The organism is Variovorax sp. YR750 (assembly GCF_900109805.1).
GTDB lineage: Bacteria > Pseudomonadota > Gammaproteobacteria > Burkholderiales > Burkholderiaceae_C > Variovorax > Variovorax gossypii.
This window is the reverse complement of the sequence record NZ_FOBJ01000019.1, coordinates 170843-225163: the sequence shown is the minus strand read 5'-3', so window position 1 is coordinate 225163 and position 54321 is coordinate 170843. Positions and strand designations below refer to the sequence as shown.

48 protein-coding genes and 1 pseudogene (1 of these 49 running past the window's edge) are annotated in these 54321 nt (G+C 66.2%); 18 read left to right on the top strand and 31 right to left on the bottom strand.

Annotated elements, in window-relative coordinates; translation table 11 throughout:
• The 3 genes and pseudogenes from BMY35_RS32405 to BMY35_RS32395 form a co-directional block, all read left to right on the top strand.
• A pseudogene (locus BMY35_RS32405) lies at window positions 1-291 on the top strand (electron transfer flavoprotein subunit beta/FixA family protein); the annotation flags it as partial.
• A gap of 2 nt (window positions 292-293) precedes the next feature.
• The gene (locus tag BMY35_RS32400; protein ID WP_093207435.1) at window positions 294-1226 is read left to right on the top strand and encodes an electron transfer flavoprotein subunit alpha/FixB family protein; all 933 of its coding nucleotides are present in this window, start codon (window positions 294-296) and stop codon (window positions 1224-1226) included.
• Window positions 1227-1242: 16 nt separating this feature from the next.
• Window positions 1243-2214 carry an NAD(P)H-dependent flavin oxidoreductase gene (locus BMY35_RS32395; protein WP_093207432.1) on the top strand — a complete coding sequence of 324 codons (972 nt, stop codon included), beginning with the start codon at window positions 1243-1245 and terminating at the stop codon, window positions 2212-2214.
• An 840-nt stretch (window positions 2215-3054) separates the two neighbouring features.
• On the opposite strand, the gene BMY35_RS32385 is transcribed toward BMY35_RS32395, so the two are convergent.
• The gene (locus tag BMY35_RS32385) at window positions 3055-8373 is read right to left on the bottom strand and encodes an NACHT domain-containing protein (RefSeq protein ID WP_177213758.1); all 5319 of its coding nucleotides are present in this window, start codon (window positions 8371-8373) and stop codon (window positions 3055-3057) included.
• Window positions 8374-9053: 680 nt separating this feature from the next.
• Between BMY35_RS32385 and BMY35_RS32380 the strand changes: the two genes are divergently transcribed.
• From BMY35_RS32380 to BMY35_RS32370, 3 genes are read left to right on the top strand one after another with little or no spacing between them, the layout of a single operon-like run.
• A complete protein-coding gene (locus BMY35_RS32380) occupies window positions 9054-9641 on the top strand; it encodes a TRAP transporter small permease (protein ID WP_093207425.1) in 588 nt (195 codons plus the stop codon).
• Window positions 9638-10936 carry a TRAP transporter large permease gene (locus tag BMY35_RS32375; RefSeq protein ID WP_093207423.1) on the top strand — a complete coding sequence of 433 codons (1299 nt, stop codon included), beginning with the start codon at window positions 9638-9640 and terminating at the stop codon, window positions 10934-10936. Before BMY35_RS32380 ends, BMY35_RS32375 begins: the two co-directional genes overlap by 4 nt.
• Window positions 10937-10988: 52 nt before the next feature.
• Window positions 10989-12026 (top strand): DctP family TRAP transporter solute-binding subunit, encoded by a 1038-nt coding sequence (locus BMY35_RS32370; RefSeq protein WP_093207420.1) that lies wholly within the window; start codon window positions 10989-10991, stop codon window positions 12024-12026.
• 31 nt (window positions 12027-12057) lie between these two features.
• Here BMY35_RS32370 and BMY35_RS32365 read toward each other — a convergent pair whose 3' ends face one another.
• The gene (locus tag BMY35_RS32365) at window positions 12058-13023 is read right to left on the bottom strand and encodes a GlxA family transcriptional regulator (RefSeq protein ID WP_093207418.1); all 966 of its coding nucleotides are present in this window, start codon (window positions 13021-13023) and stop codon (window positions 12058-12060) included.
• 122 nt (window positions 13024-13145) lie between these two features.
• Between BMY35_RS32365 and BMY35_RS32360 the strand changes: the two genes are divergently transcribed.
• The 3 genes from BMY35_RS32360 to BMY35_RS32350 all read left to right on the top strand — a co-directional run bounded on the left by BMY35_RS32360 (window position 13146) and on the right by BMY35_RS32350 (window position 15878).
• Window positions 13146-13985 (top strand): dienelactone hydrolase family protein, encoded by an 840-nt coding sequence (locus tag BMY35_RS32360; RefSeq protein ID WP_093207415.1) that lies wholly within the window; start codon window positions 13146-13148, stop codon window positions 13983-13985.
• A 245-nt stretch (window positions 13986-14230) separates the two neighbouring features.
• Complete coding sequence (locus tag BMY35_RS32355; protein WP_256230244.1) at window positions 14231-15310, top strand: nucleoside hydrolase; 1080 nt, start codon at window positions 14231-14233, stop codon at window positions 15308-15310.
• Between the two features lie 61 nt (window positions 15311-15371).
• Window positions 15372-15878, top strand: a complete 507-nt coding sequence (locus BMY35_RS32350) for a hypothetical protein (RefSeq protein WP_143080786.1) — start codon at window positions 15372-15374, stop codon at window positions 15876-15878.
• Window positions 15879-15901: 23 nt separating this feature from the next.
• Here the strand turns inward: BMY35_RS32350 and BMY35_RS32345 are convergent, their stop codons facing one another.
• Both BMY35_RS32345 and BMY35_RS32340 read right to left on the bottom strand, forming a co-directional pair.
• Window positions 15902-17770, bottom strand: a complete 1869-nt coding sequence (locus tag BMY35_RS32345; RefSeq protein ID WP_093207410.1) for a DUF1963 domain-containing protein — start codon at window positions 17768-17770, stop codon at window positions 15902-15904.
• Between the two features lie 61 nt (window positions 17771-17831).
• On the bottom strand, window positions 17832-18275 hold the full coding sequence (locus BMY35_RS32340) for a surface-adhesin E family protein (protein WP_143080785.1): 444 nt from the start codon (window positions 18273-18275) through the stop codon (window positions 17832-17834).
• A gap of 209 nt (window positions 18276-18484) precedes the next feature.
• On the opposite strand from BMY35_RS32340, the gene BMY35_RS32335 reads away from it, so the two are divergent.
• Window positions 18485-18859, top strand: a complete 375-nt coding sequence (locus BMY35_RS32335; protein WP_093207405.1) for a hypothetical protein — start codon at window positions 18485-18487, stop codon at window positions 18857-18859.
• A gap of 58 nt (window positions 18860-18917) precedes the next feature.
• Here BMY35_RS32335 and BMY35_RS32330 read toward each other — a convergent pair whose 3' ends face one another.
• Both BMY35_RS32330 and BMY35_RS32325 read right to left on the bottom strand, forming a co-directional pair.
• Window positions 18918-19364, bottom strand: a complete 447-nt coding sequence (locus tag BMY35_RS32330; RefSeq protein ID WP_093207402.1) for a hypothetical protein — start codon at window positions 19362-19364, stop codon at window positions 18918-18920.
• 55 nt (window positions 19365-19419) lie between these two features.
• Window positions 19420-19737 (bottom strand): peptidyl-tRNA hydrolase, encoded by a 318-nt coding sequence (locus BMY35_RS32325; protein ID WP_093207399.1) that lies wholly within the window; start codon window positions 19735-19737, stop codon window positions 19420-19422.
• A gap of 232 nt (window positions 19738-19969) precedes the next feature.
• On the opposite strand from BMY35_RS32325, the gene BMY35_RS32320 reads away from it, so the two are divergent.
• On the top strand, window positions 19970-20998 hold the full coding sequence (locus BMY35_RS32320) for an alpha/beta hydrolase family protein (RefSeq protein WP_093207397.1): 1029 nt from the start codon (window positions 19970-19972) through the stop codon (window positions 20996-20998).
• Window positions 20999-21111: 113 nt separating this feature from the next.
• On the opposite strand, the gene BMY35_RS32315 is transcribed toward BMY35_RS32320, so the two are convergent.
• The 6 genes from BMY35_RS32315 to BMY35_RS32290 form a co-directional block, all read right to left on the bottom strand.
• Window positions 21112-21849 (bottom strand): amino acid ABC transporter ATP-binding protein, encoded by a 738-nt coding sequence (locus tag BMY35_RS32315; protein WP_093207394.1) that lies wholly within the window; start codon window positions 21847-21849, stop codon window positions 21112-21114.
• Between the two features lie 40 nt (window positions 21850-21889).
• A complete protein-coding gene (locus tag BMY35_RS32310; protein ID WP_093207392.1) occupies window positions 21890-22579 on the bottom strand; it encodes an amino acid ABC transporter permease in 690 nt (229 codons plus the stop codon).
• A gap of 1 nt (window position 22580) precedes the next feature.
• Window positions 22581-23306 carry an amino acid ABC transporter permease gene (locus BMY35_RS32305; RefSeq protein ID WP_093207389.1) on the bottom strand — a complete coding sequence of 242 codons (726 nt, stop codon included), beginning with the start codon at window positions 23304-23306 and terminating at the stop codon, window positions 22581-22583.
• Between the two features lie 98 nt (window positions 23307-23404).
• Window positions 23405-24304, bottom strand: a complete 900-nt coding sequence (locus tag BMY35_RS32300) for an amino acid ABC transporter substrate-binding protein (protein WP_093207387.1) — start codon at window positions 24302-24304, stop codon at window positions 23405-23407.
• Window positions 24305-24472: 168 nt separating this feature from the next.
• On the bottom strand, window positions 24473-25939 hold the full coding sequence (locus BMY35_RS32295) for an aspartate ammonia-lyase (RefSeq protein WP_093207385.1): 1467 nt from the start codon (window positions 25937-25939) through the stop codon (window positions 24473-24475).
• A 193-nt stretch (window positions 25940-26132) separates the two neighbouring features.
• Window positions 26133-27116 (bottom strand): LysR substrate-binding domain-containing protein, encoded by a 984-nt coding sequence (locus tag BMY35_RS32290; protein ID WP_093207382.1) that lies wholly within the window; start codon window positions 27114-27116, stop codon window positions 26133-26135.
• A gap of 61 nt (window positions 27117-27177) precedes the next feature.
• On the opposite strand from BMY35_RS32290, the gene BMY35_RS32285 reads away from it, so the two are divergent.
• Window positions 27178-28620 carry an amidase gene (locus BMY35_RS32285; RefSeq protein ID WP_093207379.1) on the top strand — a complete coding sequence of 481 codons (1443 nt, stop codon included), beginning with the start codon at window positions 27178-27180 and terminating at the stop codon, window positions 28618-28620.
• A gap of 109 nt (window positions 28621-28729) precedes the next feature.
• Here BMY35_RS32285 and BMY35_RS32280 read toward each other — a convergent pair whose 3' ends face one another.
• A complete protein-coding gene (locus tag BMY35_RS32280; RefSeq protein WP_093207377.1) occupies window positions 28730-29668 on the bottom strand; it encodes a 2-hydroxyacid dehydrogenase in 939 nt (312 codons plus the stop codon).
• Between the two features lie 48 nt (window positions 29669-29716).
• The gene (locus tag BMY35_RS32275) at window positions 29717-31552 is read right to left on the bottom strand and encodes an ABCB family ABC transporter ATP-binding protein/permease (protein ID WP_093207374.1); all 1836 of its coding nucleotides are present in this window, start codon (window positions 31550-31552) and stop codon (window positions 29717-29719) included.
• A 41-nt stretch (window positions 31553-31593) separates the two neighbouring features.
• Between BMY35_RS32275 and BMY35_RS32270 the strand changes: the two genes are divergently transcribed.
• A complete protein-coding gene (locus tag BMY35_RS32270) occupies window positions 31594-32034 on the top strand; it encodes an acyl-CoA thioesterase (protein WP_093207476.1) in 441 nt (146 codons plus the stop codon).
• Window positions 32035-32057: 23 nt separating this feature from the next.
• Here the strand turns inward: BMY35_RS32270 and BMY35_RS32265 are convergent, their stop codons facing one another.
• From BMY35_RS32265 to BMY35_RS32205, 13 genes are all read right to left on the bottom strand, one after another.
• Complete coding sequence (locus tag BMY35_RS32265; RefSeq protein WP_093207473.1) at window positions 32058-33164, bottom strand: ABC transporter substrate-binding protein; 1107 nt, start codon at window positions 33162-33164, stop codon at window positions 32058-32060.
• Window positions 33165-33359: 195 nt separating this feature from the next.
• Entirely contained in the window at window positions 33360-34124 is a 765-nt protein-coding gene (locus BMY35_RS32260) for an enoyl-CoA hydratase (RefSeq protein WP_093207372.1), read from the bottom strand.
• 34 nt (window positions 34125-34158) lie between these two features.
• The gene (locus BMY35_RS32255) at window positions 34159-34755 is read right to left on the bottom strand and encodes a 2-hydroxychromene-2-carboxylate isomerase (protein ID WP_093207369.1); all 597 of its coding nucleotides are present in this window, start codon (window positions 34753-34755) and stop codon (window positions 34159-34161) included.
• A gap of 26 nt (window positions 34756-34781) precedes the next feature.
• On the bottom strand, window positions 34782-35531 hold the full coding sequence (locus tag BMY35_RS32250) for an SDR family oxidoreductase (protein ID WP_093207366.1): 750 nt from the start codon (window positions 35529-35531) through the stop codon (window positions 34782-34784).
• A gap of 4 nt (window positions 35532-35535) precedes the next feature.
• A complete protein-coding gene (locus tag BMY35_RS32245) occupies window positions 35536-36372 on the bottom strand; it encodes an acyl-CoA thioesterase (protein ID WP_093207363.1) in 837 nt (278 codons plus the stop codon).
• A 29-nt stretch (window positions 36373-36401) separates the two neighbouring features.
• Window positions 36402-37304, bottom strand: a complete 903-nt coding sequence (locus tag BMY35_RS32240) for an alpha/beta hydrolase family protein (protein ID WP_093207360.1) — start codon at window positions 37302-37304, stop codon at window positions 36402-36404.
• A gap of 55 nt (window positions 37305-37359) precedes the next feature.
• Window positions 37360-38556, bottom strand: coding sequence for an acetyl-CoA C-acyltransferase (locus BMY35_RS32235; RefSeq protein ID WP_093207357.1), 1197 nt, complete (start codon window positions 38554-38556; stop codon window positions 37360-37362).
• Window positions 38553-38969 (bottom strand): endonuclease domain-containing protein, encoded by a 417-nt coding sequence (locus BMY35_RS32230; protein WP_143080784.1) that lies wholly within the window; start codon window positions 38967-38969, stop codon window positions 38553-38555. The genes BMY35_RS32235 and BMY35_RS32230 overlap by 4 nt, the downstream gene beginning before the upstream one ends.
• 65 nt (window positions 38970-39034) lie before the next feature.
• On the bottom strand, window positions 39035-41434 hold the full coding sequence (locus tag BMY35_RS32225) for a 3-hydroxyacyl-CoA dehydrogenase/enoyl-CoA hydratase family protein (protein ID WP_093207354.1): 2400 nt from the start codon (window positions 41432-41434) through the stop codon (window positions 39035-39037).
• A 36-nt stretch (window positions 41435-41470) separates the two neighbouring features.
• Entirely contained in the window at window positions 41471-41914 is a 444-nt protein-coding gene (locus BMY35_RS32220; RefSeq protein ID WP_093207352.1) for a DUF2147 domain-containing protein, read from the bottom strand.
• Window positions 41915-41958: 44 nt separating this feature from the next.
• On the bottom strand, window positions 41959-43755 hold the full coding sequence (locus BMY35_RS32215) for an acyl-CoA dehydrogenase C-terminal domain-containing protein (protein WP_093207349.1): 1797 nt from the start codon (window positions 43753-43755) through the stop codon (window positions 41959-41961).
• A gap of 74 nt (window positions 43756-43829) precedes the next feature.
• Window positions 43830-44519 carry a TetR/AcrR family transcriptional regulator gene (locus BMY35_RS32210; protein ID WP_093207346.1) on the bottom strand — a complete coding sequence of 230 codons (690 nt, stop codon included), beginning with the start codon at window positions 44517-44519 and terminating at the stop codon, window positions 43830-43832.
• A gap of 170 nt (window positions 44520-44689) precedes the next feature.
• A complete protein-coding gene (locus tag BMY35_RS32205) occupies window positions 44690-45448 on the bottom strand; it encodes an SDR family oxidoreductase (protein ID WP_093207343.1) in 759 nt (252 codons plus the stop codon).
• Between the two features lie 126 nt (window positions 45449-45574).
• Here BMY35_RS32205 and BMY35_RS32200 point away from each other — a divergent pair, with 126 nt between their 5' ends.
• On the top strand, window positions 45575-46462 hold the full coding sequence (locus BMY35_RS32200; protein ID WP_093207339.1) for a LysR family transcriptional regulator: 888 nt from the start codon (window positions 45575-45577) through the stop codon (window positions 46460-46462).
• A 7-nt stretch (window positions 46463-46469) separates the two neighbouring features.
• On the opposite strand, the gene BMY35_RS32195 is transcribed toward BMY35_RS32200, so the two are convergent.
• From BMY35_RS32195 to BMY35_RS32180, 4 genes are all read right to left on the bottom strand, one after another.
• Window positions 46470-47297 carry an AraC family transcriptional regulator gene (locus BMY35_RS32195; protein WP_093207337.1) on the bottom strand — a complete coding sequence of 276 codons (828 nt, stop codon included), beginning with the start codon at window positions 47295-47297 and terminating at the stop codon, window positions 46470-46472.
• Between the two features lie 34 nt (window positions 47298-47331).
• On the bottom strand, window positions 47332-48324 hold the full coding sequence (locus tag BMY35_RS32190) for a sialic acid TRAP transporter substrate-binding protein SiaP (RefSeq protein ID WP_093207334.1): 993 nt from the start codon (window positions 48322-48324) through the stop codon (window positions 47332-47334).
• 95 nt (window positions 48325-48419) lie between these two features.
• A complete protein-coding gene (locus tag BMY35_RS32185; RefSeq protein WP_093207332.1) occupies window positions 48420-49268 on the bottom strand; it encodes a fumarylacetoacetate hydrolase family protein in 849 nt (282 codons plus the stop codon).
• A gap of 34 nt (window positions 49269-49302) precedes the next feature.
• Window positions 49303-50061, bottom strand: coding sequence for an SDR family NAD(P)-dependent oxidoreductase (locus BMY35_RS32180; protein WP_093207329.1), 759 nt, complete (start codon window positions 50059-50061; stop codon window positions 49303-49305).
• Between the two features lie 218 nt (window positions 50062-50279).
• Here BMY35_RS32180 and BMY35_RS32175 point away from each other — a divergent pair, with 218 nt between their 5' ends.
• The 4 genes in view from BMY35_RS32175 to BMY35_RS32160 are tightly spaced (at most 48 nt apart) and all read left to right on the top strand, a layout consistent with a single transcriptional unit that may run on beyond the window.
• Window positions 50280-50996: a FadR/GntR family transcriptional regulator gene (locus tag BMY35_RS32175; protein WP_093207327.1), complete on the top strand. Its 717-nt coding sequence runs from the start codon at window positions 50280-50282 to the stop codon at window positions 50994-50996.
• A gap of 48 nt (window positions 50997-51044) precedes the next feature.
• Entirely contained in the window at window positions 51045-52571 is a 1527-nt protein-coding gene (locus tag BMY35_RS32170; protein WP_093207325.1) for a UxaA family hydrolase, read from the top strand.
• 32 nt (window positions 52572-52603) lie between these two features.
• A complete protein-coding gene (locus tag BMY35_RS32165; RefSeq protein ID WP_093207323.1) occupies window positions 52604-53536 on the top strand; it encodes an SMP-30/gluconolactonase/LRE family protein in 933 nt (310 codons plus the stop codon).
• Window positions 53537-53539: 3 nt separating this feature from the next.
• On the top strand, window positions 53540-54321 hold the 5' portion of the coding sequence (locus BMY35_RS32160) for a malate/lactate/ureidoglycolate dehydrogenase (RefSeq protein WP_093207320.1). Its footprint extends 277 nt past the window's final position; only the first 782 of its 1059 coding nucleotides appear in the window; its start codon is at window positions 53540-53542; its stop codon lies off the right edge, out of view.

Here is a 54321-nt window from a genome sequence, read left to right as displayed (position 1 = left end):
ACCGTCACCCGTGAAGTCGACGGCGGCCTGGAGACCGTTGCACTCACGCTGCCCGCGGTCATCACCACCGACCTGCGCCTGAACGAGCCGCGCTACGTGACGCTGCCGAACATCATGAAGGCCAAGAAGAAGCAGCTCGACACGGTCAAGCCCGAGGACCTGGGCGTGGACGTGAAGCCGCGCCTGAAGACCCTGAAGGTCGCTGAGCCCCCGAAGCGCGGTGCCGGCATCAAGGTGCCTGACGTTGCGACGCTGGTGGACAAACTGAAGAACGAAGCGAAGGTGATCTGAACATGACCGCACTTGTTATTGCCGAACACGACCACGCGACCGTCAAGCCCGCGACCCTGAACACCGTGACCGCAGCGCTGGCCTGCGGTGGTGATGTCCACGTGCTGGTGGCTGGCGCCAATGCCGCCGAAGCGGCCAAGGCAGCCGCCCAGATCGCCGGCGTTTCCAAGGTCATCGCAGCCGACAGCCCGAGCCTTGCTGAAAACCTCGCCGAGAACGTCGCGGCTCAAGTTCTGGCCATTGCCGGCAACTACAGCCACATCCTGTTCCCCTCGACCGCCAACGGCAAGAACGTCGCCCCGCGCGTGGCCGCCAAGCTGGACGTGGCTCAGATCAGCGACATCACGGCCGTGGTGAGCGCCGACACCTTCGAGCGTCCGATCTACGCAGGCAACGCGATTGCCACCGTGCAGAGCAGCGATGCGACCAAGGTGATCACCGTTCGTACGACCGGCTTCGACGCGGCAGCAGCCACCGGCGGCAGCGCTGCAGTGGAAAACGCTGCAGGCGTGGCCGACAGCGGCAAGAGCAGCTTCGTGGGCCGTGAAGTCACCAAGAGCGAGCGCCCCGAACTGACGGCAGCCAAGATCATCGTCTCGGGCGGCCGTGCCCTGGGCAGCGCGGAGAAGTTCACCGAAGTGATGGCACCCCTGGCGGACAAGCTCAACGCCGGCCTCGGTGCCAGCCGTGCAGCCGTCGACGCGGGCTACGCCCCGAACGACTGGCAAGTGGGTCAGACCGGCAAGATCGTCGCTCCTCAGCTGTACATCGCAGCAGGCATCTCGGGCGCGATCCAGCACTTGGCCGGCATGAAGGACTCCAAGGTGATCGTGGCGATCAACAAGGACGAAGAAGCTCCGATCTTCTCGGTGGCCGACTACGGCCTCGTGGCCGACCTGTTCACGGCCGTGCCGGAACTGGTGAAGGCGCTGTAAGCGAAAGGCCGCGACGATGAAGACCCGCATCACCGAACTGCTGGGCATCCGCTACCCGATCATCCAGGGCGGCATGCAATGGGTGGGCCGCGCCGAGCTGGCGTCGGCCGTGTCGAACGCCGGGGGCCTCGGCATCGTCACCGCGCTCACGCAGCCCACGCCCGACGACCTGCGCCGCGAGATCGAGCGCACGCGCACGATGACCGACAAGCCCTTCGGCGTGAACCTCACGATCCTGCCGGCCGTGAAGCCGCCGCCCTATGCGGAGTACGTGCAGGCCATCATCGACAGCGGCGTGAAGATCGTCGAGACCGCGGGCAACAGCCCGAAGGACTTCATCGCGGCGCTGAAGGAGCACGGCGTGAAGATCGTCCACAAGTGCACCTCGGTGCGCCATGCGCTCTCGGCCGAGCGCAACGGCGTCGATGCGGTGTCGGTGGACGGCTTCGAGTGCGCGGGCCATCCGGGCGAAGACGACGTGCCCGGCCTGGTGCTGCTGCCGGTGGCGGCGCGCAAGCTGCGCATTCCGATCATCGCGTCGGGCGGCATCGCCGACGGGCGCGGCATGGCTGCAGCGCTGGCACTGGGCGCCGAAGGCATCAACATGGGCACGCGCTTCTGCGTGACCAAGGAAGCGCCGATCCACGACAACATCAAGCAGGCGCTGGTGGAGGCGACCGAGCGCGACACCAAGCTGATGTTCCGCACCCTGCACAACACGGCGCGCGTGTTCCGCAACGCCATCTCCGAAGAAGTGGTGGCCACCGAGAACCGGCCGGGCGGCTGCGAGTTCGAGGACGTGCGCCCGCTGGTGGCCGGCGCGCGCGGACGTGCGGCGCTGGAGTCTGGCGAGGTGCACAACGGCGTGGTCTCGGCCGGGCAGTGCATCGGGCTGATCGACGACATTCCGACTTGCGCGGAACTGCTGGAACGCATGGTGCGCGAGTGCCGTGAGCATCTGGACCGGGCTCGGGGCTGGATGGACTGAAGCCCTCCGCTCACTCGCATCCGGGGGCGCTCAGGCCGACGGGGTACCTTGCTCCGCGAATGTCCCCCGGCCTTCGGCCTCCTCCTTTATTTCGCTGCGCAAGGCCCCCCATCGGCCTGAGCGTTGAGCGCCACTCCTGGCTCTGTTGACTGGCACAGCGCGGCTCACGACGCGCATGTGCAGCAGCGCATTGCGGAAGCTGCATTTGTTGGCAGTCTTCTCGACTTCGTGCTGTAGCAGCGGTTAGTTTGCCGGGTTCTTCTCTAGAGTGAATGCCCCTGTCACTCGATACCCCAACAAGGGGAGAAGAAAGGCGCAACACACCAAGCCACTACCGAGATGTTTGAAGGCTGCTTGCCTCGCGGCAGGTTGTCGGTGCGAAAGCACTGATGCAGATGCGAGGTATCAAAAGGCGACGGCCAGGGTGTTACGAGCACCCCAGCCGTCTAACCAAAAACGTGCAATCACCTCTAAGGAGCGCACATAAATGGCTACCAAGACTATAGCCCGGCCAACTACGCCGGTAGCTTCCGCAGAAACCGCCCAACAAGACCCGGCGGATCTTCTTGAGAACACCCTTACTCAGCTTGAAGCTCTACTGTGGGTTTGCCACGGGGAAGAGATCGACTGGTGTAGCGGCGATGGGCCTCGGCAACTGAACAACCTGCTTTGGCTTGCGGCTGAAATGGCTCGCAAAGCGGGGGAGTTGTTTCAGATGAGTGAGAAGGTGCGAAGCAGAGCGCCTGAGGCTGGTGGGTAGGGACTGGGCTTTGGGGTACTGACATACTTGCTCTGTGCTGTATGGCAGCTCAGGGTTTGGAATACTCAGCATCGCGCGTTTTACACAGTCGTGAGTCGGACCGAGCGAAACACTTCACTCAATTGAACGGCGGCCGCCCGGCGGTCGCCCATATCAACAAGCCTGTCGAGAGCTTTCAGCAGCATTTTCGCGGTTCCTACTGGCATGGGCTGCGTGCGCTCGCTGAAGCGCTGAATCAATCCGGCCAGCCGCGCCGGCAGTTGTGTGCCGCGCCATCCCGCTGGCGTTCCTTCGCTTCCAAACAGGTGCTCTAGGTTTGCCACGAAATGTTCGACAGGATAGTGTTTGAAGCTGCTCTCGCACAGGCTCATCCACGATTTGGCCACGAACGTCACAGAGCCGTGCGCGCGCAAGACCGGCTCGAAGACCGAGATTACGGCACCTACGTCTTCCCAATTGCCATTGGCGAAGCGAACCGCCCCCCCCGCGTACCCCATTTCAGCGAAGAACAGGTGCTGGACTATCTCTACCAACTCTCGCTCTGATCGCCCACCGTCGCCGGCATAGTGCCAACTATCGTATGCGAGCACTCGGCCCGCGATGACGGAAAGCAGTTGAAGGGCGACCTGCGGGACCTCGCGGGCGTCTGCGACTTGTGCCATAAGGTGACCAGAGAACCACTCGGCGAGGGCGCCGAAGGTCTCGTCATCGGTTGCCATGGCAGGCTCAAGGAAGCGCCGAGTACCCTCCTGCACCGACAGCCTCAAAGAAACCCTTGCGAAAAACTCATACAGATGGCGTTGCCATCCGTAGTAGCTCGGTCTGTACTGATCATCAAAGTCTCGACGTCCCGCAGCCCAAGACGGCGCAACGCGCTCAATGGTCCATTTGGCCAAGCCTTCGCACCAATCGAGGAATCGCGTGCGCTGCCCCAGGTCAGCCAACACAGCATCCACCGGGATAATGTCGAGGACTTTCTCAAGGAACTTCGTGTCGACGTGAAGTGGGTTGAGTCTCCACCGGACTTCGACCTCCCGGCCTCTGTGCCTACGCTTGGCGGCAGCTTCACCTTCCGAAATTGGCAACCAAGGCTCGGGCCATGTCGGCAACGCCGGCATAGAAGCCCCCGACTCAAGGCGCTCAAGCTCTGTCGTAATGATCTGCTGCACTCGCGCAAAGTGAATTGCCTGCGTGTTGTCGTTGGCTCCGTATCGAACTTCGACAAGGGCAATTTCTGTTGCGAGTCGAATACCTGCCCACGCGATATTCGGGTACTTGGTCCACGCGCTCAATAGGCCCTTGAGTGCTTCAACGGCGACTTCTTCATACGGATGCGCCGAGAGTTCCGTGAGGCCGGCTTGCAGCGACACTACATCCTCGCCTTCAGCAGCAAGGTCGAAGCATGCGTTCAAGCCCTTAGCCGCATACAAGACTGGGTGATGCATCAGTTTGGAACTTCGGACGAAGAACTGTTGCGGAACCTCAGGAATCACGGCTGCGCGAGCACAGACCTCAACAGCCCAATCCAGGTGCGCTTCGGCCCTCTCTCGCACGACGACAGCTGCGACAGCCGCGACAGCAGCTTGCTGTTGGTGCGCAGGCTCTGTGAACTCATAGCCAGTAGCAAACAGGTCTTCCGCATAGAGTTCTTTGGCTGCTTGTACCGCCGCATCAATGGTCAGCGACTCCTTCAGTGTGCCTTCTTGAAAGTAGGAGTACGCCCAGTTCAAGAGCGTGAGGTGCCGAGTCATCTCAGCATGCTTGGCTTGCATCGCCTCGATTTCTGGGCCAGTGGCTCTAGGGTTCTCGACCGAAATGAGCACCTTGGACTTGTCTTCACTCACTTCAGCCCGATAGTTCTCCCTCTTGCCAAGTTCAGCCCAGATCTCAGCTGTTCTGGTGAGTTCTGCCCGAATGTTTTCGTTATTGCGTTCCTCCGCATAGTCGAAGGGCAGGTCTTGCGGGAAGCGCTGTATGGCGGCGGCGGCTTGTTCGCCTATGTCTCCCCCTCTAAGCAGCATGAGGGTAGCCAGCGAGCGAATATCCAAGCGACGCACTGGCAGTTCGTTACCCGCCTTCACAGCTAGAGCGTGCGGCTTCTCGTGAGGCTTTCCGAACCCAATGAGGTTGGCCATCTGAGACATGTCCTGGATATGCCGTTGGATGTCCCAGTGCCATAGTCGCTGGTTCGTCGCGATAGGAAGACTCGTCGCGGAACTGTGCTGCGCCTGCAAAACGACTGCGGCGGCGACAGCCAAGGCGCCAATAGACTTGTGCCCTTCAAGAACCGCACGGAGGACGTCATCAACCGGAACGCCCTTTTCGAGCTGCCGGAACGCCCAGGCCTCCAGAGCCATCCAGCCCGTGTTTACCGCCGATGGACCAAAGTTTCCTCGAGCGCCTTGGTAGAGACGCCTGTCCCCCCAGAACACCTGTTTTCCCCAAGGGAACGTCAGCACGAATGGGATAGGTGTGCCGTCCCGCTCGTACGACAGACGGTGGAGTTGCCGCCACGCTCGAATAGAGTGGTTCGCGAGCTCGCGGACTAGCCTTCTACCCTGGTCTGGCGCTTGGTCCAGAAGCGAATGGAAGGGCTCCCTGGTCGGGGCAGCGGGAAAGAAACTGAACTGGTCGTCTATGGACAGATGGTCCCATTCGAAATGGCTAAAGCTATGCGGAACCAAGTAGTCACGGCCTCGCATCTCGTTCTTCACCTCCGCGGGTAATCGCCGGCGTACCACTGAGAGCGTGAAGTCGACTAGTTCTTCCGAGCAGACCCTGGCGAGATAGGGTGCTTGCATGAACACTGCTTGCACGGCTTTTCGAGGCACGTGTTTCAGCTTACTCAAATCGCGCAAGTACTGGGTGACCAATACGCGTTCCGCGAGCGCGGCATTCAGGATCAAGCTGCGAAGTGCGGACTCAAGCTCCTCTAAGGCGTCTCGTTCATCCCCTAGGTCTCGCCATGTGCCGCGATCGAGGGAAAAGTCGCGGTCGTGAGTCTGGCGCTCAATGTGGTACAGCCAAGCCAAACAGGTTTGAACGATGCGCTCAGACACCTTGTTGCGAAATCCGGCGAACATGTTCTGCCAAACATCGAACGCGGCTACAACGTCAGGGATCACGTATGCCGGCAGCTCTGCTGCGTGGTTCAACAGCCAGTCGCAAAAACGTGCCCACGCAGCAACATCGGACGGATAGCCGAGCATGTCCGCATAGAGCATCCGCTTGGCCAAGTCGAGGTCCGGAACGTCTGTACGCTCAAGGATGGTGGTATTGGGCTGGGTCTTCTCAGCCTGGTACCACACCACCAGCTTGCGAACCCTGGAGTGAGCCGAATCGAGTAGCGCTTGGTTGAAAGCGCCAGAGTATTGTGCAAAGGTCTCCAGTGAGAATGGCCCGGCCAGCCATGCTCGGAGCCACTGCGAACGAAGCTCTTGATTGCCCTCCAGAACGGTGAGGTACTTGGTCCAGTTCTCCCCGTGCGCGAGCTCTGCCTGCGAGAGCAGTTCGACAACTCGTCCCAGCGCTGGCGGCTCTCCGACTTCGCGAATGACCTGCGGCCAGTTCTCGTCCATCCTGACCAAGTGCTGCAAAAACGCCCACTCGAAGAAGATGTCATGAGAGAACTGAACGGTGTGCCCCGCTCTAACCGAGCGCACGATTCCGTCGGACTCCAACTCGGCCAGCACCTGGGCGTCGAAGTCAGCAATGGGAATTCGTCTGCCGAGTTGGTGCGCGCCGGTGTTGGCCAGCTGCACCAAGGCATTGCGTCGATACCCGACGCGAGCGGGGTCGGCCGCGTAGCCGCCACGCTGCCACCAGAGAGCTGCGAGGTCGACTTCTGAAGTAGCCCGGGGGCCGGCCGTCTCCACTTCCTTGGCAAGTACCGCTGCGAAGAACGGCCTGCGAACCACTGCACGGACAGCGTCGGAGCCGAAAAGGAGGGCCCGCAGCGCTGGCTTGGCCTGGGCAAGCATCTCGGCTTCTCCATCGTCGAACGACTCGACGGTAAGCGTTCGCACGCCGGCAGAAAAGAGGGGCCCGGGCAGCCAGGTGCGCAACGGCTCCATACCCGTGTCTCGGACCGTGGCAACAACGCACCAGCCGGAAAGCAGGGAGGAAGTTCGAATTGTATTGAGCAGGTCGAGCAGCACGCCGCGGTGCTTGACTTCGATACGGTCGATACCGTCCACAAATAGCACGCTCGAGCCAGCGGCGGCGATGTCAACCAAGAGCTCTTCCAGGCTGCCATGCGAGATGCCGGCTGCTGCCGCGTACTGCGCCCATGTGCCGCCCCGAAGCCGGTCTGCCTTGAGGAAAAGGACAGGACCGGCCGTTGCGAGTTGCTCGACCGCTGCGCGAAGAACCACCGACTTGCCGGCGCCCGGCATTCCAGCAATCTGCACGAATCCAGGCGACTTGACTGCTTCCAGCGTGGCCTGGATATGCTTGTTACGAGGAACACTTAGGCCGGCAATGCTGTTGGCAATCTCCGCTGCGGCAAGGCGGCTTTCCTGCGCAATTGCTTGAAGAGTTGCTTGGGAACTTGGAGCACCGGATAGGCGGAATGTGCCGTTAAGCCGAGCAACGAGCGTCTTGCGATCGAAGCTGGCGGCCCTACCCTGTGAGACACGCACAAGTGCCAACAAGCGGCGCCAAAGGTCATCGGCCCGAGCTCGATCTGGGGGCGCCAAGGTGTTCCCTAGGGCTGCGACTGTCCGAGCCTCCTCGGGTGAGCCCTCGGTAAGCAGGTCTAAGCGTATGAGGACGAAATGGCCAAGCAACCTGTGTGTTGCGGCGTCGAGTTCTCCGGGAGCGATCTTGGTGGAAAGGATGTTCCGAACGCTTTCGTATTGAGTCAGCTTGCTCCCTGCGGCGCCCTCTGTCTCCAGCTTGCGCAGAAAGTGTTCCGATGAACTCTCCGCTCGAGCCCACTCACACAGCGTTTCGAAGCTTCGTTTGCTCGCATCTGAAATCTCACCAACAATCGCGCCGACCCTATCTAAGGTTTGCTGGAATCCGGCGGCCGATACGGTCTCGTGCGCGCGCTCGATGGTCTCACGGAAATCTTCGTTCCCCTTCGCAGCGCTGATGACGAGCTTGCGCTTGACTTGCGCGCTGAAGGTCATTGAGACGTGGTCGATACCGGCAGCGCGCACGATGAGGTCGTCTAGTGGCTGCCCAAAAGAGCCTTGCTGCACGGAGACATGAGTCACCATGCGGCCTGGTAGACCAGCGGCTGTGGACTCGCCGAGCAAGGCAGCGGCATAAACAGCAGAGACGGCGTCTTCAAAGCTAAAGCCTTGGCCCCCTGTCAGTTCCGGAGACGTGCCGCCGGCCTCGGCGTGGTGCGAACTTGATGAGGCCTGGTTTGGGCCAACTTGCTCCGCGCTCATGGGTGAATGGCAACGCTGCATTGTTGGCGGCAGCGAACAGTTGCAACCTTGACAAGCAAGCTCCGGTGGGCGTCCGTATCGACAGGTTGGCTCGGCACGTTCTCTCCTTCAGTCCAAACCTGAGGATACCTCCGCTGTCCCTGAAAGATTGGGCGCTCCATTTACGTTCAGCACCGCGAGGCTGCGAATGAGGCCACCGTCTGCTTTCGGCACTCAGGACACACCGAGATCGGTCTACGCGAAGACCCGACCGACACCCTGCGGGACGTCCTGCCAGTTGACCGGATTGACGAGCGCCACGCTCATTCCTGAGCAATTGCTCTTCCTCGGAAGCGAACATTGAATGGAGTGATACCAATGAGGACCGCCGCGGCACAAGCCCTTTGGACTTCTGCTCATCCACTGCCCGCCTCTCACGAAGCTCAGTGGCATCCCCTACACGCCCATCTTCAACCCGCCACAGCACTCCAACCACAACCCCCACAGCCGCACTCCCCGGCGCCCTGTACACACACCCTGAAAACACCCCAGCAAGCCAGCCGGCTAAGGAAACCCCCGATACATGAATGGTCATGGACCCCCTAGCATCGGTAACAGTTTCCCTGTCGAGGTGTACGGAACGCGTCCCGGCGTCCGCCCGGTGACATGGCGTTCGTGCGTGCCTCACTGACCATCCTGCGATGACAACTCCACCCGAGTCCGGCCCCACGCTGGACGCCGCCAGCCCCATTCCCCCCGACATCGAAGCCGCAGACGAACCGACCAAGGTTCCCCTCGCAATCGAGGACTGGCTCACGGTCATCATCATGGGCGCGCTGGCGCTCATCACTTTTGCCAACGTCATCGTCCGCTACTTCACCGATTCTTCCTTCGCCTGGACGGAAGAGTTCTCGGTGTTCCTGATGATCATGCTGGCGCTGGTGGCCGGCTCGGCCGCGGTGGCGCGCGACCGGCACATCCGCATCGAGTACTTCTCCGAAAGCGGCTCGATGGCGCGGCGCAAGCGGCTGGCGCAGTTCGGCGCGCTGATGATCGCCGTGCTCTTCACGCTCATCGGCGCGCTCAGCATCCGCATGGTGTGGGACGACTACCGCTTCGAAGAGACGACGCCCGGCATCGGCCTGCCCTCGTGGTGGTATTCGATCTGGCTGCCCATCGTGTCTTTCGCCATCGCGCTGCGGGCCATAGGCCTCATGATCCGCCGCGGACGCGAGACGACGACGCACGGCGACGCTGAAGACAACAACAGCAAGGGCGACGCATCGTGATCGCCACCCTGCTCTTCGTCGCCTTCGTCGTGATGATGCTGGTGGGCGTGCCCATCGGCGCCGCGCTGGGCCTGGCGGGTGCCGCCTGCATTGCGCTGGCCAACAGCGACGCCCAGTGGTTCGGCCTGCTGGCCGTGCCGCAGAACTTCTACGCGGGCCTGGGCAAATATCCGCTGCTGGCCATTCCGATGTTCGTGCTGGTCGGCTCCATCTTCGACCGCTCGGGCGTGGCGCTGCGCCTCGTGAACTTTGCCATTGCCATCGTGGGGCGCGGCCCCGGCATGCTGCCGCTGGTGGCGATTGCGGTGGCGATGTTCCTCGGCGGCATCTCGGGCTCGGGCCCGGCCAATGCGGCCGCCGTGGGCGCGGTGATGATCGCGGCCATGTCGCGCGCGGGCTACCCCGCTGCCTATTCGGCCAGCGTGGTGGGCGCGGCGGCGGCCACCGACATTCTCATTCCGCCTTCGGTCGCCTTCATCGTCTACTCGGTGCTGGTGCCCGGCGCCTCGGTGCCCGCGCTGTTCGCGGCCGGCATGGTGCCCGGCGTGATGGCCGGCCTGGCGCTGATGATTCCGGCCGTGTGGCTCGCCCGCAAGCACAAGATGGGCGCGCTCGAGGCCACGCTGCCGCGCCCGCCTTTCTGGAAGAGCTTTCGAGAAGCGACCTGGGGGCTGGCGGCGCCGGTGCTCATTCTGGGCGGCATGCGCGCGGGCTGGTTCACGCCCACCGAGGCGGCGGTGGTGGCGGTGTTCTACGGCCTCTTCGTGGGCATGTGCATCCACCGGACCATCAAGGTGCGCGACCTGTTCGTGATCTTGCGCGAGTCGGGCGAGCTCTCGGCTGTGATCCTGCTGGTGGTGTCGCTGGCGGGCATCTTCGCGTACTCGCTCTCGACGCTGGGCGTGATCGACCCGGTCACGCGCGCCATCGTGAACTCGGGGCTGGGCGAGTACGGCATCCTGGCGCTGCTCATCTTGCTGCTCATCACGGTGGGCATGTTCCTCGACGGCGTGTCGATCTTTTTGATCTTCGTGCCGCTGCTGCTGCCCATCGTGCAGTACTACAAGTGGGACCCGGTGTGGTTCGGCGTCATCCTCACGCTGAAGGTGGCGCTGGGCCAGTTCACGCCGCCGCTGGCGGTCAACCTCATGGTGTCGTGCCGCATCGCGAAGGTGCGCATGGAAGAAACCGTGCGCTGGGTGGGCTGGATGCTGTTCTCGATGTTCGTGGTGATGGTGCTGGTCATCATCTTCCCTGAGCTCGCGCTCTGGCTGCCGCGCAAGCTCGGCTACTGATTCATTCTTTCGTCCGTCCCGTCGCAGAACCATTATTAGGAGAGCCTTGATCATGAAATTCCGCCGCACCCTGCTCGGCCTTGCAGCCGTTGCCACCGCCCTCGGCATGTTCTCGTCCGGCGCCATGGCGCAGGCCGCCTACAAGCCCGAGTACAAGATGTCGCTGGTGCTGGGCCCGCCCACGCCGTGGGGCCAGGCCGGGAAGATCTGGGCCGACCTGGTGAAGGAGCGCACGCAGGGCCGCATCAACATCAAGCTGTACCCGGGCGTGTCGCTCATTCAGGGCGACCAGACGCGCGAGTTCAGCGCGCTGCGCCAGGGCGTGATCGACATGGCCGTGGGCTCGACCATCAACTGGTCGCCGCAGGTCAAGCAGCTCAACCTGTTCTCCATGCCCTTCCTGATGCCCGACTACGCGGCCATCGACGCGCTCACCCAAGGCGAGGTCGGCAAGGAGATGTTCAAGACGCTCGACAAGGCCGGCGTGGTGCCGCTGGCCTGGGGCGAGAACGGCTTCCGCGAGATCACCAACTCGAAGAAGCCGATCAAGTCGCCGGCCGACATCAAGGGCATGAAGATCCGCGTGGTGGGCTCGCCCATCTACTCCGACATGTTCACCGCGCTGGGCGCCAACCCCACGCAGATGAGCTGGGCCGATGCGCAGCCCGCGCTGGCCAGCGGCGCTGTCGATGGCCAGGAGAACCCGCTCTTCCTGTTCACGGTGCTCAAGATGCAGACCGTGGGCCAGAAGTTCGTGACCACCTGGGGCTACGTGGCCGACCCGCTGGTGTTCGTGGTCAACAAGGAGATCTGGGCCTCGTGGACGCCGGCCGACCAGGCCATCGTGCGCCAGGCTGCCATCGACGCGGGCAAGGAAGAGATCGTCATCGCGCGCAAGGGCCTGGTGGAAGCCGACAAGCCGGTGCTCAAGGACATCGCCGGCATGGGCGTGACTGTGACCAGCCTCACGCCGGCCGAGCGCGCCGAGTTCGTGAAGGCGACGCGGCCGGTGTACGACAAGTGGAAGTCGACCATCGGTGCAGACCTGGTGGCGAAGGCCGAGCAGGCGATCGCCGCGCGCAAGAAGTAATCCAAGTAATGCTGACGGCCGCCGCGCCTGCTCAGGCGCGGTAGCGGCTGGGGTTCGCTCCGGCCACCTTCTTCATCAGGCGCCGCAGTGCAGTGGCGTCCTGATACCCCACTGCCCCCGCCACCTGCTCGACCGTCATGCGGCTGGACTCGAGCAGCGCGCGGGCGCGCCGCAGCCTCACACTCTGCACCAGCGCCTGCGTGCTCTTGCCGGTGGCCTTGCGGATGTGGCGCGAGAGCGTGCGCTCCGACATGCAGAACTCGCGCGCCAGCTCGCTCACCGCCGGCGCCTCGGGCAATGCCGACTCGACCCGCGCCGCGAGCCGCGCCACCAGGTCGTTGCCGCTGGCCAGCACCTCCGCCGCGATGAACGGTGCCTGCGCCTGGCGCCCGTCGATCAGCAGCATGCGCGAGACAAGATCGGTGAGCGCGCTGCCGCAGCGCTCGCGCAGCAGGTGCAGCATCAGGTCGGTCTGCGCGAAGGCGGCGCCCGCGGTGACGACGGGGCCATCGGAGCACACCATGCGGTCGGCATCGACGGTGCAGTCGGGCGACATGCGCGCGAGCAGAGGCGCGTACCACCATGAAACCGTCGCGCGGCGGCCCTGGAGCAGGCCGGCGGCATTCAACAAGAACACGGCCGAGCACGAGGCCGCGACCTGCCCACCTGCCTTGGCGTGGCGTGCGAGGCCTGCGATGGCTTTGAGCGCGTCGTCGCTTTCGAGGCATCGGCGGATCTCGCCGGGTGTGTTGAGGCCGAGCCCCGGCACCACCCAGGTGGAGCGATCTTCGCGGGGGCGCACGGGCATGCGAGTGGTGTCCAGGCTCATGCCGGCGCGCAGCTGCACCGGGCCGCCGTTCACCGAGCACACCCGCCAACGGGGCGGCGCGACGCCTGCGCGCGCGGCCATCGCTTCCGCGGCGCCGAGGATGTCCATGGTGACCGCGACGCTGGAATTGAAGGCGCCGGGCAGCACCAGCACGGTGAAGTCATGCATCTGGATGGTTGGCCGATAAAGCCTGAAAGCAGTCGAATTGGACACTGCCATTCTGAAGAGGCCGAAGGTCCAATACAAGCTTCACGGCTTTCGCACGACCTGAACGGCAAAAAGGAAACCCCATGGCACAGCAACGCTCCATGAACGAAGACGATCCGCTCGACGACTTCAGCGCGCGCCAGATCGCGCTCGACGACATCGAGAAGAAGGTCTACGTCATGGGCCAGGGCCCGGCCGTGATCGTAATGACCGAGATGCCCGGCATCAGCCCGCACGTGGCGCGCTTCGCACGCTGGGTGCGCGACGCGGGCTTCACCGTCTACATGCCTTCGCTGTTCGGGCGTGATGGCGCGGTGCCCGGCGCGGAAGAAGGCATCGCGGTGTTCAAGCGCGCCTGCGTCAGCGCCGAGTTCCGCGCCTTCGCGGCCAACGAGTCGAGCCCGGTCACGCAGTGGCTGCGCTCGCTCGCGCGGTTTGCGCATGCCGAGTGCGGCGGTCCGGGTGTCGGTGCGATCGGCATGTGCTTCACGGGCAACTTCGCGCTCTCGATGATGCTGGAGCCCGCGATGCTCGCGCCGGTGGTGTGCCAGCCCTCGCTGCCGATGGACAAGCCCGAGGCCACGAACATGTCGCCAGACGAGCTGGCCTCGGTGCGCGAACGGCTGGAGCGCGAGGACCTGACCGTCATGGCCTACCGCTTCGAGGGCGACAGGCACTGCAGGGCGCAGCGCTTCGCGGCCTTCTCGCAGGCGCTGGGCGAGCGCTTCGTGGCGCGCGTGCTGCCCGACAGCGCGGCCAACACCAATACGCCGCCCTTCTTCGCGCAGGTGGTGGCGAGCCCGCACAGCGTGGTGACGGCGCACCTGATCGATGAAGCGGGGCAGCCCACGGTGGCTGCGCGCGACGAGATACTTGCCTTCTTCGCGCGGCGGCTGCGGCCGTCCGGCTCCGGCGCGGCCTGAGCAAGCGGCGCTTTCGCAACACGCGGGGCGCGGCCTCGGGCACGGCGGATGAAACCTCTTCGCCGTGCCTTGCGCACTTTCAGTTTCGGCCTTTCCGATGCGCTAACGCCTTGGTATGCGCAATGTTGCGGCCACGCGCGAGCGCATCGAAAATGCCTTCGCGATCCGGTGTTCGTGCCGCGCGATGCTCTGGCAGACTGATTCGAGAGACGCTTTTTTCACAGCGTCCGCAAGGAGTCTTCCCCATGCATCCCAGGCCCGCAGCACTGGCGCTGCCATTGCGCCTCGCCGCGCTCTTCCCGATTCTTTTTCTCGGACTCGTCGCCCTCTTGACCGCCAGCTTCATCGCCCCGAAGGCCCACGCCGCCGACGCCACGCCGGCAACGACGCACACACTCATCATCGACACCGACCCGGGCGCCGACGACGTGATCGCGCTGCTGTTCGCCATGGCTTCGCCCGAGCAGTTGAAGATCCAGGCGCTCACCACCGTGGCCGGCAACGTGCCGCTTTCCAAGACCTCGCGCAACGCGCGCCTCGCTCGCGAATGGGCGAAGCGGCCCGACATCGCCATCTATGCCGGCGCGCCGCGCCCGCTGCTGCGCACGCCGATCTACGCGGCCGACATCCACGGCAGCGAAGGCATCACCGGCGTGAAGGTGCACGAGCCCAGCCAGCCGCTGGCCGAAGGCAACGCGGTCGACTACCTGATCCACACGCTGCGCGCAGCGCCCGAGAAGAGCGTGACGCTCGCGATGCTCGGCCCCGAGACCAACCTCGCGCTGGCGCTCACGCAGGCGCCCGACATCACGCGCGGCCTGCGCGAGCTGGTGCTCATGGGCGGCGCGCATTTCAACGGCGGCAACATCACACCCACCGCCGAGTTCAACGTGTTCGCCGATCCGCACGCGGCCGAGATCGTGCTGAAGAGCGGCGTGCCGATCACCATGCTGCCGCTGGACCTCACGCACAAGGTGCTGACCAGCCCCGAGCGCATCGCCAAGCTGCGCGGCCTCGGCAACCAGGCCGGCAAGACCGTGGCCGACATCCTCGACGCCTACGTGCAGCACGACATGCAGTACTACGGCCTGCCCGGCGGCCCGGTGCACGACGCCACCGTGATCGCCTACCTGCTGCAGCCCTCGCTCTTCAGGGGCCGGAAGGTGAACGTGGAAGTCGACAGCCGCGAAGGGCTCGGGTTCGGGCAGACGGTGGTGGACTGGTATGGCGGGCTGAAGAAGCCGGCCAACGTGAACTGGATCGCGGAAGGGGATGCGCAGGGGTTCTTCGATCTGCTGACGCAGAGGATTTCGCGGTTGCCTTGAGTCGAGCAGCATGCACAGACTGGCCGCGCCCGACCTTGTCGCCCTTGCCACACTCGCACTCATGAGTTCCATCCCGCCCGCTCAAGCCGCTCGCCCCGCCGCCGGTCAGGAAGTCGACGAATCGCGTTTGATCGAGCTTCAGGTCGAGCTTCCCCGGCCGTGCATCGCCGTGCCCGGCGGACAGGCCACGGTGCTGCTTCCGCGTCGCGAGCTGGAGCGGCTGGCCACCGGTGCGCCGACCGCATGGACCACCGAGGCCGAACGGCAGGCGCTCATCCAGGGACGAAGGGCCGCCGCGCTGCTGAAGGCGACAGGGGCAGGATCGACTGCCGATGCCAACGGCTGCCAGACGCTGCAGGGCCCTGCCGATTCCGACGCCCAGCACCTGGTCGCGGACTTCCTGGAGCGGGGCGCCGCGTCGGTCCTTCTCTCCGGCAAGGCTCAGCCTCGGATCACGGTCCGCTACCTCGGCTCGAAGTGCGGGCCGACCTGCGGCAGGGGCGACATCCTGTTCCATGTGCCGGGCGAGCCTGGGCCGTTCTTCGCTGTGTCGTGGTGGGTATCCTGATCGCTGTCGTCTGAGCAACGACCTCAGCTGCTCTCCAGGCTCCAGTGCACGCGGGAGAAATCGCCTAGCGCCAGGTCCTTCTCGTGGATGCTGAAGGTGAAGGTGCCCGCGTCCCAGAAGCAGAAGCCCGGGTTGCCGTCTGAGCAAAGCGTCAGCAGGTTGACCCACTCCACGGGCAGCCCGCCCTTCTCGCGCGATGCCTGTTCCTGCGGGTTCTCGTGCTGCGTGAAGACGTGGGCGTTCATCAGGTGTGCGGCGTTCCGACGCTCGCCGTCGCCGGCCAGCTCGGCTTCGAGCGCCCAGTAGGCCTCCTGCAGCGTGTCGTCCCTGTCGATCTCCAGCAGCATGGCGTCCTCGCCCAACAAGCGCCCGTTGCCGGCGTTGTAGAGATTCGGCAAGGACACGGTGATGTCGACGCTGGCCTTGTAGCCTTCGTAGGCATCGGACACGCTGCAGCCGTCGGCGAATTCGGCGTCTTCCGGCCACGCGTGCGTGCGCAGCGCGTCAGCCGGCGCATCGGAATGCAGCACGCACACGGCGTCGCCTTCCTCCTGGCCTTCGCCGAAGAAATAGAGGCGGCCTGAGCGCGGCAGCCACGATTGCATCGAAGCAATATCCGCCAGGTCGATCTGTGCGTAGAAGCGCCAAGGCTTTCCGTCGGTCGACGGGTAGTCGATGCCAGGCGGCAGGTCAGGCCTGCCGCCGATGCGGGTGTTGCCCAGGCTTGCGTAATCTTCGGATTCCACTGTGCGCAGGCGCAGAGCCTGGCGCGCATGGCGCAGGAGTGCGTCTGCGTAGCGCTGGAGGCCGTGCCGCGCCAGGGCCTCACCCAGCAACGCCACATGCGTCGGGCTTCCGCGCGCCATGAAGGCCTCGCGATCCACCACGGCCTCGACCTCGGGGCGGTAACGGATGTCGCGGAACAGGGCTTCGTTCTTCCTCTCGATGTCGACCTTTTCGATGTTCTTCAATGAGGCCGGCAGCGATTCGAAGGGGTTCTTGTTGATGCTGAGGTGCGTGAGGGCCGGCAGATTGCCCACGGACTCGGGCAAGGTCGCGAGCCGGTTTCCGTCGAGCAGCAGGCGCTGCAGGCGTTCGAGCCGCGAGATGCTGGCGGGCAACGCCTCGATGCGGCAGTGCGCAAGCGAGAGCACTTCCAGCGATTCGAGCGCGCCCAGGCCCTCGGGGAGGTGGGAAAAGACCGGGCTGCGCAGGTACAGCTCACGAAGCCGGGTCAGCGTGCAGAAGGATTCCGGGAACGCGGTGGCCGAATTCGCCGTGTCGGTGCTCCACGAATGCTGAAGCGACAGGTGCTCGAGCCGTGTGAAGCGCAGAAGTTCGTCGCGCCACCGCCCATCCCATTCGCGGATGAGCAGCCGGCGCACGCGCTCGGGCGGAGCGGCCATCGCCTCTTCGAAGCTGCCGTAGGTGTAGGGGCGCAGCTCGACCTCTCCCGGCGGGCAATGCCACACCACATGCACCGGCACGCCTTGCGCGTCCGTCTCGTAGTCGTGCCGCAGCAGGCCCTGCAATTCGACGCGGTCGGGGCGCAGGTCGATCTCGCCGAAGAAGCGCGTGCCGAAGGCGAAGCCCTTCTCCCAGAGCGCGAAGAAGCCGTTCGTCGGCTGGTTCTGGAGATAGCTGATGCGCCGCTGCGGCGTGTCGTGGTTGTCGTAGAAGTAGAAGGTCGAAGACCGGAACGAAGGGGCGATCCAGCCGGCCGCGGGGTTGTCGAAGCCCTCCGGGTCGAAGGGCGGCGTGTGACGTGACCTGTCGTAGCCGACCGGCCGGCCCTTGAGATGGAAGGACATGCCGCCGTCCTCGAATGCGACCTCCGTCTCGGGGTCGAACTCGAATGCGCACTTGCCGATCTGGAACTTGTTGATGGACACGAGGGCTCCGCGGGGAAACTGGCCGCCGAGCCTATCAGCAGGCGCGAGGGCGCGATTGCGATCAGCGCGCCTGCGCGCACACGTGCTTGAACACGATCCCGCTCACCGTGGTGGGGCCGCCGACTGCCTTCCACTCGGTATGCCGGCTGAGGTCGATGTCGTGCACTTCCAGCGGTCCGTTGTGGCTCACTACACGGCGCGCCTTTTCGCGCGCGCCCTTGCAGTCGTAGTCGTAGAGGTAGCGCGAGGTGCGGTACGGGGTCTTGCCGACGTCGGTCTGCAGTTCGTCATAACGGTAGAGCGTCCAGGCTTCCACCATGCCTTCGTGCGGGCGGATGGAATCGCGCTGCAACAGCACCTTCTTGCGGGGCGTCGATGCGATCTCGGTCCAGTTCTCGGCGGACTGTGCCGGCAGTGCCGCCAGCAGGGTCGCCGCCGCGCTGGCCGATGCGACGAGGCGGAATACCGCCGCCGAGCGATGCAAGGATCGATTGGGTCTTCTCATCCTTTTCTCCTCCGTGTGTGCGGGCCGCGCTATCGGCGCCGCCCTCTTGCCACGGCACGAGCATAGCTCCGCACTTCGGCCGGCCACTTGGCGCCTTCTCTCGCGTACTCCGCGGCGGAAGGGGATGTGCAGGGATTCTGCAATCTGCTGACGCAGAGGGTTTCGCGGCTACCCTGAGCCATGCACCACGGGCATCGGCGCGACCTGACATGGGCGGCGACTACCATCGCGCAATGCCCACCTCAAACACGACGGATCGATCTGCGTTCTTCAACTGGATTTCAGCGGGCATGTTGATGGGCGGTCTTGCGCTGCCGCTGGTCGCGAAGGCAGTCGAGCCGGGCCTCTGGTCGCTGCTCCTCTACTCTCTCTCGTTGCTCTGCTGGCTCGTTCTGCCCTTGTGGTATCCCTATTCCGTAGTGAAAACAGGGGTCCTCGGCGCGAGGTACAAGGTTTTCAGGCAGCAGGAGCCCTACAGGTTCTGGCTGGGACTGGCGACCTATGAAGTGCTCCTGCTTGCCTTGGGCACTGTGATCGCGCTGCCCGTGTACGTCGGGCTCGTGAAAAGCCAGATACCGCAGTGATGCGGTATTCGACCCAGGGGAAGTCCGCATCCAGGACGAGTCTTGCCCGCGGCACCGCCTAGACCTTGATGCCGCGGAATGCGATGACACGGCGCCAAGGCTCCATGCGTCCCAGCACCGCATGGATCTCATCCGTTGGAGAAACGGCTCCAAGAACAATTGGCTCCGAGTGCGCGGCCTTGACGATGACATCCTCAGCGAAGGCCGCGACAAGAAACTCGGGACGAACACAGTTCTGACCTTGCTCCGGAAAGCTGACGAGGCGACTGAACCTGAAGTCGTCCGGTATGGGCAGCCTGGCATTGAGAAACCAATCCTCGGCGGCCGCGACGACCTGCCACGGGCCGGCGGAAAGTCTCTTGACAGTCGTTGCACCAAGGATCCGTGCACCAGTGACCAACTGCTCGGCAATGCTCTCCAGCGTGACTTCACCTCGGGTAAAGAACATCGTCGGATGGGCGCGGGCCCATTCTGTTGGGGAAACCGTGATCTCGGTGATGCTCATTGCTTTCAGGTTCCATCCAATGGGGCCGAACAAGTTACTGCGGTTCAGGGCCGGTTCACTGCGGCGGCGGCTCCTTGTAGAGCCGGAGGAACCTGAACATCTTTGGCCATTGTTCCCGAGGCTTGAAAACGATCGCCACCTCCTGATTGCCGAGGGCTGACTCGGTCAGCACCACGTGATCGGCAACCTGCTTGGCATTCTCGAACTCTTTGGCGTTTGCCTTGCAGACAGCCTTGAAAAAGGGGCCCGAGAGCCATTGCTGCGTCTCCGGCTCGTTCTGGAACTTGAGATAGCCGGCCAAGGATGCATGGGCAACAGCGACCATCGCGAAGCCCAGGGGAATATCGTCCCGAACAAGGATGTACATCTTCATGCGTCTGCTGGCACCACTGGCGTGATTCTCTTCAGTCGGGCCCTCGATTCTCAGGCAGGATTTCTGCGATGACTCAGGTCAGGAATGCGGCTCACCGCACAACAGGCGAGTTGCGCATATCGCTGCATCCGGTCATTTCGCACCGCCTTTCACGCACTTCGTCGCAATCCCATGGAAATGATGCGGTGACATCGCGACCATCCGGGCTCCACATTCACCGAGGAGATCTGCGATGCGAAAAGCCCTTGTCCGGCCCGCCCTGCTGCTCGCCAGCAGCCTGCTGCTGTGCTTCCAGGCACTGGCCTCCGAGGCCGGCTGGCGGCAAATCCGCATTCCAGGCGCAGCGCCCGACGACGCGCCCACGGTGGTCGCGCTGTACTACCCGACGCAGGCGCCCGCACGCGCGACGGCCATGGGGCCGTTCACGGTGCGGGCGGCCATCCAGGCAGCGCCCGAAGACAAGGTCAAAGGCCTGATCCTGCTGAGCCACGGCCTCGGCGGCACCGAGCTGGGCCACAGCAGTCTGGCCGAGGCGCTCGCGCGGGACGGCTACCTGGTCGCGGCGCTGCGCCATCCGGGCGACAACTGGCAGGACGGTTCGCTGCTGAAGAAAGGCGCGGCCGCCTACTTCGGCGAGCGGCCACGGCAGGCCTCGCGGGTGATCGATGCGCTGCTGCAGGATCCGCTATGGAAGGACCGCATCGCGCGCGACGAGCGGGGCTATCGCATCGGCGCCCTGGGCCATTCGGCCGGCGGCTACACGGTGCTGGCGCTCGCGGGCGGCCAGGCCGACCTGTCGCGTATCACCACGCATTGCACGAGCGAACGCGCCGCCGATCCGATCTTCTGCGGCGTCAACCGCGGCGACGCGCCGCCTGCCTCGCTGCTTCCCTCGTTGCGCGACCCGCGCGTGCGCGCGGTAGTGTCGATGGCTCCCGCGGGTGTTCCCTTCACGGCTTCGTCCCTCGCGCAGGTGCGAGTGCCCACGCGAATCTACGAAGCCGAGCGGGACCGCTTCCTGGTGCCGCGCTTCCACGCCGAATGGGTGGCCAGCAACATGCCCGCGGCCGAGCTGCGCCGCATCCCGAACGCATGGCACTTCGCGTTCATGGACACGCCGTCCATGCCCATCCAGACGCCCGACGGCAACATCGCCGACGACCCGCCGGGTTTCGACCGCCAGGTGTTCCTGGCGCGGCTGGGGCGCGAGATTCAGGACTTCTTCGACAAGGCGCTGTCCGGGGAGGCCCGCCCGCAGTGAATGGCGCTTGCTCGGGCCGGCCCTGCGCTCGATCCTGAGTCCAAAAGAAAAGGCCATGCCGTCGCCGGCATGGCCTTTTCTGTCGCTTGCTTGCTCCAGGCAGGCAGCGGCGCTCAGTGCTGCAGGATCTTGTTGAGGAAGTCCTTGGTGCGCGGCTGGCGGTTTTCCGGATGGCCGAAGAATTCGTCCTTCGAGCAGTCTTCCAGGATGCGGCCGCCCACGTCGATGAAGATCACGCGGCTGGCGACCTTGCGCGCGAAGCCCATTTCGTGCGTGACCACCATCATGGTCATGCCTTCCTTGGCGAGGTTCACCATCACGTCGAGCACTTCGCCGACCATCTCGGGGTCGAGCGCCGAGGTGGGTTCGTCGAACAGCATGACGATGGGGTCCATCGACAGCGCACGGGCAATGGCCACGCGCTGCTGCTGGCCGCCCGAGAGCTGGCCCGGGAACTTGTCCTTGTGCGCCATCAGGCCCACGCGGTCGAGCATCTTCAGGCCGCGGGTCTTGGCTTCGTCGGGCGAGCGGCCCAGCACCTTGATCTGCGCGATCGTGAGGTTCTCGGTCACCGACAGGTGCGGGAACAGCTCGAAGTGCTGGAACACCATGCCGACCTTGGAGCGCAGCTTGGGCAGGTTTGTCTTGGGGTCGTGCAGCGGAATGCCGTTGACGGTGATCTCGCCCTTCTGGAAGGGCTCGAGCGCGTTCACGGTCTTGATGAGCGTGGACTTGCCGGAACCCGATGGGCCGCACACCACGACCACGTCACCCTTGGAGATGTTGACGGAGCAGTCGTTGAGCACCTGCACCGGGCCGTACCACTTCGATACGTTCTTGATTTCGATCATTTTTTCGGACATTTCTTTCTCCGGTTGGACACTCAATCCGTCAGCGGATGATGGCGATCTTCTTGTGCAGGCGTTTCACCAGCCAAGAAAGGGCGTAGCACATGACGAAGTACACGACGGCCGCGAGCAGGTAGGCCTCGATCGGGCGGCCGAAGTTCTTGCCGGCGGTCTCGAAGCCCTTGAGCATGTCGTAGGCACCGATGGCGTAGACCAGCGACGTGTCCTGGAACAGGATGATGGTCTGCGTGAGCAGCACCGGCAGCATGTTGCGGAAGGCCTGCGGCAGCACCACCAGGCGCATGTTCTGGCCGTAGGTCATGCCCACGGCCTGGCCGGCGTTGATCTGGCCGCGCGGGATCGACTGGATGCCCGCGCGCATGATCTCGCTGAAGTAGGCGGCCTCGAACGCGACGAAGGTGATCACGGCCGAGATCTCGGAGCGGTAGTTGGAGCCCACCGAGCCGAACAGCGAGTAGAACGACGCCGGCACCAGCAGGAAGAACCACAGGATCACCATCACCAGCGGGATGCTTCGCATGCCGTTGACGTACAGGGCCGCGGGCGCATCGAGCCACTTCTTGCCCGACAGGCGCATGAGCGCCAGGATCGTGCCGAAGATCACGCCGCCGATCGTGGCCACCACCGTCAGCGTGACGCTGAAGTAGAAGCCCTTGACGACGAAGTTGCTGATGACGTCCCAGTTGTAGAAGGAAAGGTCGAGATTCATCATTTCAGTGTCCTCCGCCGCCGGCCGAGACGATGAAGCCCGGCACGCGGGTCTTCTTCTCGATGAACGCCATGAGGCGGTTGATGATGAGCGCCGAGACCACGTAGCACGCCGTCACGGCGAGGTAGACCTCGATGCCGCGCGAGGTTTCTTCCTGCGCCTGCATCGCGAACATGGTGAGCTCGGCGACCGACACCGCGAAGGCGACGGACGAGTTCTTGAAGATGTTCATCGTCTCGCTCGTGAGCGGCGGGATGATGATGCGGTAGGCCATCGGCAGGATCACGTAGCGGTAGTACTGCGCGGTGGTGAAGCCCACGGCCATGCCCGCGTAGCGCTGGCCCTTGGGCAGCGCCTGGATGCCCGAGCGCACCTGCTCGGCGATACGCGCGGAGGTGAAGAAGCCCAGCGCCAGCACCACGAGGATGAAGCTCGGCACGCCCTTCATGACGGGAATGAGCGCCGGGATCACGTGGTACCAGAGGAAGATCTGCACCAGCAGCGGGATGTTGCGGAAGAGCTCCACCCAGGCATTGCCCAGCCGCACCAGCCACGGGCTGTCGGGCAGCGTGCGGATGATGCCGATGAGCGAGCCCAGCACCAGTGCCACGACCAGCGCCAGCAGCGCGACCGACACGGTCCAGCCCCACGCCGAGAGCATCCATTGCAGGTAGCTCGGATATTCCCCCCCGGGGTCCTGCAGGAAAACCTGCCAATCCCAGTTGCCCATTTGTGTTTACTCCTTCTTCACCGTCTCTACGAAAACCAGTCCCTTGAAAAGAAACGCCCACCGCGAAAGGTGGGCGTCATCACGCAGCGACGCGCCGCTTATTCCTTGGTGACGTACTCTTCGGCCGGCTTGTCGTTCGGGTTGGCCCACGCGTTCTTGGTGGCTTCACCCAGCGGCAGGCCGATGGTCACGCCTGCCGGGGGAATCGGCTTCAGGAACCACTTGTCGTACAGCTTGGCGAGTTCGCCCGACTTGGCCTGTGCCTTGATGCTGTCGTCCACGGCCTTCTTGAAGGCGGGGTCGTCCTTGCGGATCATGATGGCGATGGGTTCGACGGCCAGCACGTCCGGCAAGATCTTGTAGTCCTTGGGCGACTTCGACTTGGCGGCCAGGGCAGCCAGGATCGAGCCGTCCATCACGAAGGCGTCGGCGCGGCCGGTTTCGAGCAGCAGGAAGCTGTCGGAGTGGTCCTTGCCGTAGACCTCCTTGAAGGTCAGGTTCTCGGCGCGCTTCTGCTTGCGCACGGTCTGCAGCGGCGTGGTGCCGGTGGTGGTGGCGACCGTCTTGTCCTTCAGGTCGGCCAGCGAGTTGATGCCCGAGTTGGCCTTGACGACGATCTTGGTTTCTTCGACGTAGGTGGTCACGCCGAAGGACACGTCCTTCTGGCGGGTGGCGTTGTTGGTGGTGGAGCCGCACTCGATGTCGACGGTACCGTTCTGCACGAGCGGAATGCGGTTCTGCGAGGTCACTGGCTGGTACTTGACTTCGAGCTTCTTGCCGGCGGCCTTCTCGAGGTCCTTGATGATGTTGGCGCAGACGTCGTAGTGGAAGCCGGTGTATTGGCCATTGCCCAGCGTGTACGACAGGCCGGAAGATTCACGCACGCCTTCGGTGATGACGCCGGAAGCCTTGATCTTGGCCAGCGTGTCGTTGGCCTGCGCCATCGCGCCGCCAGCGGCCAGTGCCGCAACCGCCAATGCCAATACTTGTTTTTTCATGAGGAAAACTCCTGAGGGTGACTGAAACAGATACAACTAAATTCTAGACACTCGCATTTTGCGTGATACCCGGACCAACCCGGTGCATACACACACACGCTGCACCGGCCATGCGCATCGCAGCGCCAGCCTGGTGCGATCCTGCCTCCTGGCATTGTCCGACTTTCACTAAGCAGCCTTTATGCCCGAAGTCTGGCCCGACGGTTCGGCAGCCGGCGGAACCGGCGCGGCCGACAGGCGCACCGGCTGGGTGAGGTTCTCGGGCACGAGCAGCGCGTCCATCTCGGCGCGGGTCATGATGCCCAGCGACTCGGCCACCAGGTCGATCGGCCCGCCGGTGGCGAGCGCGGTCTTGGCGATGAGCGCGGCCTTCTCGTAGCCGATGAGCGGGTTGAGCGCGGTGACCAGCGTGACCGACTCGCGCACCCTCTTCGCAAGGAACTCGCGGTTCGCCTCGATGCCCTCGACGCAGTTGTGCTGCAGCGTGGTGCAGGCCCGGCTCAGGTGCTGGATGCTCTTGAACAGGCTCCAGCCCATGATCGGCTCGAAGGCGTTGAGCTGCAGCTGGCCGGCCTCGGACGCCAGCGTCACGGTGATGTCGTTGCCGATGACCTCGAAGGCCACCTGGTTCATGACTTCCGGGATCACCGGATTGACCTTGCCCGGCATGATCGACGAGCCCGCCTGCCGCGCCGGCAGCCTGATCTCGCCGAAGCCCGCCTGCGGGCCGCTGGAGAGCAGGCGCAGGTCGTTGCAGGTCTTGCTGAGCTTGGTCGCCACGCGCTTGAGCACGCCCGACAGCTGCACGAATGCGCCCGTGTCCTGCGTGGCCTCGATGAGGTTGGCCGCCTGCTTCAGCGGCACGCCGGTCTGCTCGGCGAGGTACTGGCATGCGAGGTTGGCGTAGCCGTGCGGCGCGTTGATGCCGGTGCCGATGGCGGTGGCGCCGAGGTTGATTTCCTCGATGAGAGCGCGCGCCTCGCCAAGGCGGGCCTCGTCCTCCCCGATCATGATGGCGTAGGTCAGGAACTCCTGGCCCAGCGTCATGGGCACGGCGTCCTGCAGCTGGGTGCGGCCGATCTTGAGGATGTCCTTGAACTCGAGCGCCTTGGCCTCGAAGGCGCGGCGCAGCGAGGCCATCGATTCGAGCAGCCTGCCGATGGCGAACCACAGCGCCAGGCGCACCGCCGTGGGGTACACGTCGTTGGTGCTCTGCGAGGCGTTGACGTGGTCGTTGGGGTGGAGCACGTCGTAGCGCGCTTTCTCGTGGCCCAGTTTTTCCAGCGCGAGGTTGCAGATGACCTCGTTGGCGTTCATGTTGGTCGAGGTGCCGGCGCCGCCCTGGATGACGTCGACCACGAACTCGTCGAGCAGCTTGCCGTCGACGATGTCGTCGCAGGCCAGGATGATGGCCGCGGCACGGTCTCGGTCGATGGCGCCCAGGTCGGCGTTGGCGCGGGTGGCGGCCTTCTTCACGTAGGCCAGCGCGCGCACCAGGTCGGGCATGGCCGAGATGCGGGTGCCGGAGATGGGAAAGTTCTCGACCGCGCGCGCCGTATGCACGCCCCAGTAGGCGACGGCGGGGATCTGCTTGTCGCCGAGGAAGTCGTGTTCCGTCCTGAAATTGGAGCTCATGAGAGGTTCCTCGGCTTAAAAAAAAGCACGCGCAGGGCGCGTGCCGTGGGGGTTGCTGTGACAGCGGCTAAAAAGCAGCCGCGACTGTAGTGGCGCCGGATTCAAGGCGCCAATGCCTTTTGCGGGAAGCCCTATGCGCGGCATTTATAGATTGTGCGGTGCACAAATCTCCGTGGCAGTTGGGTGATGGCGCTCAGCGCTGCGGCTGGGTGCCGACGAGATAAGACCATAGCGCATCGGCCGTGCGCTTGGGTTGCAGGCTGTCGGCGGCCTTGACGGCGGCGCGGCCGGCCCCGGCCTTCACGGGCGCGGGAGCGCCGGGGCGCTCGCGGTAGGCGCGGATCTCCATCGTTGCCTCGAGGCTGTCGATCTCGGGCGGCAGTGCGCTCACGAGCTTGCGGGCCTTGATCTCCTTGCGCACCGCGCTCTGCGGCAGGAAGGCGATGCCGTGCCCTTCGAGCGCCATGACCTTCAGGCCCTCGGCCATGTCGGTCTCGTAGACGCGGTCGAGGTGGATGGCGGTGCCCGATTCCTTGAGCAGTTGGTCGACCACGCGGCCCAGGTAGGCGCCCGGCGCATAGCCCAGGTAGGGCAACGGCTGGCCCGGGCGGCCCGGCAGCCGGTAGCGCGGCGCGCCTTCGGCGTCGGCCTTGACCCAGGGGGCCACGGTTTCCTCGCCGAGGCTGACCATCTCGTACTTGTTGGCGTCGAGCTGCAGCGGCTGCGAGGGGTGGTGGTAGGCGATCAGCAGGTCGCAGCTGCCTTCGACCAGCCGCAGCACGGCGTCGTGCACGTTCAGCGCGATCAGGCGGCTCTTGATGGGGCCGAAATGCTCCCGGAGGCTGGTCACCCACGAGGGGAAGAAGGTGAAGGCCAGCGTGTGCGGCACGGCGATCTCGATCACGTCCTGCCCCGCCGCCGAGTGGCCGCGCAGCATGGCGCGGGTGCTCTGCAGCGACTGCAGCATCTCGATGGCCTGGCTGTAGAGCGTCTGTCCTGCCGGAGTGAGCCGCGTCGGGTAAGAGCTGCGGTCCACCAGGTCGGTACCGGCCCACCCTTCAAGTGCCTGGATGCGGCGGGAGAAGGCCGGCTGCGTCACGTGCCTCAATTGAGCCGAGCGGCTGAAGCTGCGCGTTTCCGCAAGGCTGATGAAGTCTTCGAGCCACTTAGTTTCCATACGCGGCGATTATGCGAGCGCCGCGCCATACTGGGCGCCCCCTCCTTTTCCCGCATCCGCCATGCCTTCAGCCGACCTTCTGAGCCTCAGCGCCACCGAACTCTCCCGCCGCATCGCCGCGCGCGAGGTGTCCTGCCGGGAGGTGATGCAGGCCTCGCTGGCCCGCATCGAGGCGCTGAACCCGCGCTTCAACGCCATCGTGTCGCTGCGCGATCCGGCGCAGTCGCTGGCCGAGGCCGACGAGCGCGACGCAGAGCTGGCGCGCGGCGAAAGGCGCGGCTGGATGCACGGCTTCCCGCTGGCGGTGAAGGACCTGAGCCATGCCGCCGGCCTGCCGACCTCCATGGGCTCGCCGCTGTCGCCGCGCTCGGCCGCGCGAGCCGACAGCCTCCACGTGGCGCGCGCCAGGGCGGCCGGCGCCGTCGTCATCGGCAAGACCAACACGCCCGAATTCGGTCTCGGCTCGCACACCTACAACACGGTGTTCGGCATCACGCGCAACGCCTACGCACCCGATCGCAGCGCGGGCGGCAGCAGCGGCGGCGCTGCGGTGGCGCTGGCCCTGGGCATCCTGCCGGTGGCCGACGGCAGCGACATGATGGGCTCGCTGCGCAACCCGGCGGCCTTCAACAACGTGATCGGCATGCGGCCCTCGCGCGGGCGCGTGCCGGGCAACCCCGACGAGGAACTGTTCTTCCAGCAGCTCGGCTGCGAAGGCCCGATGGCGCGCACGGTGGAAGACGCGGCGCGGCTGCTGGCAGTGCAGGCGGGCTTCGACACCCGCGTGCCGCTGTCGTCACCGCACACCCTGCCCTCGCCCGACGAACTGCGGCTCGAGGGCGACGGCAAGGGCCTGCGCATCGGCTGGCTCGGCAGCATCTGGCCCGACCTGCCGCTGGAGCCCGGCATCCGCGAGCTTGGCGAGAAGGCGCTCGGCACCTTCCGCGACATCGGCTGCGAGGTCGAGCCCTGCACGCTCGACGTGCCGCGCGAGCACAACTGGAGCGCCTGGTTGCGCCTGCGGCAGCTGCTGGTGGGCGGCAAGCTGGGCGCCTACCTGAGCGATCCGAAGCTGTTCGCGCAGCTCAAGCCGGAGGCGCAATGGGAGATCGAGCAGAGCCGCCATCTCGATGCGGCCTCGCTGTACCAGGCCTCGGTGTACCGATCGAACGTGTACCGCGCCTTTCTCAGGCTCTTCGAGCGCTTCGACTTCGTGCTCGCGCCTACCGCGCAGGTCTTTCCCTTCGACGCCGAGCTGCACTGGCCGGCCGGGGTGGCGGGCGTGAAAAGCGACACCTACCACCGCTGGATGGAGATCGTCACGCCCTTCACGCTGGCCGGCCTGCCGACGCTGAACGTGCGCGCCGGCTTCGGCGAAGGCGGCCTGCCGATGGGGCTGCAGCTTGCCGGGCCGATCCATTCGGACCTCGACGTGCTGCGGCTGGGGCATGCCTATGACCAGGCATGCGGCTGGGCGGCGCACCGGCCCTCGGTATTGGCTTGACCCCCTCCCCCTCTGGGGGAGGGCTGGGGTGGGGGCAAGCGGCGCTCATTGCGGGCGCCCTGCCTGCCCCCATCCCGACCTTCCCCCAGCGGGGGAAGGAGCAAGAACATCAGATCGGCGTGACCACGCCGCGCCCCGCGAAGTGCCCTTCGGCATTCGCGAGGAAATGGTCCACCGACTTCTGCGTCGCCTCGGGCGACCAGCCGGCCATGTGCGGCGTCAGCAGCACGTTGTCGAGGCCGATCAGCGGCTCGGGCCGCTTCGGTTCGCTCTCGTACACGTCGAGGCCGGCACCGGCGATGCGGTTCTCGCGCAGCGCCGCCGCCAGCGCCTCGGTGTCGACCACGCTGCCGCGGCCGATGCTCACCAGGTAGCCCTGCGGCCCCAGCGCGTCGAGCACTTCGGCATTGACCAGGTGCTTCGTCGCCGGACCGCCCGGTGCGGCCAGCACGAGGAAGTCGGCCCATGCGGCCAGCGACTTCAGGTCGCCGAAGTAGCGCTGCGACACGCCTTCCTTCGGCTTGCGGTTGTGATAGCCGACCTCCATGTCGAAGGCCGCGGCGCGCTTCGCGATCTTCTGCCCGATCGTGCCCATCCCCAGGATGCCCAGCTTCTTGCCCGACACGTTCGGCGGCTGCGGAATGGCCTCGCGCCACACGCCTTCGCGGCACAGCCGGTCGAGCTTGCGGAACTCGCGCACGATGCCGATCAGCAGGCCGAAGGCATGGTCGGCCACGCAGTCGTCGTTGGTGCCGGCGCCGTTGGCGGTCGCGATGCCGCGTGCGCGCGTCACCTCGAGCGGCACGCCTTCGTAGCCCGCGCCCATGCAGCAGATCAGCTCCACCGCGGGCATGGCTGCGATTTCCTCGGGCGTGATGCCGATGACGCCGATGGTCAGCACGGCACGGAACTTCCTGCCGTGCTCGGCGATGGCGGCCGCCCGCTCGGCGGGACCGAAGGCGTAGGTCATGTCGTAGACCTCGGCAATCTGGGCCTGGTGAGCGCTCGAGAGGCTGTTGAGCACCAGCAGGGGGATCTTGTTCGGCACGTCTGAACTCCTGGGATCGATGAAAAGAAGAAGGAATGGATGATCGCGCTACATCAGCGGCGCTGCTTCGCTCTTCTGCAAAGCCCACATCTGGGCGTAGCGGCCCTGCTTGGCGAGCAGCTGCGCATGCGTGCCGCGCTCGACGATCACGCCCGACTCCAGCACCAGGATCTCGTGCGCGTCGACCACCGTCGACAGCCGGTGCGCGATGACCAGCGTGGTCTTGTCCTGCGCGGCGCTCTTGAGCTCCGACTGGATGGCGCGCTCGTTGGCCGAGTCGAGCGCCGAGGTGGCCTCGTCGAAGATCACGATCGGCGGGTTCTTCAGCAGCGTGCGCGCAATGGCCACGCGCTGCTTCTCGCCGCCCGAGAGCTTGAGGCCGCGCTCGCCCACGGTCGTTTCGTAGCCCTTGGGCGTCGCGGCGATGAAGTCGTGGATGCGCGCGGCGCGCGCGGCGGCCTCCACTTCGTCGCGCGTGGCGCCGGGGCGGCCGTAGGCGATGTTGTATTCGACCGTGTCGTTGAAGAGCACCGTGTCCTGCGGAACGATGCCGATGGCGTGGCGCACGCTCGATTGCGTCACCTCGCGGATGTCTTCTCCGCCGATGGTGATGCGCCCCTGCTGCACGTCGTAGAAGCGGTACAGCAGCCGCGCCAGCGTCGACTTGCCCGAACCCGAGGGCCCGACCACCGCCACCGTCTTGCCGGCCGGAATCTCGAAGCTCACGTGCTTGAGGATGGGCCGCGCGGGCTCGTAGGCGAAGCTCACGTCGTCGAAGCGTACGGTGGCATCCATGCCGGCCAGCGGCTGCGCATCGGGCGCGTCGCGCACCTCGCGCTCCTTCTCCATCAGCACGAACATCTTGTCGAGGTCGGTCAGGCTCTGCTTGATCTCTCGGTAGATCACGCCCAGGAAGTTCAGCGGAATGTAGAGCTGGATCATGAAGGCGTTGACCATCACCAGATCGCCCAGCGTCATGCGCCCGTCGACCACGCCCGAGGTGGCGCGCCACAGCATCAGCACCAGGCTGACGGCGATCAGCGCCTGCTGGCCGGTGTTGAGCATGCTCAGCGTGCGCTGGCTCTTGATGGCGGCCCTGCGGTAGCGGTCGAGGCTGGCGTCGTAGCGGCCGGCCTCGAAGTCCTCGTTGTTGAAGTACTTGACGGTTTCGTAGTTCAGGAGCGAATCGACCGCGCGGCTCTGCGCCACCGAGTCGAGCTCGTTCATGGTCTTGCGGAACTGCGTGCGCCACTCGGTCACCGTGACGGTGAAGACGATGTACAGCACCAGCGCGGCCACCGTGATCCAGACGAAGAAGGCGTCGAACTTCACGCCCAGGATCGTGAGCACCAGCACCAGCTCGATGATGGTGGGCACGATGCTGTAGAGCGACATCGAGATCAGCGAATGCACGCCGCGCGTGCCGCGCTCGATGTCGCGCGTCATGCCGCCGGTCTGGCGCTCCAGGTGGAAGCGCAGGCTCAGCGAGTGCAGGTGGCGGAACACCTCCAGCGCTATCTGCCGGGCCGTGCCCTCCGTGGCCTTGGCGAAGATCAGCTCGCGCAGCTCGCTGAAGAGCGACGTGGAAAAGCGCAGCAGCCCGTAGGCCAGCAGCAGCCCGATGGGCACGATGAGCAGCGCCTGCGCCATGTCGGGCTTGGGCGTCATCGTGTCGACCAGGTTCTTCAGCAACACCGGCACGCCGACGTTGGCCACCTTGGCGCCCACCATGAAGGCCAGCGCGGCGAGCACGCGCCACTTGTACTGCCAGAGATAGGGGAACAGCCTGCGCAGGGTTGCCCAGTCGGAGCGTTCGCCTGCGGGTGCCGGCGCCTGGCCGCCGGCTGCGTGGGAGGAAGGAAGGGCTTCGCCGCTGCGGCGCATGGAGGACAATCGTGGTTGCTTGTTTGTTCCAGATTGTGCCCATGTCAGATACTTCCAGTGCCGCCGCCACGGCCGCAGCCACCCTCAAGAGCCTGCCCACCGACATGGAGCTGGTGCTCAAGGTCATCCCGATGCCGGCTGACTGCAACGTCAACGGCGACATCTTCGGCGGCTGGGTCATGGCGCAGTGCGACCTGGCCGGCTCGGTGATCCCGGCGCGCTACGCCAAGGGCCGGCAGGCCACGGTGGCGGTCAACGAATTCATCTTCAAGCAGCCGGTGCGGCTGGGCGACATCCTGTCGTTCTATTCGAAGCTGATGCGCGTCGGGCGCACCTCGGTCACGGTGACGGTCGAGGTGTTCGCAGAACGCTTCCGGGCCCAAGGCGAATACATCAAGGTGACGCAGGCCACCTTCACCTACGTGGCCATCGACGACAACGGCCGTCCGCGCCCGATCGAGAAGCCGGCCGAAGAAGAATAAGGAGCAGGAGCAGGCAGCCCTGCTCAGACGCCCGGGTCGCGCACCCGCTCGAAGCGCTCGAACTCGCGGTTGACCCAGCGCCCCTCGCGCCGCTCGACGCGGCGGATGTACACGGTCTGCACGATGTCGCGGGTGTGGGCGTCGATCTCCACCGGGCCGCGCGGGCTGTCGAGCTTCAGGCCCCGGAAAGCATCCACCAGCCGTTCCCCCGTGGCGTTGCCGCGCGCCGCCGGGGAGCTCATTGCCGCGTCGACGGCCGCGAGCGCATCGTGGGCCGCGACCGCGAAGTAGCCCGGCCGCAGGTGGCTGCCGTATTCGTTCTCGAAGATGCCCGTGAAGCGCCGATTGGCCGCCGAGTCGTGGGCGAAGGAATAGTGGTGGCTGGTGACGAGGCCGTCGGCCAGCTCGCCGATGCCTTCGAGGTAGTGGTCGTCGGTGGCGTCGCCCGTGGCCAGCAGGCGGATGCCGGTGTCGGCCATGCCCCGGTCGCGCCAGAACTTGAGGAAGGTGGCCGGCATCTGCCCCGAGGGCAGGAAGAAGAACACCGCCTGCGGCTTGAGCTCGCGCAGCCGCAGCATGTAGGCCGAGTAGTCCAGCGTCGACAGCGGCACCCGCAGCATCGCGCCGACCTGCCCGCCGCCCGCGGTGATGCCCGAGACGAAGGCGCTCTCGGCATCGACACCCGAGGCGTAGTCGGCCACCACGGTGCAGACGTTTCGCAGCCCTTGCTGCAGCGCCCATCGCGCAAGCGGCAGCGCGACCTGGCCGATAGTGAAGGACACCCGCACCGCGAACGGGCAGCGCGCGGTGATGCCCGAGGAGGCCGCGTTCATCACCACCAGCGGCAGCTTCGCCTGCGTGGCGACGTTACCCACGGCATAGGCGTTGGAGCTGAAATCGAGGCCTGCCAGCAGCTCCACGCGCTCGCTCTCCACGAGATCCTGCGCATGGCGGCGAGCCTGCTCGGGCGCGCTGCCGGGCACGTCGCGCCGCAGCAGTTCGACCGGCCGGCCTGCGATGTGCTGGTTGTGCGCGGCGAGCCAGACGGCCATGCCGGCATCGAACTGCCGGCCGCCGCCCGCGTAGGGACCGGACCACGAACCGATGACGCCGATGCGCAGCGGCCGCACGCGCGCCAGGGCCAGCGAGGGCACTGCCAGGGAGCCCGCCAGCAAACCTAAAGTACGCCGGCGCGAGACGCCGAATGCTACTTTTTCAGTAGCATCATCTACCCGTTGGACGGGCTTTGCGAGCGTTCTTGTCCCCGAATCTTGCACGCCGGACAGTGTACGCGCGCAGGCCCCGGAAGACGCCTCAGACCCTTGTCAGACCTTGGAGAAATCGGGCTTCCGCTTCTCCATGAACGCGCTGAAAGCCTCCCGCGCCGCCGGTTCGCGCAGCATGCGCCCGAAGCTCGCGCCCTCCTCGCCCATGCGCTCCAGCACGGCGGGCATCTGGCCCTTCTTCAGCAGGCGCTTGGTTTCCACCAGCGCGCTCAGCGGCTTGGCCGCCAGCTTGCGCGCCTGCGTCTGGGCGATGGCGTTCGCCTCGGTCGGCGGCACCACGCGGTTGACCAGGCCCACTTCGAGCGCGGCCTCGGCCATGAAGGGCTCGCCCAGCAGCAGCGCCTCGGCCGCGCGGTGGTAGCCCAGCATCTGCGGCACCAGCAGGCTCGAGGCGGCCTCGGGGCACAGGCCCAGGTTCACGAAGGGCATCGAGAAGGCGGCGTTGTCGCCCGCGTAGACGAGGTCGCAGTGGAACAGCATGGTGGTGCCGATGCCCACGGCCGGGCCGCACACGGCGGCGACGAGCGGCTTGGGGAAGGTCGCGATGCCGCGCAGGAAGCGGAACACCGGCGATTCCTGCGTGGAGGGCGGGCCGTTGAGGAAGTCGCCGATGTCGTTGCCCGCGCTGAAGATCGTCGGGTCGCCCTGGATCAGCACGCAGCGGACGGCCGCTTCGCTCTCCGCGGTGGCCAGCGCATCGGCCAGCTCGGCGTACATGCCGCTGGTGATCGAGTTCTTCTTGTCGACGCGGTTGAAGGTGATGGTCATCACACCGGCTTCGGTGTGGACGAGGATGTCGCTCATAAAAGATCCTTGAAGAGAACGGGTGGTGCCGCGGTCAGGCGGCGTCGAGTGCTTCGCGTACGAAATCGAGCCGGTCCTGGCCCCAGAACATTTCGTCGCCGACGAACATGGTGGGCGCGCCGAACACGCCGCGCTCCACGGCTTCCTGCGTGACGGCCTTGAGCCGGTCCTTGGTTTCCTGCGCGCCGGCCAGCGCGAGCAGCGCGCTCGCGTCGAAGCCGGCATTCTGCAGGACGGCGCCGACGGTCGCCGGGTCGTTCAGGTTCTTCGGCTCCACCCACATCGCGTGGAAGATCGCATCGACATACGCGCCGAAGCGCGCCGGCTCCTTCGCCTGGATGCCTGTGGCGCCGCGCATCAGCAGCAGCGTGTTGATCGGAAAGTGCGGGTTGTGCGCAAAGGGCACGCCGTAGCGCTTCGCGAAGCGCTTGAGGTCCGTCGTCATGTAGGGGCCCTTGGGCTTGATCTCGGCCGGCGAATGGTTGCCCGTGGCCTGGAACACGCCGCCGAGCAGCATGGGCTTCCACACCAGCTGCGCGCCGGTGTCGGCGCACACGTGGGGCAACTGCGTCGCGGCCAGGTAGGCGGCGGGGCTGCCGAAGTCGAAATAGAAGTCGACGGACTTGGTCATTGGCGTTGTCTCCTTCCTGTAGTTCTTCAGAACTTCTCCGACCACGGGCGCAGATCGATCTCGTGCGTCCATGCGTCGCGCGGCTGCGAGTGCAGCATCCAGTAGGTGTCCGCGATGTGGTCGGGGTTCAGGATGCCGTCGCTTTCCTTCAGCGCATAGCGCTCGGGAAAGTTGCTGCGGATGAACTCGGTGTCGATCGCGCCGTCGACCACCACGTGCGCAACGTGAATGCCCTGCGGTCCCAGTTCGCGCGCCATCGACTGGGCCAGCGCGCGCAGCGCCATCTTCGCGCCCGAGAAGGCGCCGAAGTTCGCCGCGCCGCGCAGCGAGGCCGTGGCACCGGTGAAGATGATCGTGCCGCGATGGCCGCCTTGCGGAATCTCGCGCGCCACCATGCGCTTCGCCACCTCGCGGCCATTCAGGAAGCCCGAGAAGCAGGCCATCTCCCACACCTTGAAGTACTTGCGCGCGGTCTCGTTGAGGATGCTCTCGGGCACGTTGGCGCCGATGTTGAACACCATCACCTCGATGGGCCCGATGGTCGACTCGATCTGCTCGACGAGCGCCACCACTTCCTCTTCCTTGCGCGCGTCGCATGCAAAGGCATGGGCGCGGCCGCCGTCGGCCTCGATCTGCGCGACCAGCGGCTGCAGCTTGTCGAGGCTGCGCCGCGTGACGCAGGTGGCGAAGCCTTCGCGCGCGAAGCGGCGGGCGATGGCGCCGCCGGTGGCGTCGCCGGCGCCGACGATGAGCGCGGCTTTCTGCAGTGCGGCCATATCGTTATTCCTTGTAGTAGACGATCTGGTTCGAGGTGGCCAGCAGCACGCCCTTCTCGCTCCACAGATGCGCCGTCTGGTCGAAGAAGCCGTTGAAGAACTGCTGCCCCGCCGCGCGGCCCAGCAGGTAGCCGGTGCCGACCTCGGCGAGCTGCTCGGGTCCGGCATGGAAGTAGGTGGTGATCGACACCGTGCCCGCCGGCACGTGCTTCGCGCGACGCAGCCACACGCGCGGATAGAACATGTCGCTCATCGCGGCGAGCGAGGCGAAGTCGAGCGGCCTCGGTTGCGCATCGCGCAGCCAGATGCGGGTCTCGCTGTGATGCAGGCTGCCATCCCACTTCGACGGAATGCCGCCGCTGAAGGGACGCATCTCGTACTGGTTGATCCACGCCACGCCCGACGGGCCGATGCTCATGCGATCGACCGTCTCGGGTCTCGGCGACTCGGGCATCGGCATGTCGCTCTCGCCCCAGGTCTCTCGGCGCGCGGCAGTCACCACCGTGGCGGTGGTCGTCATGCTGGGCGCGCCGCTGGCGCCGGCCTGCGTGATCTGCACCGTCCAGTGCTGCGTGGAGCGGTTGGTGCGCACAGCGGTGGCCTGGATGTCGAACGCGCCGGCCTCGATCGCCGCCGCGTAGTTGACCGTGAGTGCGATCGGCGTGCCGAGCACGTCGGGGTGCTGCATCACGGCCTGCAGCGCGAGCGCCGCGGTGGTGCCGCCGAAGGGCCCGACCATGTTCCAGTAGTCGGGGCTGGTCATGCCGGTGAAGTGCCCCACGCGGATGTCGCTGTGGTGGATCTTCAGGGCCTTGTCGAAGGGGTGCGTGCTCGTCGTCATGGCAGGCAGTGTGCCTCCGGTGGCCCGCGTCACGCAGTCGTGTGCGGGACGTTGGCGTGCTGCACCGCAGTAAGCGATGCGAGCCTGTGCAGCTTGTCGACCGTGCTCGGCCAGAGACTCTGGCTGAACTGCTCGCGGAAGAAGCCGAAGTGGCCGATGCGCCGCGCCTGCACGTCGGCCGGCGCGATGCGCTCGACCGCGCTCGGCGCGCCGCCGTAGAGGCTCACGAGGCTGCGCGTGCCGGCGAGCGTCATGAGCTCGTCGTCGGTCATCGACAGCGCGAGCACCGGGAAGCGCACGCGGTTGTAGCTGCGCGCGGCGAGCTCGCCTTCGGCGCCGACGCTGTAGCGCGGGTTGAGGCACCAGCGCCGCCACTGCATGATCACGCCGCGCGGCAGGTCGCCGACCTTCTTCAGCTTGCGGCCCGGGAAGTAGCCGAACAGCCGCGTGACCAGCGGCACCAGCACGAACCAGAAGTAGAGGATGGTGCGCTTGAGCTTCGGCGCGTTCTCGCGCCAGTAGCCGCTGCCCGCGGCGATGCTCACGAGGCCGTCGACCTGCTCTGGCCGCTGCAGGAAGCCCGGCAGCTGCGCGCCGAGGCTGTGACCCAGCAGGTAGAGCGGCGAGTCGGGCGATGCGGCCCTGGCCGCGTCGATCACCGCTTCGTAGTCGCAGGCCCAGTCGAACAGGTCGGCATCGACCTCGCGCAGCGGCACGTCGCCGCGCGAGTCGCCCGAGCCCCGGTAGTCGAAGGTCCAGACGCGCAGGCCCTGCTGCGAGAGCCACTGCGCGAAGGGTTCGTAGAAGGACTGGCGCACGCCCATCGCGCCGCCGATCACCACGCTCGCGCGCGGCGTGCCGGCGGGTTCGTAGCGGCGCACCGCCAGTTGCTGTGCGCCGCCGTCGACCGGAAGCTGCTGCTGCGTCTGCATGAGGCTGTCTCCTTCGTTGAACCGGCACTCGTCGCGGTGCCTTGCGCGCTATCGATCAGACGCGCTCGAAGATCCCTGCGGCGCCCTGGCCCATGCCCACGCACATCGTGACCATGCCGTACTTCAGGTTCTCGCGGCGCAGCGCGTGCACCACGGTGGCCGAGCGGATGGCGCCGGTGGCGCCCAGCGGATGGCCCAGCGCAATGGCGCCGCCCATCGGGTTGACCTTCGACGGATCGAGGCCCAGCGTGTTGATGACGGCCAGCGACTGCGCCGCGAAGGCTTCGTTGAGCTCGAACCAGTCGATGTCCTCGTGCTTCAGGCCGGCGTAGCGCAGCGCGGCGGGAATGGCCTCGATCGGGCCGATGCCCATGATGTGCGGCGGCACGCCCTTGCTGGCGAAGCTCACGAAGCGCGCGAGCGGCGTGAGGCCGAACTGCTTCACGGCCTTCTCGCTCGCCAGGATCAGCGCGCCGGCGCCGTCCGAGGTCTGCGAGCTGTTGCCGGCCGTCACGGTGCCGCGCGCGGCGAACACGGTGCGCAGCTTGGCCAGGCCCTCGATGCTGGTGTCGGGGCGCGCGCCTTCGTCGAGGTTCACGGTGCGGGTCTTGGCAATCGACTCGCCGGTCTCGAGGTTCGGCGTACGGTCGGTCACCTCGATGGGCGTGATCTCGTCGGCGAACTTGCCGGCCTGCTGAGCGGCAAGTGCCTTCTGGTGCGAGGCGAGCGCGAACTCGTCCTGAGCCTGGCGGCTCACCTTCCACTGCTGCGCGACCTTCTCGGCCGTGAGGCCCATGCCGTAGGCGATGCCCACGTCGCCTTCGCGCTCGAAGATCGAGGGCGACAGCGAGGGCGAGTTGCCCATCATCGGCACCATGCTCATGCTCTCGACACCGGCCGCGATCATCACGTCGGCTTCGCCCACGCGGATGCGGTCGGCCGCCATCTGCACGGCCGACAGGCCCGAGGCGCAGAAGCGGTTGACGGTGATGCCGCCGACGCTGGTCGGCAGGCCGGCCAGCACCGCGCCGATGCGCGCGACGTTCAGGCCCTGCTGCGATTCGGGAATCGCGCAGCCGCAGATGATGTCTTCGATGGCCTTCGGATCGAGGCTGGGCACTGCGGCCAGCGCAGCGCGCAGCGTGGTGGCCAGCAGGTCGTCGGGACGGTAGTTGCGGAAATAGCCCCTGTGCGACTTGCCGATGGGCGTGCGGGTGGCGGAGACGATGTAGGCGTCTTGTACTTGCTTCATGGAAGGCTCCTGGATTTGACTCCTTCCCCCTCTGGGGGAAGGTTGGGATGGGGGCAGACGGCCGTCAATTCGCCAAGTCGATTGGCAATTGCCTGCAGCACCCCTTCAAAATTGACAAACGGATCGTTCGATCCGAAGCGCAGCACATCGAACCCCTGCGCACGCAGGAAAGTGTCGCGTCTGGCGTCGTAGTCCGCCTGCGCCTGGTGTTGCGATCCGTCGAGCTCGACGATCAACTTCGGACCGAGGCATGCGAAATCGGCGATGTAGTTGCCAAGCGGATGCTGTCTGCGGAACTTCACTCCCAATTGCTCGCCACGCAGGCCGCTCCAGAGCTTGCGCTCGGAGTCGGTCATCCCGCGCCGCAGCGTGCGGGCGTTCTGTTGCGCGTTGGGAGTGGATTGGTTTTGCATGGGCTGCTTGCCCCCATCCCGACCTTCCCCCAGAGGGGGAAGGAGAAAGAGGAGCATCGCTCGTATCAGTTGCGCACCGGTTTCCCCGTGCTCAGCATCCCCATGATCCGCTCCTGCGTCTTGGGGTGCACGATGAGCGAGCAGAACGCCTTGCGTTCCAGCGTCATCAGGTATTCCTCGGTCACGAGCGAGCCCGCGTCCACGTCGCCGCCGGTGACCACGTTGGCGATCAGGCTGGCGATGTGGAAGTCGTGCGCGCTGATGAAGCCGCCGTCGCGCATGTTCACGAGCTGGCCCTTGATGGTCGCGGCGCCGCTGCGGCCCGCGACGCGGAAGGTACGGCGCAGCGGCGGGCGGTAGCCGGCGTCGGCCATGGCCTTCGCTTGCTGCAGCGCCACGTACAGCAGCTCGTCCTTGTTCGGCACGATCACGTCGCTGTCGAGCAGGTAGCCCAGCTTCTTCGAATCGAGTGCGCCGGTGCCGACCTTCGCCATCGCGGCGGCGGTGAAGCCTTCGGTGAGGAAGGGCAGCAGGTCGGTGCCCGTCGAGGCCGACGCGTTCTCGGCCGCGCGGCGAGCGATGTAGGTCAGGCCGCCCGCGCCGGGGATCAGGCCCACGCCCACTTCGACCAGGCCGATGTAGCTTTCCATCGCGGCCACGCGCTTGGCCGAGTGGATGGCCAGCTCGCAGCCGCCGCCGAGCGCCATGCCGCGCACGGCGGAGATCACCGGCACGTTGGCATAACGGATCTTGAGCATCACGTTCTGCAGCTCTTCTTCCGCGCCTTCGACCGCGCCGATGCCAGCGACCACGAAGGCCGGCAGCATCGCCTGCAGGTCGGCGCCGACCGAGAACACTTCGTCGGGCGACCAGATCACCAGGCCCTTGTATTCGGCCTCGGCCAGGTCGACCGCGGCGCCCAGCGCCTCGGCCACGTCGGGGCTGATGGCGTGCATCTTCGAATGGATGCTGGCGATGAGCACTTCGCCGTCGAGCGTCCAGACGCGCACGTCGCCTTCGTCGCTGATGGTGGTGCCGGCCGTGTTGGCATCGGCCGCGTTCGCGCCGAGCACGCTCTCGGGGAAGAGCTGGCGGTCATGCACCGGCAGGCGGCGCTGCGGCACGAACTTGTTCTGCGACGCACTCCACGAGCCTTCGGGCGTGTGCACGCCGCCGGCCTCGGCCACCGGGCCTTCGAACACCCACTTGGGCAGCGGCGCGGTGCTCAGCGCCTTGCCGGCGTCGATGTCTTCCTGCACCCACTTGGCAACCTGCGCCCAGCCGGCTTCCTGCCAGAGCTCGAAGGGGCCCTGCTTCATGCCGAAGCCCCAGCGCATGGCGAAGTCGATGTCGCGCGCGCTCTCGGCGATGTCGCCCAGGTGCACCGCGGCGTAGTGGAAACCGTCGCGCAGGATGGCCCAGAGGAACTGGCCCTGCGGTCCTTCGCTCTCGCGCAGCAGCTTCAGGCGCTCGCCCGCGGGCTTCTTGAGCATGCGGCCGTACACCTCGTCGGCCTTGGCGCCGGCGGGCACGTACTCGCCGCTCTTCAGGTCGAAGCGCAGGATGTCGCGGCCGGCCTTCTTGAAGAAGCCGGCCTTGGTCTTCTGGCCCAGGTTGCCCAACTCGAGCAGCTTGGCTAGCACCGGCGGCGTAGCGAAGTTGGCGTAGAACGGATCGGTCTCGGCGTTGAGGTTGTCCTGCAGCGTCTTCACGACGTGGGCCATGGTGTCCAGGCCCACCACGTCAGCGGTGCGGAAGGTGCCCGAGCTCGCGCGACCCAGCTTCTTGCCGGTGAGGTCGTCCACCACGTCGGGCGTGAGGCCGAACTTCTCGACTTCCTTCAGCGTGGCCAGCATGCCGGCGATGCCGACGCGGTTGGCGATGAAGTTGGGCGTGTCGTGCGCACGCACTACGCCCTTGCCCAGCGTGCTGGTGACGAAGGCCTCGAGGTCGTCGAGCACCTGCGGCTGCGTGGTGGGCGTGTTGATCAGCTCCACCAGGAACATGTAGCGCGGCGGGTTGAAGAAGTGAATGCCGCAGAAGCGTGGCTTCAGCGCTTCGGGCAATGCTTCGCTGAGCTTGGTGATCGACAGGCCCGAGGTGTTCGAGGCCAGGATCGCGTGCTTGGCGACGTGGGGCGCGATCTTCTTGTAGAGATCGAGCTTCCAGTCCATGCGCTCGGCAATGGCTTCGATGACGAGGTCGCACTCGCCGAGCTTGGCCAGGTCGTCTTCGTAGTTGGCCTGTTCGATCAGGCCCGCGTCGGCCACGTCGCCGAGCGGCGCGGGCTTGAGCTTCTTGAGGTTGTCGATGGCGCGCGTGACGATGCCGTTCTTCGGGCCTTCCTTGGCGGCCAGGTCGAACAGCACCACAGGCACGCGCACGTTGACGAGGTGGGCCGCGATCTGCGCGCCCATCACGCCGGCGCCGAGCACGGCGACCTTCTTCACTTGAAATCGGGACATGTTGATTGGTATGAGTTGTGGGAAGCCGTGCGCCGCTTACTGCACACGATTCCAGGTTTGGGTGCGCCAGAAGGGACCAAGGTAACCCCGGACTTCGAGCTTCTTGCCGCCATCGACGGGTGTGAAGCTCGCGCGGTATTCCTTGCCGTTCTCGGGGTCGAGGATCTTTCCGCCTTCCCAGACGTCCTTGCCCTCGGCCTTCTTGCCGCCGCGGATGATCTCCAGGCCCGCGATGGGCTTGCCCTTGCGGTCGTCGCTGCATTCGTCGCAGACCGCGTCGGGCTTGGTGTCCTTCTTCAACGACTTCTCGATGCGACCGTTCAGCGCGCCGTTTGTTTCGGCGATGCGGATCTCGGCCTTGACCTCGCCGGTCTTGTCGTCGACGTTGCGCCACAGGCCCACCGGCGTGATGCCGGCGCCCTGGGCCATGGCCGAGGCGGCGGTGACGGTGAACAGGACGGCTGCAAGCGTTGCTTTCATGAGCGGCTCCAGGTTGGATGTCGGTTGAAGAAAGACCCGCGGCTTCAGGCCAGAGCCGCTTCGGTATCCATCAGCACCTTGCTGCCGGCGCGCGCGGTGCGCATCAGCGTCGCGGTTTCGGGGAACAGCTTGGCGAAGTAGAAGCGCGCGGTCTGCAGCTTGGCGACATAGAACGGATCGGTGTTGCCCGCGGCGATCTCGCGCAGCGCGACCTGTGCCATGCGGGCGAACAGGTAGCCGAACACGAAGTGACCGGCCACGCGCAGGTAGTCGACGGCGGCGGCGCCCACTTCGTCGGGGTTCTGGAAGCCCTTGAAGCCGATCTCGGTCGTGAACTTGGTGAGCTGGTCGCCCAGGCCGGCGATCGGGTTGATGAACTCGGCCATCTTCTCGTTCACGCCCTCTTCTTCCACCAGCTTCGCGACGAGCTTGCCGAACTTCTTCAGCGACGCGCCGTTGTTGCCCAGCACCTTGCGGCCCAGCAGGTCCAGCGACTGGATGGTGTTGGTGCCTTCATAGATCATGTTGATGCGGTTGTCGCGCACGAACTGCTCCATGCCCCATTCCTTGATGAAGCCGTGGCCGCCGAACACCTGCATGCAGGCGTTGGTGGAGATGTGGCCGTTGTCGGTGATGAAGGCCTTGACGATGGGGGTCAGCAGCGCGACCAGTTCGCCGGAGTCCTTGCGCACCTTCTCGTCGGGGTGGTTGTGTTCCTTGTCGAGCAGCAGCGTGCAGAAGATCTGCAGCGCGCGGCCGCCTTCGGCGTACGCCTTGGCCGTGAGCAGCATCTTGCGCACGTCGGGGTGCACGATGATGGGGTCGGCTTCCTTGTCCTTGGCCTTCACGCCCGAGAGCGAGCGCATCTGGATGCGGTCCTTGGCGTAGGCCAGCGCGTTCTGGTAGGCCACTTCGGTCAGGCCCAGCGACTGGTTGCCCACGCCCAGGCGGGCGGCGTTCATCATCACGAACATCGCGGCCAGGCCCTTGTTGGGCTCGCCCACCAGCGTGCCGGTGGCGCCTTCGATCACGATCTGCGCGGTGGCGTTGCCGTGGATGCCCATCTTGTGCTCCAGGCCGGCGCAGAAGATCGGGTTGCGCTCGCCCAGCGAGCCGTCGGCCTTCACCTTGAACTTCGGCACCACGAACAGGCTGATGCCCTTGCTGCCCTTGGGCGCGTCGGGAAGGCGTGCCAGCACCAGGTGGATGATGTTGCTGGTCATGTCGTGCTCGCCGGCCGAGATGAAGATCTTGTTGCCGGTGATGCGGTAGGTGCCGTCGGGCTGCGGCTCTGCCTTGGTGCGCAGCAGGCCGAGGTCGGTGCCGCAGTGCGGCTCGGTCAGGCACATGGTGCCGGTCCACTCGCCGCTGGTGAGCTTGGGCAGGTAGGTCTTCTTCTGCTCGTCGGTGCCGTGCGCGGCGAGCGCTTCGTATGCGCCGTGCGACAGGCCGGGGTACATGGTCCAGGCCTGGTTGGCGCTGTTGAGCATCTCGAACAGGCACTGGTTGACCACGAAGGGCAGGCCCTGGCCGCCGAAGGCCGGGTCGCACGACAGCGCGGGCCAGCCGCCTTCGACGTACTTGGCGTAGGCGTCCTTGAAGCCCTTGGGGGTCTTCACTTCATGCGTGTTCTTGTCGAGCGTGCAGCCTTCCTCGTCGCCGCTGATGTTCAGCGGGAAGGTCACTTCGGCGGCGAACTTGCCGGCCTCTTCGATCACCGCGTTGATGGTGTCGGCGTCGGTCTCGGCATGGGCCGGAAGCGCCTTGAGCTCCTCGGCGACGTTGAGCACTTCGTGCAGCACGAACTGCATGTCGCGTACGGGGGGGTTGTAGGTAGGCATCCGGAACTCTCCTGGTCGAAGCTAGATAGAAAAAGAAAAGGGAAAACGAAAAGGGGACGAGCCGCGCGCTTCGGTCAGCGCACGGTCTTGAGGCGACGGCCCGCCGGCGCGGCGGCCGCTTCAGGCTTGGGCGCGTCGGGCGTGGCGGCGCGCGCGAGGATGTTGTCGAAGCCGACGTTGGCGCGGCCGATGGAGCCGGGCACCTGCAGGAAACGCGCCTCGTAGTGCAGCGCGAGGATCAGGCCGTGGATCTCGAACGCCACCTGGCGCTCGTCGGCGTCGGCGCGCAGATGGCCTTCGCTCTGCGACTGCACGATGGCGCGCAGCACGGCGGCCTGCCAGATGCTGACCGACTCGACCAGCGCGTCGCGCACCGGGCCCGGGCGGTCGTCGAATTCGGAGGCGCCGCTGATGTAGATGCAGCCCGAGTCGATCTCGGTCGAGGTGCGCTTCATCCAGTTGGCGAACATGGCGCGCAGCCGCGGCAGGCCGCGCGGCGCCTTCAGTGCGGGGAAGAACACTTCCTGCTCGAAGCGTGCGTGGTATTCGCGCACCACCGAGATCTGCAGTTCCTCGCGCGAGCCGAAGTGGGCGAAGACGCCCGACTTGCTCATCTTGGTGATTTCGGCCACGGCGCCGATCGACAGCCCCTCAAGGCCGATCTGCGCGGCCAGTGCCAGCGCGGCGTCGACGATGACGGCCTTGGTCTGCTGGCCCTTCTGGGCGGCGCGCGCGGGCTTGGCGGGAACGGCTGCTGCGGTCATCGTGGAATTTCCATGCAAAAACGAACGGTCGTTCTATTTTGCAGGGCTTTGCACTCCGGCCCGCGAATTAACCTTCAGTTATTGAAGGTTAATGGAGGCGGGACGGACCGCAATCGGGTCCGTCCCGCATCTCGTTCTCTCTTCCTTTCGGGTCCGTACGGCCCCGGAGTTCAGAACTCCTGCGACACGGGGCGCAGCACGACTTCGTTGATGTCCACGTCGGCCGGCTGCTCCACCGCGTAGACAACGGCGCGCGCCACCGAGTCGGCCGGGATCTGGTTGGCCTCGTAGAACGCCTTCACGCCGGCTGCGCTCTCGGCGTCGGAGCTGCCGAACTTGAGTTCCGACTCGACCGCGCCGGGCGAGACGATGGTCACCCGCACGCCGCTGTTGCCCACTTCCACGCGCAGGCCTTCGGAGATGGCGCGCACCGCGTGCTTGGTCGCGCTGTAGACGGTGCCGATCGGCGTGAACACCTTCAGCCCGGCAATGGACGCGACATTGACGATGTGCCCGCTGCCCTGCGCCTGCATGCGCGGCAGCACCGCGGCGATGCCGTAGAGCACGCCCTTGATGTTGACGTCGATGGTGCGGTCCCACTCGTCGACCCGGAGCTTCTCGAGGGGCGACAGCGGCATCACGCCGGCGTTGTTGACCAGCACGTCGATGCGGCCGAAGGCCTCGACGGTGGCGGTGGCGAGGCTCTCGAGATCGGCGCGCTTCGACACGTCGGTGGCCACGGCGATGGCCTCCCCGCCGGCTTCGCGGATCTCGGCGACCAGCTTGTCGAGACGGTCGGTGCGGCGCGCCGCCAGCACCACCTTGGCGCCGCGCGCGGCCAGGTGGCGCGCGGTCGACTCGCCGAGCCCGCTGCTCGCGCCGGTGACGATGGCGACCTTGCCCTTGATGTTGTCTTGAACGGATGTCATGGGAAATTCCTTTCGGTTGGCTTGAACGAGGTGTTGAAGAAGTGCATGCAGTGTGGAAAATCCGCACGTTCCCGTAAATGAAACTCTCGCGACTTCAGAATTCCTGAAAGAGGAACTCTCCACACCATGTCCAACCGCCTCGAAGCCCTGCGCGTGTTCTGCGCCGCCGCCGATGCCGCCAACTTCCGCGAGGCGGCCGCGCGGCTGTCGGTGTCGCCGCAGGTGGTGACACGCGCGGTGCGCGAGCTGGAAGACGAGCTGGGCGAGCCCCTCTTCCATCGCAGCACGCGCGGCGTGCAGCTCACGGACTTCGGCCAGCAGCTGCTGGAGCGGGCCCGCACCGCGCTGAACGGCGTCGACGAGCTCTTCCATCGCACCGACCGCCGCGCGCTCTCGCAGCACCAGGGCACTGTGCGTGTCACGGCGCCGGGCATCTTCGGACGCCAGTTCATTCCACGGGCGCTGGCGCCGATGCTCGCGGCGCACCCGGGGCTGGTGCTCGACCTGCGCATTTCCGAATCGCATGCCGACGTGGTCGGCGAGCAGATCGACATCGGCGTGCGCGTCGGGCCGCTGCGCGATGCTCGCTTCGTCGCGCGACCGGTCGGCCGGATGGCGCTGCACGTGGTGGCGGCACCTTCGCTGATCGCGCGTACCGGAGTGCCGAAGAAGATCGATGCGCTCGCCTCGATGCCGCTCACCGCGCTGATCGACCGCAAGTCGGGCCGGCCCTGGCCGATGATGTTCCGCAAGGACAGGCAGCTCGCGATCACCTCGCCGGCCTTCGTCACCGACGACTTCGACTCCGAATGCGCCGCCGTGCTCGCGGGCCTGGGCTTCGCGCAACTGATCGGCTCGCTGGCCGAGCCGCAGATCAAGACCGGCGCACTGGTTCCGGTGCTGGAAACCGAGGCGCCCGAGCCGTGGCCGATCTACGTGTACCGCTCGCAGCGCGCACCGGTGCCGGCGCGCGTGCGGCTGGTGTACGACGAGCTGATCCGCGTGCTGCGCTGACCGCGGCCTAGCGGCAGGCCCGCTGCCACGCGCCGGGCGTGAAGCCGAAGTGGCACGCGAAGATGCGCGTCATGTGGCTCTGGTCGGCAAAGCCGCTGGCGGCCGCGGCGTCGGCAAGGCCCGTGCCGCGGCGGATCAGGCCTCGTGCGCGCTCGGCGCGCTGCAGCAGTAGCCATGCGTGAGGCGGCACGCCGTAGGCTTTCTCGAAACGGCGCAGCACCTGGTAGCGGCTGAGGCCAGCCATCGCGGCGAGGTCCGAGAGCTTCGGCGGCTCGTGCAGGTCGTCGGCCAGCCGCTCACGCAAGCGTCGCATGTCGCCGCCGGCCTTGGATGAAGGCGGTGGCGGCCTCGTGGAATGCGCTTCGAGCAACAGGCCGCAGACTTCGACCAGCGACTCCTCGCAGGCCAGCCCTTCCGCACTGCCCTCCTTGTCGGCATGCCACGCATCGAGCCGCACGAACAGCCGCTGCAGCGTGTGGCGCAGCCGGTCGTCCTTGAGCACGGGCCGAGTGAACTCGACTTCCGGACCGGCGTCGCCCCAGATGCCCGCCATCACGCCCGGATCGAGATACACCATGCGCCAGCGCCTCGAGGGCCCGCCCAGCGGCTGCCCGTCGTGAACCTCGCCGGGATTGGTGGTGATCAGGTCGCCCGCATAGGCATCGACCTTGCCGCGCCCGCTGGCCGAGCTCTGGGCGCCCTGCTCGAGCAAGCCCAGCCCGTAGGTCGCATGCCAGTGTCGGCCGTAGTGCAGCGCGCTGTCGATGGACGTGCCGTACACACCCTCCCACGGGGATCCGAAGACCTGGCAGCGATGGACCGGAGGCACCTGCATGCGACGGATGATCGCAGACAGGCGGCGGAGAGCCTCAATGCGTCCCGGGCTTCACCAGGTCGCGGATCTTCTCGTAGTCGCCGGGCCGCGCCTGCAGCTCCGCCGGCGACACGGTCTTCAGCGCCGCCTCGACGAAGCCCGACCGGTCAGGCCGGATCACCTTGATGCCGGTCTCGCCCAGCTTGCCTTCGGCCACGAGTTCGCGCGCGATGATCTGCACGCTGGCCCACACGGCGTCCTTGCGGATGACGTCATTCACGATGGTGCGATCGCTCTCGCTCATGCGCTGCAGCGCGCCGGGCGAGATCACGATGCCGAGCATGTCGTACATGTGGCCCGTGAGCGTGACGCTCTTCTGCACCTCGTAGAACTTCTTCGCGAGGATGGTCGGCAGCGGGTTCTCCTGCGCGTCGATCTCGCCGCTCTTGAGCGCGTCGTACACCTTGGCGAAGGGCATCGGCGTGGCGGTGGCGCCCATGCTCTTCGCGAAGAGCTTGTAGGTGGGTGCGTCCGGCACGCGCAGCTTCAGGCCCTGCATGTCCTTCGGCGCGTTGACCGGCTTGTTCGAGGTGACGTGCCGCGCGCCGTAGTAGATGGCCGCCATCAGGTGGTTGCGGCTCTGCGTCTCGTAGCCCTTGCGCAGCTCGTCGAACACCGGGCTCACGAGAAAGCGCCGTACGTGGTCGGGGTCGGTGAACAGGAAGGGAAAGCCCACCACGCCCAGCGGCGCGTAGTCGCGCGAGAGCACGTTGAGGCCGATGTAGGCCATGTCGATCTCGCCGGAGGCGAGTTTCTTGCTGTAGTCGGCCTCACCGCCCAGCGCGCTGGCCGGAAAGATCTGGATCTCGACGCGCCCCGCGGTGGCCGCCTTGATCTTCTGCGCCATAGCCTCGGCCTGCGTGTGGAACGGCTCGCTGGTCTCGTAGCCATGCGCCCACTTGAGCGTGACCGGCGCGGCCTGGATGCTCGCCGCGCCCGCGATCAACCCTGCGCCCAGCACGAGCGCCTTCATCACCAACCGTCTCATCGTCTGTCTCCACCACCGTTGTTCTTGAAATTCTTCGGGAGGGACGCGGCGCACACGCGTGGGTGCGCCGCGCCATGGCCATGAGCCGGCCGGGCTCAGAGCTTGAAGGGAATCACTTCCTGGCGCTGGTCGCCCAGACCTTCGATGCCCAGCGTCATCACGTCGCCCTTCTTCAGGAAGAGCGGCGGCTTCATGCCCATGCCGACGCCGGGGGGCGTGCCGGTGGTGATGACGTCGCCCGGCATCAGCGTCATGAACTGGCTCACGTAGCTCACGATCTTGGCCACGGTGAAGATCATGGTCTTGGTGCTGCCGGTCTGCACGCGCTGGCCGTTCAGGTCGAGCCACATCGCGAGCTTCTGCGGGTTGGGCACTTCGTCGCGCGTCACCAGCCAGGGGCCGATGGGGCCGAAGGTGTCGCAGCCCTTGCCCTTGTCCCAGGTGCCGCCGCGCTCGATCTGGTATTCGCGCTCGCTGATGTCGTTGATGGTGCAGTAGCCGGCCACGTAGTCGAGCGCGCTCTTCTGCGGCACGTAGCGCGCGCGAGTGCCGATGACCACGCCGAGCTCGACTTCCCAGTCGGTCTTGACCGAGCCCTTGGGCAGCATCACCGGGTCGTTCGGGCCCTGGATGCAGCTGTTGGCCTTGGTGAACACCACGGGCTCCTTGGGCACCGGCAGGCCGGATTCGGCCGCGTGATCCGCGTAGTTCAGGCCGATGGCGATGAACTTGCCCACGTTCGCCACCGGGCTGCCGAAGCGCGGCTTGCCCTTGACCAGCGGCAGCTTGTCGATCTTCTGCTTGCGCAGCTTGGCGAGGGCGGCATCGCCGAGCTGCTCGGGGCCGATGTCCTTGACGACGGCGCTCAGGTCGCGCAGCTGGCCGTTGTCGTCGATGAGGCCGGGTTTTTCCTTGCCGGGGTTGCCGTAGCGGACGAGTTTCATGCTTTCCTTTCAGTTTTCAGTGCATTGAAATTGATCAATACGTGGAGCGCCCGCCGGAGAGGTCGAAGACCGCGCCGGTGGAGAACGAACAGTCTTCGGTGCAAAGCCAGCCGACCATCGCGGCCACCTCTTCCACCGTGCCGAAGCGGCCCATGGGAATCTTCGAGAGCATGAAGGCGATGTGCTCGGGCGTCATCTGGTCGAAGATGGCCGTCTTCACCGCCGCAGGCGTCACGCAGTTCACGCGGATGCCGGTATCGGCCAGCTCCTTGCCGAGCGACTTGGTCAGGCCGATGACGGCCGCCTTGCTCGCGCTGTAGGCGCTGGCGTTGGGGTTGCCGTCCTTGCCGGCCACCGAGGCGATGTTGACGATGCGGCCATAGCCGCCGCCGTCGCCCTGCGTGCGCATCTGCGCCACCACCTCGCGGCAGCACAGGAACACGCCGTTGATGTTGACCTCCATCACCTGGCGCCAGGCGTCCACGGGGTAATCCCACAGCTTCGTGTTGGGGCCGGTGATGCCGGCGCTGTTGACCAGCGCGTCGATGCGCGGCGCGTGCGCCAGCGTGGCCGCCACTGCCCCGGCGACCGAAGGCTGCTGCGACACGTCGACCTTCAGCGCGAAGGCCCTGGGGCCCAGCGATTCGGCGGCCTTCGCGGCGGCCTCCTCGTCGCGGTCCCACAGCGTGACGCTGCCGCCAGAGGCGATGAGCCGCTGCGCGATGCCGAAGCCCAGCCCCGTGGCACCACCGGTGACGACCGCGTGGCGGCCGTTGAAGTCGAGCTGGTTCATGCAGCGATGCCCTGCCCGGCGGCGACGACCCGTGCGGTCTTTCCGTTCGATCTCATGGGGCGTCTCCTCGGGCCATGTCCTGGGGCCGTGTCCTCGGGTTAGGCCCGATGATGGTGCGGGCGATATGGCGTATTCTGAATTGGCCTTACCACTTGGCCAATTCAGGACAACCCTTAACCCCTTTTTCGTCTCTCTTTCCCCACCCTCTCCTCCGCTCCGTGCCGATCCAGACCCTCGAACCCCAGCGCCTCTACCGCCAGATTGCCGAACAGTTGCGCGAGCTCATCGGCAAGGGCGAGTTCGCGGTGGGCGCGCGCATTCCCGCCGAGCGCGACCTCGCCCGGCAACTGGGCGTGAGCCGGCCCTCGGTGCGCGAGGCGCTGATCGCGCTGGAGGTGGAAGGCTGGGTCGAGGTGCGCACCGGCTCGGGCGTGTACGTGCTCGACCGCTCGCAGCGCACGCCCCCGCCCGCCAACGGCGCGGCCGGCATCGAATGGGGGCCGCTGGAGATCATCCGCGCACGCCGCCTGGTGGAAGGCGAGACCGCCGCCACCGCGGCCCAGCACGGCAAGCGCAAGGACGTGGACGCCATGCGCCGCGCCATCCGCATGATGCGCGACATGGCCGCGCGCAACGAAGTGCCCCACGAGGGCGACCGGGCCTTCCACCTGGCCATCGTCAACGCCTGCGACAACGTGGTGCTGACCGAGACGGTGCAGGGCTTCTGGGAGTCGCGGCACGGGCCGATCTTCGCCCGGATGATCGATTACTTCGAGACCATGGAGTCGTGGCAGGCGGCCATCGGCGAGCACGAGCTGATCCTCGACGCCATCGCCGCGCGCGACCCGGCCGCCGCGCGCAGCGCCATGCACGAGCACATGGACAAGTTCCACCAGCGGTTCAGCGCGAGCTGGCGCCGCACCAAGGCTTCCTGAGTCGGGCCTCCTGAATCCGGCCTCCTGAATACGAGAAGAAACCCCACGATGACTCCCTACATCCGACTCCACCCCGCCGACGACGTCGTCATCGCGCGCTCCCAACTGCTCGGCGGCACCGCCGTCGAAGGCGTGGCCGTGCGCGGCCTGATCCCGCCGGGCCACAAGATCGCGATGCGCGACATCGCCCAGGGCGAGCCGGTGCGCCGCTACAACCAGATCATCGGCTTCGCGAGCCGCCCCATCGCCGCCGGCGAGCACGTGCACACGCAGAACCTCGACATGGGCCCCGACAAAGGCGACTTCGAACGCGACTACGCCTTCGGCGCCGACGTGAAGCCCGCCCCCGCGAAGCGCGAAGCCACCTTCATGGGCATCAAGCGCGCCGACGGCCGCGTGGCCACGCGCAACTACATCGGCGTGCTGACCAGCGTGAACTGCTCGGCCACGGCCGCGCGCGCCATCGCCGATCACTTCTCGCGCAAGACCAATCCGCAGGCGCTGGCGGCCTTCCCGAACGTGGACGGCGTGGTGGCGCTCACGCACGGCACGGGCTGCGGCATGGACACGCAGGGCATGGGCATGCAGATCCTGGAGCGCACGCTCACGGGCTACGCCACGCACCCGAACTTCGCTGGCGTGCTGGTGGTCGGGCTCGGCTGCGAGGCCAACCAGATCAACGCCTGGCTCGCCACCGGCCATCTGGCTGAGGGCGAGAACTTCCGCACCTTCAACATCCAGGACACCGGCGGCACGCGCAAGACGGTCGAGAAGGGCGTAGCGCTCATCAACGAGATGCTGCCGCGCGCCAACGCGGTGAAGCGCGAGCCCTGCAGCGCGGCGCACATCACCATCGGGCTGCAGTGCGGCGGCTCGGACGGCTACTCGGGCATCAGCGCCAACCCGGCGCTGGGCGCGGCGGTCGATCTGCTGGTGGCGCACGGCGGCACCGCCATCCTCAGCGAAACGCCCGAGGTGTACGGCGCCGAGCACCTGCTCACGCGCCGCGCGGTGAAACGCGAGGTCGGCCAGAAGCTGGTGGACCGCATCAAGTGGTGGGAGCACTACACCGCCATCAACGAGGGCGAGATGAACAACAACCCCTCGCCGGGCAACAAGGCGGGCGGGCTCACCACCATCCTCGAGAAGTCGCTTGGCGCGGTCGCCAAGGGCGGCACCAGCAATCTCGAGGCGGTGTACGAATACGCGGAGCCCGTCACCGCGCACGGCTTCGTCTACATGGACACGCCCGGCTACGACCCGGTCAGCGCCACCGGGCAGGTGGCCGGCGGCGCCAACCTGATCTGCTTCACCACCGGGCGCGGCTCGGCCTACGGCTGCGCGCCCTCGCCCTCGCTCAAGCTCGCGACCAACTCGGCACTGTGGCAGCGGCAGGAGGAAGACATGGACATCAACTGCGGCGAGATCGTGGACGGCACCGCGTCGATCCAGGAGATGGGCCAGCGCATCTTCGAACTGGTGCTCGCGACCGCCTCGGGCGCGCACTCGAAGAGCGAGCAGCACGGCTACGGCCAGAACGAATTCGTGCCGTGGCAGGTCGGCGCGGTGATGTGACCTGAGCGAACCCATCAACGACGAGGAACGGTATGGCGACTCTCCCCTTCGGCTTCCTGGAAGGCACGGGCTTCGAGCAACTGGACCCGCGTTTCAAGGGCTGCATTCCGGGCCCCGAGCGCGTGCAACGCCTGTGGACCGGCGCGCGCTGGTGCGAGGGCCCCGCGTGGTTCGCGGCGCACCGCACGCTGGTGTGGTCGGACATTCCGAACAACCGCATGCTGCGCTTCGACGAGGTCAACGGCACGGTGGGCACCTTCCGCGAGCCGTCGAACAACACGAACGGCAACACGGTCGATCGCGAAGGCCGGCTCGTCAGCTGCGAGCACCTCACGCGGCGCGTGACGCGCACCGAGCACGACGGCACGATCACCGTGCTGGCCTCGCACTGGAGGGGCAAGCGGCTCAACTCGCCCAACGACGTGGTGGTGCATTCGGACGGCGCCGTGTGGTTCACCGACCCGAGCTACGGCATCCTCTCCGACTACGAAGGCCTGAAGGCGGACAGCGAGATCGGCGCCTGCCATGTCTATCGCATCGACCCGCAAAGCGGCGAAGTCGAGCTCATGGCCGACGACTTCGTGAAGCCGAACGGGCTGGCCTTCTCGCCCGACGAGTCGCTGCTGTACATAGCCGACACGGGCGCGAGCCATGCGCCGGACGGTCCGCGGCACATCCGCAAGTTCAAGGTGGGCGCCGATGGCCGCAGCCTGAGCGGCGGCGAGGTGTTCGCCGAATGCACCAGCGGCCTGTTCGACGGCTTCCGCCTCGACACCGAAGGCCGCATCTGGACCAGCGCGCTCGACGGCGTGCACGCCTACCACCCCGACGGCACGCTGCTGGGCAAGATCCTGCTGCCCGAGCGCGTCGCCAACGTGTGCTTCGGCGGCCCCAAGCGCAACCGCCTCTTCATCTGCGCGACCACGTCGCTCTACGCCATTACGCTGAACGCGAAAGGAGCCTGATCCATGTCCAGAACACTGAATGCAGACGAGCTGCAGGCCAACGTCGCCCGCATCCTCGAAGCCGCCGGCAGCTCGCCCGCCGAGGCGCAACAGGTGGCGGCCAACCTGGTGCTGGCCAACCTGAGCGGCCACGACTCGCACGGCGTGGGCATGCTGCCGCGGTACGTCGACGCGGTGGCAGAAGGCGGGCTGAAGCCGAACGCCGCGGTGCGCGTGAACCTCGACATCGGCACGCTGATGGGCCTGGACGGCCAGCACGGCTACGGGCAGATAGTCGGCGTGCAGGCAATGGAACTGGGCATCGCGCGGGCGAAGCAGCACGGCAGCTGCATCTTCACGCTGGCGCATGCGCATCACCTGGGGCGCATCGGGCACTTCGCGGAGATGGCGACGGCGCAGGGGCTGGTGGCGATGCACTTCGTCAACGTGCTGTCGCGCCCGGTGGTCGCGCCCTGGGGCGGCGGCGACGGGCGCTTCGGCACCAACCCGTGCTGCATCGGCATCCCGCTCGCGGGCGCGGAGCCCTTCGTGCTCGACTACGCGACCAGCCGCGTGGCGCAGGGAAAGATGCGCGTGGCGCACAACAAGGGCGAGCGCGTGCCCGACGGCTACCTGATCGACGAGAACGGCGCGCCGACCAACGACCCGGGCGTGGTCGTGGTGCCTCAGGGCAACGGCCTCTTCGGCGCGCTCATGACCTTCGGCGAGCACAAGGGCTACGGCATGGCGGTGGCCTGCGAGCTGCTCGGCGGCGCGCTCACCGGCGGCGGCACCTGGCACCGGCC

Bases quoted from the DNA above. Each gene is read 5' to 3' on its own strand.
- BMY35_RS32400 (WP_093207435.1), top strand. From the start codon at position 294: ATGACCGCACTTGTTATTGCCGAACACGACCACGCGACCGTCAAGCCC.
- BMY35_RS32395 (WP_093207432.1), top strand. From the start codon at position 1,243: ATGAAGACCCGCATCACCGAACTGCTGGGCATCCGCTACCCGATCATC.
- BMY35_RS32385 (WP_177213758.1), bottom strand. From the start codon at position 8,373: ATGAGCGCGGAGCAAGTTGGCCCAAACCAGGCCTCATCAAGTTCGCAC.
- BMY35_RS32380 (WP_093207425.1), top strand. From the start codon at position 9,054: ATGACAACTCCACCCGAGTCCGGCCCCACGCTGGACGCCGCCAGCCCC.
- BMY35_RS32370 (WP_093207420.1), top strand. From the start codon at position 10,989: ATGAAATTCCGCCGCACCCTGCTCGGCCTTGCAGCCGTTGCCACCGCC.
- BMY35_RS32365 (WP_093207418.1), bottom strand. From the start codon at position 13,023: ATGCATGACTTCACCGTGCTGGTGCTGCCCGGCGCCTTCAATTCCAGC.
- BMY35_RS32360 (WP_093207415.1), top strand. From the start codon at position 13,146: ATGGCACAGCAACGCTCCATGAACGAAGACGATCCGCTCGACGACTTC.
- BMY35_RS32355 (WP_256230244.1), top strand. From the start codon at position 14,231: ATGCATCCCAGGCCCGCAGCACTGGCGCTGCCATTGCGCCTCGCCGCG.
- BMY35_RS32350 (WP_143080786.1), top strand. From the start codon at position 15,372: ATGAGTTCCATCCCGCCCGCTCAAGCCGCTCGCCCCGCCGCCGGTCAG.
- BMY35_RS32340 (WP_143080785.1), bottom strand. From the start codon at position 18,275: ATGAGAAGACCCAATCGATCCTTGCATCGCTCGGCGGCGGTATTCCGC.
- BMY35_RS32335 (WP_093207405.1), top strand. From the start codon at position 18,485: ATGGGCGGCGACTACCATCGCGCAATGCCCACCTCAAACACGACGGAT.
- BMY35_RS32330 (WP_093207402.1), bottom strand. From the start codon at position 19,364: ATGAGCATCACCGAGATCACGGTTTCCCCAACAGAATGGGCCCGCGCC.
- BMY35_RS32325 (WP_093207399.1), bottom strand. From the start codon at position 19,737: ATGAAGATGTACATCCTTGTTCGGGACGATATTCCCCTGGGCTTCGCG.
- BMY35_RS32320 (WP_093207397.1), top strand. From the start codon at position 19,970: ATGCGAAAAGCCCTTGTCCGGCCCGCCCTGCTGCTCGCCAGCAGCCTG.
- BMY35_RS32315 (WP_093207394.1), bottom strand. From the start codon at position 21,849: ATGATCGAAATCAAGAACGTATCGAAGTGGTACGGCCCGGTGCAGGTG.
- BMY35_RS32310 (WP_093207392.1), bottom strand. From the start codon at position 22,579: ATGATGAATCTCGACCTTTCCTTCTACAACTGGGACGTCATCAGCAAC.
- BMY35_RS32305 (WP_093207389.1), bottom strand. From the start codon at position 23,306: ATGGGCAACTGGGATTGGCAGGTTTTCCTGCAGGACCCCGGGGGGGAA.
- BMY35_RS32300 (WP_093207387.1), bottom strand. From the start codon at position 24,304: ATGAAAAAACAAGTATTGGCATTGGCGGTTGCGGCACTGGCCGCTGGC.
- BMY35_RS32295 (WP_093207385.1), bottom strand. From the start codon at position 25,939: ATGAGCTCCAATTTCAGGACGGAACACGACTTCCTCGGCGACAAGCAG.
- BMY35_RS32290 (WP_093207382.1), bottom strand. From the start codon at position 27,116: ATGGAAACTAAGTGGCTCGAAGACTTCATCAGCCTTGCGGAAACGCGC.
- BMY35_RS32285 (WP_093207379.1), top strand. From the start codon at position 27,178: ATGCCTTCAGCCGACCTTCTGAGCCTCAGCGCCACCGAACTCTCCCGC.
- BMY35_RS32275 (WP_093207374.1), bottom strand. From the start codon at position 31,552: ATGCGCCGCAGCGGCGAAGCCCTTCCTTCCTCCCACGCAGCCGGCGGC.
- BMY35_RS32270 (WP_093207476.1), top strand. From the start codon at position 31,594: ATGTCAGATACTTCCAGTGCCGCCGCCACGGCCGCAGCCACCCTCAAG.
- BMY35_RS32260 (WP_093207372.1), bottom strand. From the start codon at position 34,124: ATGAGCGACATCCTCGTCCACACCGAAGCCGGTGTGATGACCATCACC.
- BMY35_RS32255 (WP_093207369.1), bottom strand. From the start codon at position 34,755: ATGACCAAGTCCGTCGACTTCTATTTCGACTTCGGCAGCCCCGCCGCC.
- BMY35_RS32250 (WP_093207366.1), bottom strand. From the start codon at position 35,531: ATGGCCGCACTGCAGAAAGCCGCGCTCATCGTCGGCGCCGGCGACGCC.
- BMY35_RS32245 (WP_093207363.1), bottom strand. From the start codon at position 36,372: ATGACGACGAGCACGCACCCCTTCGACAAGGCCCTGAAGATCCACCAC.
- BMY35_RS32240 (WP_093207360.1), bottom strand. From the start codon at position 37,304: ATGCAGACGCAGCAGCAGCTTCCGGTCGACGGCGGCGCACAGCAACTG.
- BMY35_RS32235 (WP_093207357.1), bottom strand. From the start codon at position 38,556: ATGAAGCAAGTACAAGACGCCTACATCGTCTCCGCCACCCGCACGCCC.
- BMY35_RS32230 (WP_143080784.1), bottom strand. From the start codon at position 38,969: ATGCAAAACCAATCCACTCCCAACGCGCAACAGAACGCCCGCACGCTG.
- BMY35_RS32225 (WP_093207354.1), bottom strand. From the start codon at position 41,434: ATGTCCCGATTTCAAGTGAAGAAGGTCGCCGTGCTCGGCGCCGGCGTG.
- BMY35_RS32220 (WP_093207352.1), bottom strand. From the start codon at position 41,914: ATGAAAGCAACGCTTGCAGCCGTCCTGTTCACCGTCACCGCCGCCTCG.
- BMY35_RS32215 (WP_093207349.1), bottom strand. From the start codon at position 43,755: ATGCCTACCTACAACCCCCCCGTACGCGACATGCAGTTCGTGCTGCAC.
- BMY35_RS32210 (WP_093207346.1), bottom strand. From the start codon at position 44,519: ATGACCGCAGCAGCCGTTCCCGCCAAGCCCGCGCGCGCCGCCCAGAAG.
- BMY35_RS32205 (WP_093207343.1), bottom strand. From the start codon at position 45,448: ATGACATCCGTTCAAGACAACATCAAGGGCAAGGTCGCCATCGTCACC.
- BMY35_RS32200 (WP_093207339.1), top strand. From the start codon at position 45,575: ATGTCCAACCGCCTCGAAGCCCTGCGCGTGTTCTGCGCCGCCGCCGAT.
- BMY35_RS32195 (WP_093207337.1), bottom strand. From the start codon at position 47,297: ATGCAGGTGCCTCCGGTCCATCGCTGCCAGGTCTTCGGATCCCCGTGG.
- BMY35_RS32190 (WP_093207334.1), bottom strand. From the start codon at position 48,324: ATGAGACGGTTGGTGATGAAGGCGCTCGTGCTGGGCGCAGGGTTGATC.
- BMY35_RS32185 (WP_093207332.1), bottom strand. From the start codon at position 49,268: ATGAAACTCGTCCGCTACGGCAACCCCGGCAAGGAAAAACCCGGCCTC.
- BMY35_RS32180 (WP_093207329.1), bottom strand. From the start codon at position 50,061: ATGAACCAGCTCGACTTCAACGGCCGCCACGCGGTCGTCACCGGTGGT.
- BMY35_RS32170 (WP_093207325.1), top strand. From the start codon at position 51,045: ATGACTCCCTACATCCGACTCCACCCCGCCGACGACGTCGTCATCGCG.
- BMY35_RS32165 (WP_093207323.1), top strand. From the start codon at position 52,604: ATGGCGACTCTCCCCTTCGGCTTCCTGGAAGGCACGGGCTTCGAGCAA.